Genomic DNA, 53,897 nt, shown 5'->3' with positions numbered 1-53,897 from the left:
CCTCTATCTGTAGGGTGTGTTAGCGATAGCGTAACGCACCATCCACCATATTTAGCGTCCCTGCGTAAGTCCTGTTATCATATAGCCATTATCCCCGATTCTTCAATTCTTCGATAAAACCTTGATGTTCTGGTGTAGTTAACCCTATCTGTAAGGTAGATTGAACCTCAGCCAAATTCCCAGCTAATAAAGCCGGAACAGACAACCATAAACCAGGAAAAACTTCACTTCTAATTATTCCCGCTTCATCTGCTACCAAAGCAATATATTGTCCTTCTCTGAAGCGAAACCAATCAAGTTTTCGATCGTAAACTTGTCAAACTAAATATTCTTGTACTTGGTTGCGTCGGTAAGCTCTTAATTTATCTCGCAAGTCATAAGAAGCACTACTTGCTGCTATTTCGGCAATGAATTCAGTAGCACCTTCAACATAACCATCTTCGCTAATCGTTGACTGTCCGCCAACTTCAATTCGCAACAGTGCATCGGGTTGTGGTTCGTTATCTGGATCGAGGCGTACTGTGGTATTGTCCATCAAATCCACACCTGGTGTGGCAATCCAGTATGGAGATAACCATGCCATAATTCTAGCGTGAGGTCTGCCGTGAATAACTCGGACTGGCGATCCCATATAAACAACTCCTTCGATTAATTCAGCTTTTTTCAGATGAGGCATTGCTTCGTAGCGTTGCTCAAATTCAGCGCGAGTGAGACAATCGCCATTTTCCAGAGGCAAGATTTTTGGCATTGTTACTGTCATGGTGCGACCTCTAAGTTTATATTTTTATTGTGGCATAGTGAAGCGAAGCATCTGGTGTAAATTATAAGCGCTTACGCACAAGCTTCGCCAAAGCTACCGTTCTCCCATGACATCATTAGAACGAAACTTGGTATCAGATCGACAAATGATTAATAACTCTGAATGGCTAAATTTATTTGTTCCCGGTAGACTTTGCTTGTTTGGCGAACATTCCGACTGGGCTGGCTCAATTAGTCGCTTTGCAGCTACACCGGGCTACTGCATTGCTGTTGGTACAAATCAGGGAATTTACGCCCGCGTCCGCAAACGAGATGGAATTATAATAGTTCGCTCTCATCTTCTCAATGTAGAACCGCTTTGTATTTCCCCAGACTCCGCAGAACTGCTTTCGTTAGCACAAACTGACGGTTTTTGGAGCTATGTTGCGGGTACTTTGCACGAAGTTTTGCAAGGCTACCAAATTCCAGGATTAGAAATAAAGTGCGATCGAATGAATTTGCCACTTAAAAAGGGCTTATCCTCTTCAGCAGCAGTTTGCGTTTTAGTTGCTAGAGCGTGCAATGAGTTATATAACTTGGGTCTTGACAAACGCGACGAAATGGAATTAGCTTACCGTGGCGAAACTCTTACCCCTTCGCGCTGCGGTCGCATGGATCAAATTTGTGCCTACGGTCAAGTGCCAACTTTTCTCACCTTCGATGGTGAAGATTTGGCAATAGAAACGATTCCTTTGGGTGGCGCGTTTTACTATTTAATTGTGGATTTACACGGAAACAAAGACACCGTTACTATCTTGCGCGATTTGAATAACCAATTTACTAACACAGAAGGTGCGATCGCCGCAGGAATTCGTCGCGCCCTTGGCCCTTTAAACCAACAAATAGTTTACCAAGCTCGTGAAGCGTTAATTTCTGGAGATGTACGCCGAGTCGGTGAGTTAATGGTGGAAGCGCAGGAGATATTCTCTAGCCTCGTCGCACCCGCTTGTCCCTCCCAATTAGGCGCACCCAAGCTGCATCACCTGCTGGAGTACTCTCCCTTAGAAGAGTTAATCTGGGGTGGCAAAGGCGTCGGTTCCCAAGGGGACGGCACCGCACAACTGCTCACTCGTGGCCCAGAAGAACGGCTGCTTGCTAAAGCGATCGTCGAAAACGATTTGGGTTTGCCGTGCTTGAGTTTAACGCTCAAACCGTCCTAGTGCCACTACGCGGAAGCCAAAAGTCAAAAGTCAAAAGTCAAAAGTCAAAAGTCAAAAGTCAAAAGTCAAAAGTCAAAAGTCAAAAGTCAAAAGTCAAAAAATGATTAATGACCACTGACAACTGACCACTGACCACTGACAACTGACCACTGACCACTGACCACTGACCACTGACAACTGACAACTGACCACTGACAACTGACAACTGACAACTGACCACTGACCACTGACCACTGACAACTGACCACTGACAACTGACCACTGACCACTGACCACTGACCACTGACCACTGACCACTGACAACTGACCACTGACCACTGACCACTGACCACTGACCACTGACCAATAACAAAAAATGAAACCAACACGCGCTGTTATACCGTTAGCTGGTCTTGCTTCTCGCCTCTACCCTGCCACAAAAGTTATCCCCAAGGCATTATTGCCAGTTCCGGGACAAGATGGTTCCCTGCGTCCGGCGGTAGATTGGATTGTGCGGGAAGCTTTAGCTGGAGGTGTAGATGAAGTAGTGCTAATCGTATCTCCCCGCGACGGTGAATTAATTCGCAGATACTTCGACGAACCGCCAGCAGGTATTCTGGAAGGCGTTTCTGGCCAACGGATTTTTGATGCTTGGAACGTGCTTAAACCGCTTTCGGAACACTTGCGCTATGTCTATCAGCTAGAGCCTGGGGGTTTTGGCGATGCGGTGCTTCAATGTCGCGAAGTTGTGGGTGACGAGCCTTTTGTATTACTTTTGGGCGATCATCTTTACAAGTCTAGTTCCACTGTTCCTTGCGTGCGTCAGGTACTCGATATTGGAGCCCAATTCGGCAAAGGTGTGTTGGGTGTCAGTAGGCGCGACGAAAGCGAGATCGGCCAACTAGGTGTGGTGGGAGTCCGTCTTCTACCCGATCGATCTTCTGTTTTTGAGTTGACCGATATGCGCGAGAAACCTTCGCCAAGCTTGGCGCAAGCGACTCTCCGCATCACCGGAAGTCACATGAGCGAATACTTCTGCATCTTCGGTATCTACTTGCTTCCAGGTCATTTTATGGAATACCTTCAAACTGTTAAGGAACAGCATCAGGGGGAACTGGATTTATCAGCTTCTCTGCGCCGCTGGATAAGCACAGATGGAGGTCTTGCTTATGAAGTGGAGGGCGATTTTTTGGATATCGGTACGCCCAGAAATTATGGCGATACGATCGCCCAAATGCACCAAGCCCGACCCGATTCGGTAGGATGAGCTTATGTTTACCCTAACTACAGCAGCTATAGCAACCGATGAAAATCAGTTAGGACGTTCTTAATCCCTGAAACGTTGGCGGATTCTAAACCCTTCTTCCCCTAGCCCCTAGCCCCTAGCCCCTAGCCCCTAGCTATATGGTTAAAACACCTTCCCCAGGTTTGACAATTCCCTTCCTGGAAAATGGCGATCGCTTGAACCGTTACGAATTTGAGCTACGCTACAACGCTATACCAAACCTGAAAAAAGCCGAACTGATCGAAGGGATTGTCTATATGCCCGCTGCACTGCGCTTTAAGAGCCACAGTCAACCCCACAGTTGGGCGATCATCGCATGGCTAGGAACATACGAAGCTATGACACCCGGCGTTGCTGTAGGAGATGCTCCAACTGTAAGGCTCGATATCGACAATGAACCTCAACCGGATGTTGTTCTGCTCATACTTCCAGAAGCAGGCGGTCAAGCGCAACTGAGTGACGATGATTATGTCGAAGGCGCACCAGAGTTAATCGTTGAAATTGCGGCTAGCAGCGTCGCGATCGATCTTCATGCCAAAAAGCAAGCTTATCGCCGTAATGGTGTCAAGGAATATATTGTTTGGCAAGTCCTCGATCGCAAAATTAGCTGGCTGTATCTAGAAAAGGGTGAATATCTGGATTTACTCGCCGATCCCGATGGGATTGTGCGGAGTCGAGTCTTTCCGGGGTTGTGGTTAGCGGTTACAGAGTTATTAGCTGGGAATATGCAGGGCGTATTGGCAGTTTTACAAGCGGGGCTAAAATCTCCCGAACACACCGCATTTGTCCAGAAATTAGCCAGCAAATAATCAGCTACTCCCAAAATTTCTCAGTTAGCAAGACATCGTTATCGCGGCTAAGCTGCCACGAATCGGGAAACTGGACATTAGGATAATCTTCGCGGACTTCAGCTAGAGCATCCTGCCATGCTTCATCGAACACTTCTGCGAAATACCGTTTCAAACTGGGAGATTGTTTGAGTGCAATTCTTAACTGGCGGCGTTGTTCTCGAATCGTGACTTCCCATCCCCGATTGTCATAGGTACTGTTGGCATAAAGCCGTTTGAGCAGATGCGCCAATAATATGCCTAGCCGACTTTCGATCTCTGCTCTATCTCTGCCCGCCAAGATTTTGATCTCCTCAATCAAATGTTGGACATCCAATCCATTAAAATCTCGCGCCTTAAGTCGCGCCAGCGTATCCTCCAGCCACAGATACTGGTCGCTAGAGTAAAGAGAACCTTTAGCTCCATTCTCTCCTTCGATGGCAAATTGAGTTTCTGTCATTGATTTAATTGTGCGATCGCTACTCATAAATTCTAGAGCCAAAACCCAAGTAGGTGAGCGGACGCTATTCCTAAAGGTAAATGTTTTACATAACTCTGTCTTTAGTTGGATGCCTTCCAGCAGATTTATTAACTATAACAGACATCTGTATAACCGACTAAAAGTTCCGAATCGCTTAGCTGACATTTTCTAAGGATTGACTAGAGATATATTTGAATTCTCTCATTTGGCTGATGAAGGAGTGTATATAAAATTGGTTTACTGGAAAAGTGTAAAACTAAGGAGTCTTAAAGGATGCGACCGTTAAATATAGGTTTATCCCAAGAGCAACGTCAAGGTGTCATCGATTTATTGAATCGCGACTTGTCGGATGCCTATCTGCTGTTAATCAAAACCAAGAAGTACCACTGGGATGTAGTGGGGCCGCAGTTCCGTTCCCTGCACCAAATGTGGGAAGAACATTATAATGCTTTGACGGAAAACATTGATGCGATGGCAGAGAGGGTTCGCACCTTGGGTGGCTACCCCATCGGTACTGCTGAAGGCTTCCTGAAGTATGCCACGATCAAAGAAGATGCTGGATCTCTCCCCAATGCTTACGGCATGGTAGAAAACCTAGTGGCAGATCACGAGCTAGTTATCCGCAATATGCGCGATCATATCGATCGATGCTCTGAAGATTTCCACGATCAAGGTACTGCCGATTTCCTGACTGGACTGATGGAGCAGCACGAGCAAATCGCTTGGATGTTGCGTTCGTTCATTGAAGGCGAACAAATTAAACCAGACGGTAAACTGTCGTCAGACCTCAAGGTTCCCGTCGAGATGAAATAATCAACCGATTTTAGATTTATGTCAGTCACAAAGGACGATCCACAAATCATAAAAATCTAAAATCGGCATTCTTTAATCTAGAATTGGTTCGGTCAATTGAGCTTTCACCGCACCCTAATCCTCAGATTAGGTGCGGTATTGTCTTGATTGCCAACAATATTTACTCCTGCTATGGGTGTCATTTTAGGTGCTGCAATTTGCTGATGTTATCGAGTGCCATTTGGTAATCATCAGTTATTCCTTGTTCTTCATAGAGTTGCGCCGCCTTCTGAAAATCCTTAATGATGGCCGGATAATCTTCAAAGGCGCAGCGGCATAAAGCCCTGTTATAGTAGGCATCGGCATAGTATGGATTGATTGCAATTGCTTTGTTATAATCTGCGATCGCTTGCTGGCAATCTGTCATTTCAGCCCAAAGAATACCTCGGTTGTTGTAGGCTTCGGCATAGTAGGGATTGATTTCAATCGCTTGGTCAAAATCTGCTCTAGCACCTGCTTGCTCTCCCAGTCGATAGCGTATAGTACCTCGGTTGTAGTAGGCTTGGGTATCGTTGGGATTGATTTCTATGACTTGGTTGTAATCTGCGATCGCACCTTCACAGTCTCCGAGTTGAGCTAGAACATTGCCACGATTGTTATAGGCGGGGGCATACTTGGGATCGATCCGAATCGCCTCATTGTAATCTGCTCGAGCATCTTGGGCACTCTTGGCGAAATTGCCTTGGTTTTCGCCTAAGTAATATAGGACAGCCCCCCTGCTGTTGTAAGCTATGGCATTATTGGGGTCTAGCTGAATTGCTCGGTTGTAATCTGCTAGTGCTGCCTCATACTGTTGCAACCTCATGTAGGCAGCACCTCGGTTGTGATAAGCACCAGCATTATTCGGATCGAGCTGAATTGCCCGGTTGTAATCTGCTAGTGCTGCCTCATAGTTTCCCAATGCCATGTTGGCAGCACCTCGGTTGTGGTAGGCACCTGTATTGTTCGGGTCGAGTTCAATGGCCCGGTGGGAATCTGCCAATGCTGCTTCATAGTCTTCCAGCTGAACGCGGACAATGCACTGGATGCGGTCAGCACTGACACTACAGTCGTCCAGGCAAATTGCTTGAATGTTTATTGTTCCGGGCCGATCTTGTGGTTGATAATCCATGACTTGAGTGAAAATTGGTATTTGAGCAACTCTGAAGTTTAGAGAACTCATTGCGCTACTCCTTCCGGCTCTCCAATCAGACTTTACATAATTTCCACTTAAAATAGTCCGGCAGCCTGGGAGCTTCGTCTTTTTGAAGCGAGTCGGAAAGGCGACACGAGCAAATTTATTCGCAGTTAATGTGATGGTAGAATCAAATAGGTCTAATGAATTGACCCTACCTGCTGGCTGCGGGAAAGTTACGCCTATGAAGTTATCAATCCCTGGTGGGTTGAGTCTAGGAACCCGAAATTTAACGCCATGCCTGAAACCGGGATATTTAGAGTAAATAGATTGAAAACTCTGAAGAATCTGCGTCTATGAAGAGCGCAGATTGTCAAAGAGAGTTTGACCTTGGCAATTTTGTCAGTCAAGCGTTCGAGCATGGCTAATCACCCTGAGTACTTGAGATTAGTATGCCCTAAAGGTATCGTGCCTGAGTGATTTATGCGATCGCGCCAAAACCCGCGACGATCGGCCCAAGCCCACGCAGCGGGTTTTCGCTAGTGTTCTATTTCACCAATTCCCAGAATTAGCAGGCTTTGTGGTGCAACTTAATAAGCGCCAGCACGACCGAGAATCACATAAATTGTTTTGAAAATAATGGCTAGGTCATACCAAGGAGTCCACATAGCCTGGTAGCGCAGGTCTAGTTCGACCACAGCATCAAAATCCTTGACCCCTGACCGTCCGCTGACTTGCCATTTGAGCTACCACTAGCTGACCGCCGATGAGAATGATTATTATCGGCACAGAGCGATCGTTAACGGTAATTCTCTCTCAATTTTTCACCATGATATAGCAACCGCTTTCGTCGGTTAGGGTAACTCTAACTCTAACTTGTTACCCAAATCCCTTACGGAGTAACCTTTTCCCTCTTCCCTCAACGCTCGCAAGAGCAAGAAAGCCCCTAGTCCCTAGCTATATCATTCGTGAATGTTGAAAATGCTGGCTCTATGGGTGTAATAAACCCGTATTGGTCGCTCAATACCTTTAAAACGGTATTCTCCCATATCATCTAAACCGATGCGTTGGGACGGGCGCAGTAAATTATAGGTTGTTTCGCTCACCACACATTTACCGACTGGACAAATTGCTTCCATCCGGGATGCCAAATTAATAGTTGGGCCTAATACCGTATAATCAACTCTTTGAGAACTGCCTACATCTCCAACCACAGCTTTACCGCTGTTGATAGCAATCCGCAATTGCAGCGGTTCGCGCAATAGTTTATTAACATTGAGATTATCTAGACGATCGAGCATTCCTTTGGCAGCAACAAAAGCTCGCTCTGCATGATCTAACTGAGTTTCTGGTGCCCCAAAAAAAGCCATTATACAATCTCCAATAAACTTATCTAGCGTTCCACCTGCGGCAAAAATTTCCTGCAACATCTCCTCGAAAAAACTATTAAGTAATTCCGCAATTTGGCCGGGACTTAAACGTTCTGAAAGAGCAGTGAAGCCAACAATATCAGCAAATAGAATACTGATTTCACTTTCTTTAGGAGATAGACGACCATCTGCCAAAGTTCCTCCCATCATCATCTGTTGCACTACAGCAGGAGAGTGATAGCGTTCTAGTCTGTGCCGGATTTTTTCTTCGTTTCTGAGTTTGCGTGTGAGGAGCCAACGTTGCACGCTGGAAGCCAGTAGGTTTGCTAACGTCGAAAAAAAGCTGATATCTTCTTCACTTTCTTGAATCGAATCTTTAAAAGAATCGCCAAAAGAAATGTGACCATCCGCATAAAGAACGCCCACAACCTTATTTTCATCCCAGAGAGGAACAGCCATGATGCTATGAATGCCTTTGTCTATGATACTCTGTTCGCTATCAAATCGTTCGTCTTGCTGGGCATCAGCTGTTTGAATCGCCACCTTCTCGTCAAATACTTTTTGACAAACACTACGGCTAATCCAATTTCCATCAGCCATTAAATTTTGATGTTCGTAAATGTCTCTGGCGGCACCATTGAGCAATTCTAGCTGTCCCGAACCATTAATATCTATTAACAAAGCTAAACGCTCAATTCCTTTAAGGTAACGAAAAACGACTGTCTGTGCAGCTTTGAAAATCGCCTCTATAGATTCAGCAGAATTCAGACCCTTGGCTATATCTAAGAGGTCTTTGAGACGAGAAATGGCTATGACTGGACGGCTAAATTCGTCATCTTCATCATCAGCTTGTATCCAGTGTTGTTGTAGATCTTGAACATTACGAAAAATGGTCATTCCTACAACTTGGGTTTCCATATCCCCATTATTGTTTGTTTGAATGGCGTCGTCACCAAAGAGTGCGCTCAGATAAATACTTCCTAGCTGAATTACGTCGCCGTGATTCAATATTTGAGGAGATGTAGCAAATTTTCCATTCACTACCGTACCGTTTTTGCTACCCATATCTTCCACGAACCACACTCCGTCAGATGATTTAAAAAGGCGGGCGTGGTATCGAGAAATGCCAAAGTAAGGCAAGTGCCAATCGCAGTCTAGGGAACGACCTAGAGTAAAGGTATCCCGATTAACTGTAACTGTTTTTTCTATATGTTGTTCAATGTATAGGTGCAGTTTAAGTTCAACCATTAATTCCACCCTAATTGTCTTGATGGTCAAAATATTTTGAATAGAAGCCCTGACGATCTTTAATCAATTGGCCCGTGGTAGGCGATCGCCACTAAAACGTGCGATCGCGTCTACTTAGTACCACCATAACCACAGCGATCCTAAAATTGGTACCCAAAACCGGGTGACAAAGCAGAAACAGGCGCAAACCTGCTTTCATCGTAATTCAGGAATAGGTGCGATCGCTAACCTAAAATAAAGCTTGTTATTTATGATACCAGTATCAACCGAGTGCCTCAACTTGTCAGGCTGTATTGTGTCCCCATCCCTAATCATCCCCAGCCTATTGCTGGCGCGGGGTGGCTATAGCAGAACCCACTGTACGGAAGAGCCAATTTTACATCTAACTCAGCCTGAAAGAAGTAGAGATTTTTAATCGCCGATATCATCCAACACCTGCAAGTAAAAATCCTAACTCACCCGATATAGACTATTTAGTTTGGCGGCAACTCTAACGGAATAGCACCCAACAAACCTTTGCGAAAATCATTCAACAGTTGCCGTGCAGCACGTTCCGTATCACCTTGATGTTTTTCGTTAGCTAAACTTAACAAATAATCCTCACCAGTTACATTTGTAGCGTCTAATCCGTAACGCGATCGCAAAGGAGATTTCGGTAACAAATTCCCGGCTGTAGCTTCCAAATATGTCAGCAAATCGACAAACTCAGCCCCTATTTGCTGATTGTTGTAAGAAGCCTCACCGATATCATCGCAAATAGCTAACTTAATCGCCGCTTCCCGATCGTCCAACTTAGCGGGAATAACCCCAGGTGCATCCAATAACTCAATCTCTTCAGAAATTCTGACCCAACGCAATTGCTTAGTCACACCCGCACGACGGGCACTTTCCACCACCCTTTTCCCCAACAAGCGATTAATCAGGGCTGACTTGCCCACATTGGGAAAGCCGATGACAACAGCACGGACTGGACGGGGAAGCATACCGCGATCGGACCTTCTTTGATTCACCCCTACCCCAGCCGCCTGGGCTGCCAGCGTCACAGATGCCGTCCCCTTACCGTGTTGTGCATCCGTGAAATATGGCGTTTCCCCTTCCCTTCTAAACCAATCAATCCACAATTGCCGCACTTGAGGAGGAATCATATCCACGCGGTTGAGAACCAATACCCTCATCTTGCTACCAGTCCACTGGGAAACTAGGGGATGCTGGGTTACCAGGGGAATGCGGGCATCCCGCACTTCCAGCACCACATCCACCAATTTCAGCTGTTCTTTTAGTGCCTTTTCAGCTTTGGCAATATGTCCGGGATACCATTGAATTGGAGGAGAAGTCATAGGATTTTAGTTTAAGTTTAGAAAAAGCTTGTCAAACCACAAACTGGGAGACAGAAGCCTTTACTCTTTCAATCTGGGATTCTGCAACTTCAACAGTGATTGTTTCGACGTTAAAGCCTTCCAAACTATAACCGTCTTCTTGACTTTCTGACATGGGGTAATGCTCAACAATAGTCGCCATCTCACCTTTTTTCAGACCGTACTTAGGGATGTCTTCGCGCAATACTACCTGTGTGAATAGATCGAATTTGATAGTTTTTTACCTCTTGCTAATCGGGTACTAAGGTGACAAACTTGGTGTCCAAGGAGGTGACTATCTAAACAGTTTTAACTTGTAAGGTTGTGCCGTTTGGCCCTGTTAACCTGCCTCGAATGCTGAAGGGATAACAGAGTTAAAACTCAGACGTACCATGTCGTTTTATATTCCCCTCAGTATCAAAGATAAACTAAGGCACAATCAACACTGGGCATGGAGACAGGTTAATTACGCGATTAGTTACGCTTTCGGCAACTCCATCTTCGGTCAAACCCAGTCCTCGGCAACCCATCACGATTAAATCCGCTTCTATTTCGTCTGCTACATCGCAGATAGTGAAAGCAGGATTGCCTTCACGTTCGAGGATTTCGGCTTGAATTCCTTGCTCGGCAAACAGCGACTGGGCCGTTTTGAGCAGTTGTGCCACTGCCTCTGGCGAAGTCATCGCATCCGGGTTGGCAGACTCCCCCTCTGAGGGCGGGGGCTCTACAACAGATAGCAAGATCAGGCGACTGCCGTACTTTTTGACGACCTCAACAACCACATCTGCCGCTTCGCGGGCTTCTCGACTTTGATCGACTGGAAATAAAACTGTCTTGAACATTGCACGTACCTGGTGATCCCTGACTCCGGTAAAATGTGGACTGCGTAGACAGAACGGACGACCGATGCCACGCAGATTCGGTGAAACAAAGTGATTAGGAGGTTTTTTCGGTGTCCAAAAAAACTGTAGCAAATTTGTCGTCGTCAGACTTAGCTGGCAAACGGGTCTTGGTTCGGGCCGACTTTAACGTACCGCTGGATGACGCTGGCAACATTACGGATGATACCCGCATTCGGGCTGCTTTGCCCACAATTAATGATTTGACTGGTAAGGGAGCTAAAGTAATTCTGTGCAGCCACTTCGGGCGTCCCAAGGGTGTGGATGAGAAATATCGCCTGACGCCTGTTGCCAAACGCCTCTCGGAGTTGCTGGGTCAGGAAGTTGTCAAAACTGATGACTGCATCGGCGATGAGGCTGCTGCTAAAGTAGGGGCGATGCAAAACGGTCAAGTGCTGTTGCTGGAAAATGTCCGCTTCCACCCGGAAGAGGAGAAGAACGACCCGGAATTCGCCAAAAAATTGGCTGCAAATGCAGATTTGTATGTTAATGATGCTTTTGGGACTGCTCACCGCGCTCATGCTTCTACCGAAGGTGTGACTAAGTATCTCAGTCCTTCTGTGGCTGGGTATTTGATTGAGAAGGAATTGCAATATCTGCAAAATGCGATCGAAAATCCCAAGCGTCCTCTAGCTGCAATTATCGGTGGCTCTAAGGTTTCCAGTAAGATTGGTGTGATCGAAACCCTGTTGGATAAGTGCGATAAGTTGATCATCGGTGGCGGTATGATCTTCACGTTCTACAAGGCTCGCGGCCTCAACGTCGGTAAGTCGCTCGTGGAAGAAGATAAACTGGAACTGGCGAAGACTCTGGAAGCTAAGGCTAAGGAACGGGGCGTGCAGTTGCTATTACCTACGGATGTAGTGGTGGCCGATAAGTTCGCTGCTGATGCTGATTCCCAAATTGTCAGCGTTGAGAATATCCCCGATGGTTGGATGGGTTTGGATATTGGCCCGGATTCGGTGAAAACTTTCCAGTCAGCGCTGGCTGATTGCAAATCGGTTCTGTGGAATGGGCCAATGGGTGTGTTTGAGTTTGATAAGTTTGCGGCTGGTACGGAAGCGATCGCACGCACTCTTGCCGATCTTACCAAGAACGGCACTGATACCATCATCGGCGGCGGCGACTCTGTTGCTGCTGTGGAAAAAGTGGGTGTGGCTGAACAAATGAGCCACATTTCAACCGGCGGCGGTGCTAGTCTGGAATTGCTCGAAGGTAAGGTGTTACCGGGTATTGCAGCCCTAGATGAAGCTTAAGAAAATTACCTCTTAAGCTACTGTAAAAATCCACTAATTTCTGACAACTTTAGCAAGGGTACGGTAGGCCGTACCCTTAGTATGTTTATTAGACATCTCTGGCAACCGCACCACCAAACTTGTGGAAGTGAAGGCGTAATGGCAAGGATTGAACAAATTTCGGTTAAAAACTATCGCGTGCTGCAAAATGTCACACTGAAAGATATCAAACCTTTTTCCCTTTTTCTTGGCCCTAATGGTAGTGGCAAGACAACCTTTTTTGATGTGATAGGTTTTTTATCAGATTGCTTAACTACTAATGTTCGCAAAGCTCTAGAAAAGCGGGGACGATTTCAAGAAGTCATCTCTCGTGACTGCAAAAGTAAAGAAATTGAAATAGTCATTAAATACCGTGAAGATAAACCAACTCCACTCATAACTTACACTGTTGCCATCGGTCTACAAAATGGCTCACCAATTGTTTCCAGAGAAACTCTGCAATGGAAACGAGGCTCTCATGGCAAACCGTTTGACTTTCTTAAGTTTGAGAATGGCGAAGGCGATGTGATTAGCGGTGAAAATCCTGAACTCAATGACCGCCGAATCTACTACAAAATGGATGACGCAAGTTCTCTTGCTATTAAAACAATTGGTCAATTATCAGATAATCCGCGTGTGGCTAGCCTGCGACGTTTTATTGAGGGATGGTTTCTCTCCTATTTTATCCCAGATCAAGCCCGTCAGCTAGCAGTTGTCGGTGCAATGGAACATCTTTCTCGTGAAGGTGATAATATCGCTAATGTAGTCCAATACCTTGCCGATGAACATCCAGAAGTTTTATCCATAATTCTTAAGCGACTGGCTCAGCGTGTTCCCAAATTAGAGCGAGTTGATTCCGAGCAAACGATTGATGGTAGACTGGCTCTATTGTTCAAAGATGCACCGTTTAGTAAACCATTTTTAGCAAGATTTGCATCGGATGGAACACTTAAGTTACTGGCTTATTTGATATTATTAAACGATCCAAATCCACCTCAATTACTTTGCATTGAAGAACCTGAAAATGGGCTGCACCATCGACTGCTTGAACAACTTAGCGAAGAGTTACTGGCTTATTCTCAACGCGCACAAGTTTTTATATCAACTCATTCCCCATTTTTTGTAAATACCATCAAAGATGCTAAAACCCTTTGGATTTTTCAAAGAGAGGATGATGGCTATGCAACTGTTACAAGGGCAGATCAAATACCAGATGCAAAGAATTTTATAGAATCAAAGGCAGGCTTAGGCGATCTTTGGTCTGAAGGATATCTTAGAGGATTACCTTACTAATGAGAGCAATCATGTACATAGAGTTTCTGGTAGAAGAATATTCAACCGAAGTAACTTTGAGTATTATTGTTCCTAAAATCATAGGCAGCGAGCATATTTTGAAAATTCATAATTTTCAAAATAAAGATAGACTTCTACAAAGGCTCCCCCAAAGGATGCAAGCTTATGCTAATTTTGTTACAGATGATTGCCGAATTGTAGTCTTAGTTGACGAAGATAGAGAAGATTGTATAGAATTAAAGAAAAGACTGTGCGAGGCTAGCAGTGTAGTCACTAAAAAGAAAGGAAATATAGTTCTCCATCGAATTGTTGTGGAAGAGTTGGAGTCATGGTTTCTAGGTGATGTCCCAGCAATCCGCGCTGAATATGAAAAGATTCCCGATTCTTTATCGCAGCAAGCGAAGTTTCGGAATCCAGATGCGATAAAAGGTGGAACATGGGAACAATTAGATCGAATTTTAAAAAAATATGGCTATGAAACTGGTTTACAAAAAAGTGAATTTGCCCAGAGGGTTACTCCTCACATGGATGTGGAAAACAACCAATCTAGAAGTTTTCAAGTTTTTCGGGATGGACTAAGAAGAATTATCAACTTTGTGTGAGATTAGAAACTATGTTACTACCGTCAAAATTAAAGAAATCGCTGAAACGATCGCGTCGTCGTTGGTTTGAGTTTTGGGGAAGCGATCGCTATTCCAAACCTGGTAAAGAGGGACTCGATCTAAAATTAGCCAAATATCTCCCAACTCAAGGTTTTTTTATCGAAGTTGGGGCTAACGATGGTTTTTCGGAAAGCAACACTTATTATTTGGAACGCTTTAAGAATTGGACGGGAATTTTAATTGAACCCATTCCCGAACTTTATCGAGAGTGCGTAAAAGAACGTCCCAAATCAAAAGTTTTTAATTGTGCTTTGGTGTCTTCTGACTATTCATCGGCTACCGTGGAAATGAACTACGGAAACCTCATGTCTTTAGTCAAAGGGTCTTTTAAATCTTCCCAGTCAGAAGCGGGTCATTTAGAAATTGCGAAAAAATATTATGATATCACACCTTATGTAGTTGAAGTGCCAGCTAGAACGCTGACAGATCTACTAGATGAAGTAAAAGTTACAGAGATAGATTTCTTTTCTCTAGATGTGGAAGGTTTTGAACTAAATGTATTAAAAGGTTTGGATTTCAACAAATATCAACCCAATTATATATTAATAGAGTGCTTGGATGACCAAGCCCTAGAAGAAATAGAAGCGTACATATCAAATTTATATGACTGCGTTGAGAAATTATCTAAATACGATTACCTCTATAGAAATAAACGTTTAAGCGGTAATGATTGATATTATATAGAATAACAAGTTTTTTATATCAAATGTTCTGGCGCAAATTCTTAGCATTACCAATCATCCTAGCTGCGATCGGCATTCCAGTTAAAGCTTCCGCCGTTCCAGCCGAAATTTTTACCCCTTACTTAAATGCGATCGGCAATAGCGTCCCACCGGGTTGGAAAATGCGTTTGCCATCTCGAATTCTTCTCGGTGGTCCGGCTGACGAAGATTTCATCAGCGAACTGACTGTGCGCGTTTTTCCCTCCACAACTCCAGCGGGTTTAACTGTTGGCTTGTTTAGTTGCGACTCTGGCGGCTTTCCCTGTTTGGTAGGCAGCTTTTCGGTAGCTAGCCAAAGTTCCGCCAACGCGCAGCGAGAATTTATACAACACCAAGCCGCAGCGCAAGTAATCACGTTGGCAAGAGGAATTAAAGGATATCTGCTGGAGGGACAAAAGCAAAGTCCGCCCAATACCTTTTCATCGGTAATGTGGCAACAGGATGGGATGATTTACACAGTTAGTTTTTTAGCCGAAGAACGCCAAAATATTCTTTTTATGGCTTATTCAATGGCGAACGAATCACCGATTCGCTGATTTTTCCCTCATTAAGCTGCACCCTACTACTTGGTTCTCAAAGCTTACAAATCATTAGTAAATTTAATAAGCAGAGAATTGTTAAACTCAGAAGAGATATCGTGCGATATCAGATACGGGCGATCGCTAACTACGCAAATTTTTTTCAACATTAGTAGACAACTAGAATTTGTCAGTAAAGAGCTTAATGCTTCCCATTCTGGCTTTGGATAGTTTAATTTCAGAGTATTAATACAGAAATCGATAAAAACTAAATCACATAGCAAATCATCCTGAAACAAAGAAACATAACCAGAACTATTAAAAATCGAAAAAGGGCGTTTTTTATCTATAATATACGCAGATACTTCTTGATTAAAACTCCATAAATCTGGATTTGTACTGTTTATTTTATCTTCCAGATTATGCCATTGTAGATAAAGTTGGTTATTAAATATCGGAGAATTATAAAATTCTCGTTCCCACTCTTTCAACTTTGTTTTCCATAACCCTAAACTTGTGTCATCAGCATAAATTAAAGTATGTAATTCATCATAGAATGGTCTATAAAGTTGCGATCGCAATTCCCAAGGCAACTACCCTAATTCGGTCAAATTCCCGAAGAAGGCGCGGTCGGTTCGGGAGTGGGTTCGGGAGTAGGCGCGATCGGTTCGGGAGTGGGTTCGGGAGTAGGCGCGGTCGGTTCGGTCGTGGGTTCGGGAGTAGGTTCGGGAGTGGGTTCGGGAGTAGGTTCGGGAGTCAGTGAAGGAGAAGGCGTAGGAGGTGGTGATGCAGGTGGTTCAGGTTCGGGAGGAGGCGCGGGATTTTCAGCTGTGAGGTTAAGTTGATAATCAACTGGCTTTGATGCTTTGGAGACAATAACAAATTCGTAGAAACCTTTGGAAGGAAGCGTTCCCGACCAATTTCGCTTGGTAGAATCTTCAAGTATCGCGTTTTGATTGCTGGTGGGAGGATAAACTGAGAAGAGGATTCGCGAGTCTGCAAGCAGATTTACTTTCATCTGTTGACCTGCTGCAAGTCCGGCGATGTAGGCTTTACCTTCTCCTGGTTTAAGTGTACCGCTGACACGATCGCTAATTGCTCCTTTAGGAAATACAATTCTTTGTAAAGCACTGCCGTTTATGACAGCATTAACTTTATCAGATGCGATCGCACTCCAAACTTGACCGATGGGCCGATCGATAAATTTCTTACCGTCTTGTTCGGGAAAGCGATAAAAGAATTCCCCATCAACTAAATCGTAAAGTGCGCGACTGCTGAGGTTTCGGTCATTTACTTCTGCCTTCCAACGATTGCGATCGCTTCCAGTGTAACTTCCCAAACCACTGCGAGACTCCGCACTCAAAAATGTCAGCTTACCCAACCATTCATCACCTATTTTGTCCCACTGTGTCCGCAACTGTTCGTCTTTTGGATCGTTGCTGAGGCTTTTTCCCCGCTGACTGGGATTTTTGTCCCAGAATGACTGATTTACCAGGTTAACGTAGAAATTGTAGTCAATGCCAAGAGACTGGCGACGCTGACGAAGTTCTTCCTTGCGATCGCTTTCTTCTTTAGAAAACTGTGGCGGTGGCGGTGGTTCTGGATCTTTCGTCGGAGAAACAGTGGGTTTCTCGATTGGATTAGGCGAAGGTTTTTTCCCTATTGTCGGTAATATCTTATTACCGAATACCCAGCCGATCGCACCTGCAATCCCAACCAACACACATATAAGCACAACTTTGCCCAAAAGACCATCCGATCCAGAAACTGGACTTGTCACTGGGTTAGCTGGTGGAGTTGCAGCAGGTTGGCGCGGTGTGACTGCTACAGTAGCTTCTGTACTTGCCACTTGTGGAGTTTGTGGGGTGGGCGTCCCGCCCGCCAAAGGCTGAGTGGGAGGGAAGTTGGGCGTTGCTGGAGAGAGAACTTGCAGCACTTCGCGGGCGGATTGGTAGCGATCGCCCGGTCGATTAGCCAACATTTTATCTAAAATTGCACCGAAACTGGAACTGAGATTAACTTCCTGTCGCCAGTTCCAAGTCATATTGTGGGCATCGATTAATTGTTGCGGTTCCTTACCAGTCAACAACACCAAAACCGTTGCTGCCAAAGCGTACAAATCGCTGTGGGGATAAACCACCCCAACTTGCATTTGTTCATTTGGCGCATATCCAATTTTGCCTAACCGAGTCGCAAAAGAAGGAGTACCACCAGATGCCGCCTGAGTAAATTCAGATTCTGCATTAGCTGCCACTTGCTTAACGCCGCCAAAGTCAATCAGTATCGGTAGCAAGTCAGAATTCCGCAGCATCAGATTATCTGGGGAAATATCGCGGTGAATTACGCCTATTGAATGGATATACTCCAACACAGGCAGAATTTCCACCATTAGCTGAGTGACTTCTGCCTCATTAAATCGCATTCCTTGACGTTTTCGGGCATCTAACAAAGCGCGATAGGTTTCCCCTTCAACGTAGTCTTGCACCAAAAACAGGTGTCCTTCCTCATTTACCTTGACGCGGAACAGTTCTCGAAAACGTGGGATTTGCGGATGTTGCAGCTTGTAGAGGACGCCAGCTTCCCGTTCAAACAGTTCTGAAGCTTTTTGCAATGCGTAAGTACCGCGAACCTGGGGGGCAAATTCCTTGAGGACGCAAATTTCCTCAAAGCGGTTGCTATCTTTCGCCAGATAGGTGCGTCCGAAACCACCATGTCCGAGTTCGCGTACAATACGATAGCGATCGCCTAACAGCACTCCTCCATAAATACCCTTAGCGGCAGATTGATTCAGCTTTTCGCCGCACTGTTGACAAAACAGATTGCTGCCAGTGTTTTCGTGTCCCTTACTGCAATAAACAGACGTCATATCAATATCAGTTTTTGGATTGATAATCCTGGTGCCACCTGCTCCAGGTTAACCTACCCAGACGCTGGCTGTTGAAGTGGGAATGCGATCGTTTCCGATTGCACCGCCACCCTCCCCCTGATATCGTGATTAGGACTTACGCAATGCCCCCTAACCCCCCAAACTTGGTAACAGGACTTTTCTGTTACCAAGTTTGGGGATAATATCATGTCCGGTTGCATCGGTAGTGTAAGAGTGATACGGGAAATTGTCTGTTCTCATCAGGTGTTAGATTTTTACCACAGATGAAGACAGATGAACACAGATGAACACAGATAAGAAAGCGATTTTTTTAGGCAACCGATGCAACCGGACATGATATAACAGGACTTTTCTCCCCCCAAACTTGGGGGGTTAGGGGGCAAAAACTAAGTCCTAGTGAAAAGAAAATCCTCTCCAAAAGGCAGTTGTTGCAATGGCGTTAACCGCTTCCACCATGTTGGCATTGGGAACAAAAGCACCCGATTTCCAGCTACCAGATGCAGTTTCTGGTGAAATGATATCACTTGCCACCTTTGGCGATCAGAAAGCGCTGCTGGTAATGTTTATCTGCCAGCACTGTCCATTTGTCAAGCATATTCAGGCAGAATTAGCGCAACTGGGAAAAGATTACCAAGCACAAAGCGTCGGAATAGTTGCTATCAGCGCCAACGATATCGTAAATTACCCGAACGATGCACCCGAAAAGCTCAAGGAAATGGCTGTTGAGTTGGGTTTCACCTTTCCCTTCTGCTACGATGAGAGCCAGGAGGCTGCCAAAGCATACACAGCTGCTTGCACACCAGACTTTTTTCTCTTCGATGCTAACAGGCAATTAGTTTACCGGGGTCAGTTGGATGAGAGTCGCCCAAGTAACGGAATTGCGGTTACAGGGAAAGATTTGCGAAGAGCCCTAGATACAACTTTAGCCGATCAACCCATTACCCAAGACCAAAAACCCAGCATCGGCTGCAATATCAAATGGAAACCCGGTAACCAACCAATCTAGATATTGTACCTCAACCCAGCTTACTGCCTAACAACCAGTTTTCCTAAAGAGAGCGGGTTTTCAGCTTTTTTGATAAGTTGTATTAGAGGATGTTTGAGAAGTATCAGACGATCCCCCCTAGCCCCCCTTGAAAAAGGGGGTACAAGAGCCTCAAAGTCCCCTTTTTTAAGGGGGATTTAGGGGGATCTCCAAAGGGTTAGTGTATCGCCAGCAACTTTTAAAACATCCTCTTAGAGCGCCAGTCCAGTAAAAGAGGCACTGCGATGAAATCCCAACAGTTTTTTATAATTATATTGATAGCCTTGGGTGCAATAACTGGTTCGACTTTAGCAGCTATTTCTTATCTCAACCACAAAGAATCTGTACCTAATGATCGAAGTTCCTTACCCGAATCGACTGCTAATTATTTACCACCAAATTCTACTTCCGATTTGGAATTAAATACCCCCACAGACCAAAATTCATCTTCTCAACCTAATCCGAATGCCTTTTCCCAATTCCGATTACGTCTTTTGGATGCAACTAAACGACGCGATGCTAATTTTATTCGCAACATTGTCACTACCAGAACTAAACTTAGCTTTGACGGCTCAATTAATCTGAATGCTTATAATATCGACGACACCCAATCTCTTTTCTGGCAATACATGGAAAAAGCAATTAGCACAGGCTGTACAATCGAACCAGATACACAAGTCCCCGAACAAGAACTTGGTTCGGATATATGGGTTTGTCCAATTACTTTCGGCAAACCAATTTATGATTTTGGTTGGCAACAACAAATGGGAATTTTAGGAGAAAGTGTTAATGTTCGTTCTGAACCCGGCACTGGTGCTTCTATAGTGACCGTGCTTTCTAAAGAACTCGTAAAGTTCGATGCCGAAACTTTCAATAAACTGCCACAGCGTTTGCAAGAAGAGGTCAATTCTCCTAATGGTTGGACGCCTGTTCTGCTGAAAAATGGGAAAAAAGGATGGGTTCAAAACCGCTTTGTTTACCATGAACCAAGAGATTATCGAGTCAGTTTTATTCGCTCTAATGGAGAGTGGCAAATAAATTATTTTTTGCGTGGAAATGGCAATTAATAGTAGTATTTTATAGTTTAGACAAAATACCCACTCTAGAGCGCTGGTCAAGTATTCTTTGTGGGTGGTAAGAAACCCGGTTTCTGGCATTATATCGTGTCCGGTTGCATCGGTAGTGTAAGAGTGATACGGGAAATTGTCTGTTGTCATCGGAGGTTAAATATTTACCGCAGATGAAGGCAGATAAACGCAGATAAACGCAGATAAGAAAGCGATTTTTTTAGGCAATCGATGCGTAAGAACATGATAAGCTGAGGCGCATTTAAATTTTTAAGTCAAGTTTGATGAAATTATTGTGGGCAAGGGGCAAGGGGCAAGGCGTCCCGCCCGCCCAAAAAATACAATTTAGATGCGGAACAGCTTATTACTTGACCGGCGCTTTAGAAAGATCCGTAGGGGCTGGACACTTCATCATAACTTTATATTAAAGGCGGTTTTTTTAAAGATTATTTGAAGCTAGTAGTAACTACGTATATTCACGGCTGTATCGTTTCCTATATTAAGATAATCTTTTTGTGCCTATTACTTAAATCTAGGTATAAGAAGACGATAGCGAGTCTCTGATTGGCATTTCACTGTCAGGGTTAAGGGCATCTATAAACTGGTTCAATAGCTTAAAAACCTTGTTGTGTGGGGTTGTTGCTTATCTAGCTCGCAAAGTTGGAGCAAAATCAGAAGACCCTAGCGCATATATATAGTCAGGATGTCCTAATAGTATCAGTGTGTAAATGCCCTGACGGCAGAAACGGCAGCTGATACCAAATCCGGGTTGACTACCCCCTTTATCTTCTTCCTGTTCTCTGCGCCCTCTGCGCCTCTGCGGTTCGTTATAACCCGGATTTGGTATGAAGAGACTCCCATGAGTGTCGCACATCTGACTAAAACAAAATCGGTTGAACAACCTTTTGGAGGCAGCAAATGTCCACTTTCGATCTCGGTTTACTGAATACCTCTTACAACACAACAGATACTCTTAGCGTTGCCTATCCATCTGACAGGTATAACTTTACAATCGGCGATAGTAACAGTTTAAAGTTATCGCTCACTGGCATCAGCACGAATGTAGATTGGCAACTCAAAAACGGTGAGGGAACGACGCTGCGCGGTGGCTCAGTTAACCCCGCCAATTTAGAAGCGATTAACCTGTCGGATTTGGCAGTAGGCGGGTATTCTTTTGAGCTTTCGCAAGCGGGTGGCGATACCAACTATACCCTGAACGTTGACCCCCTCACCCGCTTGGATGTAGAATCGGGATTTTTTACCGTAGGACAAACCGGACAAGTGGGGGTTGATTATTTAATTGACGGTGGCGGATACCAAGGTGAATTGGGGATTTTCAGTTTGACGGGAATAGAGGGATTTGCACCCGGTTCGTCAGCATTTATCAAAGAAACTTCTCGGCGGGTATTAAGTAACTCGACAGAAGGTTATGTCGCAATAACAGATTCTACGGAAGGAGCCAAGTTCAGCCCCACTTTTCCTTGGGGCGATAACCAAAACAGTGGTGAATATAAAAATATTAAGACATTTGCGATGAAACCTGGGGATAAATTTGGTTTCATGCTTGTTCCTAATGGAAAAGTACAAGAAGTATTTAATAATCCCAATATTGGTGGAGCAAAACGTCCGTTATTTTCTTTGGTAACTGCTAACCCGAATGAGGCGTTCCATGTCGGTCAAATTGCCGATGTAATTGGTGATGGCAAAACTTTCGTGATGGAGGATAAGAGGGTTGATGCTGGGTCAGATAAAGATTATAACGATTTAGTTTTTCGGGTAACTGGTGCGACGGGAAAAGCAGTTAATTTGGATGAGGTAATTGACCCAGGTAAGGATTGGCGATCGGAAAAAATTGGCGACGAATTACGGGATTACATTAACACAGCCCCTAAGTCTTTGCAATTCACGACAAAATCCCTTTATAAAGCAGGTGAAATAGTCAACCTTACCGATGCTACAGTTTACGACGAAAACGGAGATCTAATGAAAATAGATTTCTGGGTGAAAAAGCAGAATGAAGTTGAATGGTTTGATATAAAAGATGCCGAAACTTTTACCTTTAATGAGAATTTGGCTAGCTTTAATTACTCCATAGATAATTTGCTGGCTGGTGCTTATCAAATTAAGGCGATCGCATTTGATAAATTCGAGCATCAAAGTGAAGAAATAGTTCGGGATTTTCGGATTAATGCCGCTCCCAAAGACTTGCAATTTAGCCTTTTAAAAGATACTTACAATGTTGGCGAAACAATAAGTATTACGGGTGGTCAAGTTTACGATGGCGATGGAATTGATGACTTAGCTAAAGTAAATCTGTTTTTGAAAAAAGATAATAATGATTGGCAAGATATCACAGATGATGTCACCAGTTTCACCGCTGGCGGTGGAGATAATAACTTGGCTAATTTCAGCAAAGATTTAACAGTTACCGATGCGGGAAATTACCAAATCAAAGGCGTAGCTTATGACAAAGCTTATGACCTTAGTAATGTGGTGATTCATAACATTACCGTTCAAAGTAAAACTGTCGAGCCAGCACCAAACTCACCGCCAGAACAATTGCAATTTAACTTATTACCATCTTACACGATGGGTCAAACAGTCAGCATTAACGATGCTAAAGTTTACGATCAAAATGGCGAGAGTGACCTGAAAAATGTGAAGTTAAATTTGTACAAAGATAACGATAACGTTCCACAGGAAATTACTGTCAATATTGTGGATGATAGTAAAGGTGGAGACGGTTGGAGAACTTTTAATTATTCTTGGAGTAATTTACTAGAAGGGAATTATCGGTTAGAGGCGATCGCTTATGATAAATTCGGCGCAAAAGATGAAACGAGCCGAATCTTTTCCGTCGTCGGTCAACCCACCACACCACCACCAATAACCAATTTACCACCGAAACAATTGCAATTGAATTTATTGCCATCTTATACAGTCGATCAAACAGTCACTTTTACGAATGCCAAAGTATACGATGAAAATGGTGAGATTGACCTGGACAAAATAAGTTTAGACTTGTACAAAGATAACGTTAAATTGGGCAATTATACTGTCGGACTCGTGGATGATGGTATGCTTGCAGACAACTGGGGAACTTTTAATATTTCTTTCGCTCGGTTAGAGATTGGAAATTATCGAATTGAAGCCAAAGCATACGATGACTTCGGCGCAACAGATGAAGACACTGCTGAGTTTAAGGTCATTCCTCTGCTGAATCAAGCACCTGAAGATCTGCGATTTAGTATTTTGCCTCTCTATACTAATCAAGAGACAATTAGTTTCAGCGGTGCTAGAGTTTTCGATGCTGACGGAATAAACGACTTAGAAAAAATAGATTTTCAGTTGAAACGTTCTGACGGTATATTCTTCGATATTCCCGACGTTACGCAATTTACAACTGATAGTAAAGGTCGGGCGAGATTTGATTATAATTACGATTTGACTGGATTAGCACCAGGTCAATATCAATTGTGGGGAATTGCTAAAGATAAAGAGGGAAATTTGAGTAACGAAGCTTACGAAAATTTTGCCTTAATTAGCGATCCGGGAGAAGATGGATTATCGGATGACGTGCGGTTAGCCATAGCAGAAGCAGCGGATTTGGGAAATTATACGCCAGAGGAATTAGCTGCAACGCGAGAATGGGTAGTTTGGCTAACTCCAGGTAATTCTTCTGCTGAATTAGCGGCGAGTGCGGGAGCGGAAGACTTGGGAGCTACCGGACATATTCCCAACACTTATATTTGGAAATTCCCCGAAGGAAGCGAATGGAGAGATGCGTTCACAAAATTAGGGGAAACCAACGGAGTAGAATTAGCTTATCCGCAAGTTCCAGTCGAATTAAAATTGCTGTATCAACCCCTAGATCCTCTCTTTTCCAAACAGTGGAATTTGCCACAGACAAAAGTTCCTGATGCTTGGAATTCAGTGCGGGGAAGGAACACAACCATTGCTGTTGTTGATGACGGGATAGAATACCGACACAAAGAATTACAAGCTCGTTACAATCCCTTGCTCAGTTGGGATTTTAGCGATGGGGATGCCGATCCGTCACCAAGCTCGAATAAGACTTTTACCCAAACGAATCAAGGTGTTACAAATGGCGGAGAAGTTTCAGAGCCGTTGGTTGACACTATAGATATTACATTTAAACAGCCTGTTAATTTAACAGGGATGGTAACGGATGTAAATGTTAGCTTTAACCTGAAGGAATTCTTGTCTCCCGATCTACCTAGTCTCACTGACTTAAAAATATTTTTGTACAGTCCTAAAGAATCTGCTTTCGATCCCGGAAGTTGGTTTAACAGTAAGTCTCCCTCTTGGTGGCCTGGAAAAGAGGATTTGCTATTTGAACAAAAAGTTGAACTGAAAATCCAAGAAGATGGAACGGTGGCATTCAACAGAGACAAATTGACTGGTTCTTATGCAGGAGGGGATTGGAAGTTAGTAATCGAGAATCCAGATTCTGATATTTACGAATTCGAGCAGATGGAGCGACTTAGCAAAGAAATTTTCAACAGTTGGTCGCTTCAATTACAAACTCTGAATCCTCACGGAACGGCAGTAGCGGGGGTGGCAGTTGCCAGTGAAAATGCTAGCGGAATTGTCGGTGTGGCTCCCGAAGCTCAATTAGCCGGACTGCGGTTGCTGGGTAATATCGATCCATTTACTGGCACTTATAAATCCGACGGTCAATTAATTGCCAACGCATTGTTTAATTGGAATCGCAATCAGGGTATCGACATTTTCAATAATAGTTGGGCTCCCAGATATATGCGCCGACAACCTCTCGTTTTAGGTGCGATGGGATTGGGGAAAATAATTGGTCGAGGCGGATTGGGAAATAGCTATATTTTTGCGGCTGGAAATGAAGGAATGTGGGGTGGAAATGTCAACTACAATTCTTTTGCTAATTCTCGTCATGCGATCGCAGTTGCTGCGCTCGACAACACTGGCGTTCACGCACCCTACAGTACCCCTGGAGCTTCAATTTTAGTTTCAGCCCCTTTGGGACACATTAAACCGCATGACGGATCGGTTGGTACTGGCGTTTATACAACCTCAATCACCACCAAAGGGTACGGACACACGAACGATTTTACCGGGACTTCAGCCGCTGCACCTTTAGTATCGGGTGCGATCGCTTTAATGTTAGAAGCCAATCCTAATTTAACCTCTCGCGATGTACAGCATATTTTGGTCAAAACCGCTCAACCTACTGATGTAGTTCGCGATGCTTCAGGTAAGATTCAAGCAGGCAACGGTTGGACGCAAAATCAAGCTGGATACTGGTTTAATCACAAGTATGGTTTTGGAGTAATAGATGTAGATAAAGCAGTAGAAATGGCTGCGAGTTGGACACCTGTAGACACCGAAGTAAAAACCACCAATGGCTTTGAATGGACTGTTCAAAACGTCAATGAAGAAATTCCTAATGGAAATGGGCTGCTCGAAGCTTCCAGCGTTTACATTAGCGAAGATATTACTATTGAAAAAGTTGAAGTAGTCTTGAATGTAGAACATGAAAACTGGGCTGATTTGAGAGTAGTCCTCACTTCTCCTGATGGCACTCAATCTGTTTTGGCTCAACCGATTTCAGGAGATACCATTCAATTTCAACCTCAAGAAGGTATTTTTACAATTAAAAATTGGGATTTTACATCAGTGCGTCATTGGGGTGAATCTTCCAAAGGGGAATGGAAGTTGCAAGTTTTTGATGAAAAGGACAATCAGTTTCAGGGGGAATGGAATAGTTGGAAGTTGAATATTTATGGGACTCAACCTACTGTCACAATTACGCCTAAAGATTCCACTGCCATAGAAGATGGCAATGCCGGACAATTTGTTGTCACTCGCACAGGCAAAACAGACAAACCATTAACTGTGAATTATTCTATTACCGGGAATGCTATTAATAGCATAGATTACAAAACTCTTACTGGTAGCGTAAAGATTCCGGTTGGTGCAACAATGGCAACAATTCCAATTATTCCGCTTGCTGATGCCGAGGTGGAAGGAAATGAGACAGTAGAGATCGGTTTAATTGATAATGCTGACTATAATTTAGGTACTGGTAAGAGCGGAACGGTAACTATTGAAAACAGAACTGATATTTCTCAATATGACCCCTTTGTTTATACCAATCCTGCTAATGGTCATTTATATATTGTGAGTCAGCCTGATACTTGGTTAGGCGCTCAAGAACAGGCGAAGACATTAGGCGGAAACCTCGTTACAATCAACGATGCTGCTGAAAATAATTGGTTAGTTAATACCTTTGGTAAAAGACCTTTTTGGATTGGATTGACAGATAGTTCTATATATGGAACAACTGAAGGTAATTTCAAATGGGTAAGTGAAGAAATTGTAACTTATACTAATTGGGATGGAGCAAATCCTGATAATATTAATTTTACTCCTGAAGGAGAAGACTTTGTTCATATCAATCAAGGAGTTGGTGGAACATGGAACGATCTAAAACATGACTATTTCCTTACCTACGGTATTATCGAAATTGACCCTGCAACTCTCACTAAACCTATAGTTACAATTCGAGCTACCGATGCCAAAGCTGGAGAAGATGGTAATGCAGGGCAACTCATTGTTACTCGCATCGGCAATACAACAGATCCGCTAACAGTAAATTATTCAGTTTTCGGTAATGCAATTAATGGCACGGACTACAAGAATTTGACGGGTAATATTACTATTTCTGCTGGCGCATCAGTTGCATCAATTCCGATTATTCCAATTTTTGACAACGAGGTAGAGGGGGATGAAACTGTTGCGGTAAAACTTTTGGCGAATGCTGCTTACAATGTTGCTCCATCTGAAACAGCAACAGTGACGATCGCTAATAGCAATACTTCACCTATCAACCCTATCATCTATAGTAATCCTGCAACTGGGCATCAATATTTCCTAACTACAGCTGATACTTGGTTAGGCGCACAAGAACAGGCAAAAGCAGCAGGTGGCAACCTAGTCGCAAGTAATGATACAGCGGAGAATGCTTGGTTAGTTAACACCTTTGGCGGAGTTTCTAAGTGGATGGGTTTAACAGATAGCCCCATTTACAATGCAACTGAAGGTAATTATAAGTGGGTGAGTGGAGAACCAATTAACTATATTAATTGGTATCCTCTGGAACCAAGTAACAGTCTCCATACACTTGAAGGTGAAGATTTTAGTGAATTTCTTGGAAGTGGATTATGGAATGATATGCCGAGTCAACAAAATCGGATTCGTCAAGGTATTGTAGAAATTCCGGTTCAAATACCTACAAATCAGTGGAATGCAAGGTTTATCAATCGCACTTCTGCAAATATAGCCGATCGCAACACCTACGATTTCAGCAATCCAGCAGCCGTTCTCGACCTTGGCGACCAACATCAAGGACGCGCCGATAGTGGCTTGCGTCTATATCGAAATTGGGGTAGTGGAAGTCCTACAAGCGGCGTTCAAACCGATAATTTTGCAATGGAAGCTTGGACTCGCAATAATTTTGAAGCTGGCAAACTTTACAAGATTACCACTGATTCTGATGATGGTACTTGGTTCAGACTTAAAAATGTCCAAACTGGTCAATGGACTGGCGATAGCGTGGTATTAGCTGGTGATGGGGCTGATTGGCGCGATCGAGGTACTGCTGCACCTGCCAAAACTATCTTTTTCAAAGTTCCTGAATCTGGAGAATATGATTTTTACGTCCAATACTACGAAAAAACTAGCGATTCTACCGTTGATATCAACATAGAAGAAGCTAAAGTTTTCCAAGATTCAGTTAATGAATCTCAACGGTGGCGATCGACTGTTTTCTGGTGGGATAGAAAGTTAGGAAACTTTCCTCCAGGAGATTTCTACACCAACCAAAGCAATATTATTGGTGTAGTCGATCAAGGCCCAAATATCCGCCGCAGTGATGGCAAAAAAGGTATCGAATTTAGTTTCCCTGATTTTCAGTCTCTAAATAACGATGAACGTTTGCCTGACAATAACTATGCCATCCGTAGCTATACCCAAACCAATCTGGAAGCTGGCGTTAAATATCGGGCGAAAGTACGTGCTGATGACGGATTCCAGTTACTTGCTAAACTTGCAAATACTAACGAATGGGTTTACATCACACCTAAAGATCCTAAAGATCCTAAAGATCAATGGCAGGAAGCTTTTGGGCCTAAAAATGTTGATTTTGAAGTCAGCCGAGATGGTATGTATGATATGCACTTCCACTACTATGAAGAACGTGGAGATGCTGGCTTAGATTTATCTTGGGAAGTCGTACCCTTTACTGGAAGATTGCTAGCAACTACTACTACGAATATTCGCTCTGGCCCTGGCACCAGTTATTCTCTAGTTGGCACGATTCCGTATGATGGAACATCCAAAACCGTAACTTTTGACAAATGGACGACAGGAGAATGGGTAGATTATACGGCAGAGTTAGGAACAATAAGTAATCAATGGTATCGGATAGCTGGTACAAATCAGTGGATTTCTGGTGCAATTGTTGGTCAAAAACAATATGCAGATATTTAGGAAATTAGTTTTGTTGCGTTGACTGAGATCTTGCATTTGTGTTGTTAGCCCGCCTGGGGTTCAAACCCCAGGCTAATAGCGAAAGTCCATTAAAATGGACTGAATACTAGCAGGATTTAGACTCTCTGAGGCCAGAAACCCGGTTTCTTTAAGAAACCGGGTTTCTCTGTGCCACACTCACTAGACCAGAAACCCGGTTTTTTAGAAAAACCGGGTTTCTTGAACCCCTGGCGTAAGTTCCTAACTCTTGTTAAATCTGGGCTTGGAGACTCAGTAGACCGGGTTTATGAGAGCGATCGCACCTTGCCCCAAATACATAAGCTGTAGGGGCGGGTTTGGCAGATAATTTGTCGGTAACAAGACAGGGATAATCGCTAAAACCGCCCCTACGAAGCGCGATCGCTAAACTAAAATAAAACTAGCCAATCCTCAAGGGTCAGTTTTCCTTATGCTGGAACAACTCGCAACTCCCACCCAACCGGATATTATCTATCCCGAAAGCGACGGTCAACCCATGTCAGACAACACCAAACAGTTTAAATGGATCGTTGTGATTAAGGAAAACTTAGAAATCTTATTTGCCAACGACCCGAATGTATTTGTCGCTGGCGACCTCCTGTGGTATCCAGTCCAGAGAGACAACAAAACTCGTCAAGCTCCTGATGCTATGGTTGCATTTGGTAGACCGAAAGGCGATCGGGGTTCCTATCAACAATGGAAAGAAGATAACATCCCTCCGCAAGTTGTGTTTGAGATTCTTTCTCCGGGAAATACCCTCAAGGAGATGGCAAAAAAACTCCAGTTCTATAACCGCTATGGCGTTGAAGAATATTACATTTACAATCCAGACACAGTAGACTTGACAGGATGGTTGCGTTCTGATGCAGGATTAGAAGTGATTGATGTTATGGAAGGGTGGGTGAGTCCCAGACTGGGGATAAGGTTTGAAATCGCAGATGAACTCCAGATTTTTTCACCATCAGGTGAACGGTTTATGACTTCTGTAGAATTGGCTCAATTGAAAGAGCAAGAACGTCAACGTGCTGAAACTGAACGCCTTCGTGCTGAAACTGAACGCCTTCGTGCTGAACAAGCAGAAGCGCGACTACAAATACTAGAAGCGCGACTGAGGGAATTGGGGATCGATCCTGATGCTTAAAAATTGTACGTAACTTTAATTATTTGCGATCGCTCCGACGACGTATGGATGGAAAAAATTAGCAAGTAAAAGAGGCGCGATCGCATTTTACCCCAAATACATAAGCTGTAGGGGCGGGTTTGGCAGATAATTTGTCGGTAACAAGACAGGGATAATCGCTAAAACCGCCCCTACGAAGTGCGATCGCTAAACTAAAATAAAACTAGCCAATCCTCAAGGGTCAGTTTTCCTTATGCTGGAACAACTCGCAACTCCCACCCAACCAGATATCATCTATCCCGAAAGCGACGGTCAACCCATGTCAGACAACACCAAACAGTTTAAATGGATCGTTGTGATTAAGGAAAACTTAGAAATCTTATTTGCCAACGACCCAAATGTGTTTGTCGCTGGCGACTTACTGTGGTATCCAGTCCACAGAGACAACAAAACTCGTCAAGCACCGGATGCGATGGTAGTCTTTGGTAGACCGAAAGGCGATCGCGGTTCCTACCAACAGTGGAAAGAAGACAACATCCCTCCCCAAGTTGTGTTTGAGATTCTTTCTCCGGGAAATACCCTCAAGGAGATGGCAAAAAAACTCCAGTTCTATAACCGCTATGGCGTTGAAGAATATTACATTTACAATCCAGACACAGTAGACTTGACAGGATGGTTGCGTTCTGATGCAGGATTAGAAGTGATTGATGTTATGGAGGGGTGGGTGAGTCCCAGACTGGGGATAAGGTTTGAAATCGCAGATGAACTCCAGATTTTTTCACCATCAGGTGAACGGTTCACCACTTCTGTCGAATTGGCTCAACAGAAAGAACAGGAACGCCTTCGCGCTCAACAAGCGGAAGCGCGACTACAAATACTAGAAGCGCGACTACGGGAATTGGGGATAGATCCTAATAATTGAACAGAAAATGTTGAGCGCTTTCGTTATGACAGTAGCGCTAGATAAGACAAAAAACCAACGGCTAGTCCACTCTGGCATGAGTTGGCAACAGTTCAAGTTACTTCAGGAGAGCTTTGCCGACTCACCAGGAATCCGACTCGCTTATTACAAAGGACAGGTTGAAATCTTGACACTTTCCCCTGACCACGAATCAATCAGCAGGATGATTGCATTTTTACTCTGTCAATACTTTCTAAACAAAAACATTGAATTCAACCCATTAGGTAGCTTTACCCAAGAGAAAGAACAGGAAGTTTCGGCCCAAGTTGACGAATCCTTTGCCATTGGTAGCTCGACAGCGACTAAACCTGACCTCGTTGTGGAAGTGATCTTTACCAGTGGTAGCGATCGCTTTCTTGAGCGCTATAAAGTTTTAGGTGTCCCTGAAGTCTGGTTTTGGGAAGATGGTTTATTCAGGCTCTACCGTTTGCGGGAATCAGGATACGATCGGATAGAGCGATCGGAAATTTTGCCAGATTTGGATATCAACCTGCTGACTCGTTGCGTAATGATGGCTTCTAAACTGGAAGGTCTGAAAGTGTTTCAACAGGAAATCGATCGAGCTTAGTCAAATAGCTAGCGATCGAATTAGGTATGTAGAACGTGGTATCATTCCATTAGACTTCTCCAAAAAAGAATGTAGAGACGTTGCATGCAACGTCTCTACAATGGTTCCAGGTAACGCACCTTTAATTTATGGAGAAGTCTAATAGACCTCTCCAAAAAACATTGTAGAGACGTTTCATGAAACGTCTCTACAAGGGTTCTAGGCGACGCACCTTTAATTTCTGGAGAAGTCTAATGGTTATTTATGCCGTGTCCCTACAAAACTGGTTGAAAGTGCAGTCCATTTATTTTCTGTTGTATCATGACTGAGAGCAAGCAAAGCAAAAAAGGTAAAAATATCTGTATACTACTTTACCTTTTCGGGTTCCCTTCTTTAGCAGCGGCGCAAATCGTTCCCGATGCCACTTTGCCTGTTAATTCCACGGTCAACATTCAAGGAAACACCTTTGTTATCGACAAAGGAACCCAAATAGGCAGCAATTTATTCCACAGTTTTCAAGAATTTTCTTTACCAACTAATACGACAGCCCACTTCGACAATGCCACAACAATTCAAAATATTTTCAATCGAGTTACGGGTGGTTCTCTATCCGACATTGATGGATTAATAAAGGCTAACGGTACTGCCAATTTATTTCTAATCAATCCTAACGGAATTATTTTCGGTCGGAATGCGTCACTCAATATTGGTGGATCGTTTTTAGCGAGTACAGCAAATAGCATCATTTTTAAAGATGGCAGTCAGTTCAGCGCTATCAATCCCCAAGCACCACCTTTACTAAACATTAATGTACCCATTGGTTTGCAATTTAATGGAAACCCAGGCCAAATTGTTAACAAATCTCAAGCGAATGTAAATGGATTGCCTAACAGCATCAGTGCTTTTATTACTGGTTTGCAAGTCCCAGATGGTAAAAGTTTGGCACTTATTGGCGGTGATATTCTTCTTGAGGGGGGAAATTTGACTGCTTTGGGAGGAAGAATTGAACTGGGAAGTGTGGCTGGTTTAAGTACGGTCAGCCTAAGTGCGATCGATAATGGTTGGATAGTGGGATACGAAGGTGTCCAAAACTTTCAGGACATTTATATGTCCGAACAAGCCGTAGTGGATGCAAGCGGCTATATTTTATTTCCTCCAACGTCCGAATCTCCTCCTGAATTTCGTCCTGTTAACGAGGGGAAAAGTGGCGATATCCAGATACGAAGCCGTAGCTTAATCCTCAATAATTCGGGAATTACAACGGGTAATGCAGGAATTGAAACGGGGGGTACTTTAACCATAACTGCCGATACCATCAAAGTAAGTGGGGCTTTAATCGATTCTCCTGACTTTGTTCTGGTTGGTGGATTATTTACCCAAACAATAGATGCTGGTGCGGCTGGAAATTTAACAATTACAACTAGAGAGTTAACAATCGAAAATGGCTCTCAAGTATCAACTGGTACGTTTTCTTACCCTAAACAGGATGGAACTTGGTTTTTTCCCACCGGAAAGGGTGGAACTTTGACAGTAACCGCTTCCGATTCAGTCACGTTAAGTGGTAGAACAAGCGATGGACAGTTTGCTAGTGGTTTGTTTAGTCAATCAGATAGTTTGGGAGATGCTGGCGATTTAAATATTACTACTAAGCAGTTAATTATTCGCGATGGCGCAGAGGTTTCTGCTGGTGCTTTCTCTGGTGGAAAAGCAGGTAATTTAACTGTTAGAGCTTCTGAATCGGTAGAAGTGAGTGGAGGAATAGATTACATTTTTCCAAATTTTCCGCCTAAATTTTCTCCCAGTTCTATAGTTTCTCAAGTGGAGGGAGAAGCCACAGGAGCCGAATCAATTTTAACTGTAGAAACAGGAAATTTGGCTGTGCGAGATGGGGGACGAATATCAGCTTCTACTGGTAGCAAAGAGCCTGGTGGAAATGTAATTGCTAATGTCGATCGCATTACCCTGAAAAACGGCGGACAAATCACAGCTTTGACAGTTGGTGAAGGAAAAGGAGGAACTTTAACTATAAATGCCAGAGAATTTATAGAAATAATTGGTACTAGAAATAGCGATCCTAGTGGCTTGTTTACTCAGTCTCAAAGTTCGGGAGATGCTGGTGATTTAATAGTTTCGACAGGACGGTTAACTATTCGAGAAGGAGGAGCGATATCAGCAGATACTCAACTGGACGGAAAAGGGGGTTCTATTACGATAAATACAGGAGATGCTGTTGAATTAATCGGACTTTCATCTACTACAATCGCTGCTGAAGATGCCAACTCTTCACCTGCGGTTAGAGAGGATAGGCGATTACCCAGTCGGATTACTGCGATAACGCAAGGAACGGGAAATGCGGGAAGCGTGACGATTAATGCAGGAGAATTAACGGTAAGCGATGGTGCAACGGTAGCACTAAATGCCAAATCAGGTGGAGGTTCGGCGGGTAATTTGAATGTGCAAGCCGATCGAATTGTTCTTTTTAATGATAGCGCGATCGCAGCTGCAACAGAATTAGGTCAAGGTGGAAATATCCGCTTAATTTCTGAAGATATCCAATTGCGAAATAGCCGCATATCTACCAGTGCTGGAGAGGGAGATTTGCAGGGAGATGGCGGTAATATTACGATTAGAACAGATACAATTGTCGGGTTAGAAAATAGCGATATTTCTGCTGATGGTTTTGATAGCGGCGGCGTTATCGATATTCAAACTCAAGGAATATTTGGGTTAGTCGCTTCAACAAGAGAAGAACTAGCAAATATTTTGGGCGATCGCAATATTAGAGATTTCGATCCTAACGAATTATCTACTAACGATATCACTGCCATTTCGCGTCGCGATCCTTCCCTCAGCGGCGTTGTTAATATTCAAACACCAGATGTTGACCCCGCTCGAGGACTCGTCGAACTGGCACAAAATTTTGCTCCCCCGCAAGCTACAGCTAACCTTTGTTCTTTAGTTGGAGAAAACTTGGAATTTACTAATGTCGGACGGGGTGGTTTACCGCCGAATCCTAGAGAAGCGCTTAATCTCGGTGTGGCGAGCGATCGCACAACTTCAGATAATTCTGCACCTCAACAGATTGTAGAAGCTCAAGGGTGGATTGTTGGCGAGAATGGCGAGATTATTCTCACAGATAAAGTACCTTTTATTATGGGTAACAGGGTTTTTCATTCAGCAGTTTGTGGTGCAGGTGTGCGATGAAGTTGGGAATATTTCTACAGAAAACTATTCAAAGGATTTTGCTGGTTTTGGTGACAGCATTGTTGTGTATCGTCGCGGAGCCTATTTTTGCAAAAGTACCTTATATTAATCAATTAAACCATCGAGAAAAGATTAGCCGCAATTCGATCGAAGAAGCCAGAGATTTGCAAGCAGACGGTTTTTATCGCCGCGCTTGCACTTCGTTGTTGCAAGCTTTGGAACGTTCCGATATCGAATGTAAAAATTTAATTCGCGATGGAATGTCCGAGCGGGTGAAAGAAATTTTCCCTATTTTACCAGCTACTCCACACAGGGCGATCGGATTGAGGAATTTGGGCGATATACTGCGAATGGTAGGCGCTCTCAAAACTTCGGAGAAGGTGCTGGAGCAAAGTTTGGAAATCTCTAATTCTTTATCGCTTAATCAAGAAATCGGTGCGTCTCATTTTAGTTTGGGCAATACTAAACGCGCTTTGGGAAAAAGAGCGCAAAATTTTCAGGAAACCGAAAAGATTGGCAATTACTATAAAGAAGCTTTAGAACATTACGATTTGGCAATTGCTACATCTAGTTCGGATTCGATCGATCTGCGAGCAAAGCTGAATAAGTTCAGCCTTGCGATCGAAAATTATCCGGTGTCTAATCTAGATGATTTGTGGCTAGAAATTAAGGAGCAAGTTGAAAAATTACCTGCTAATTTGGAGACGGTTTACGCTCGTATATATTTGGCTGAGAGTTTAACTTGCCTGAAATTGCAAAAAATGGGGAAAGAAGAGCGATCGCGGCTTTTGTTTCCGCTACCTCCGATCGTCAATCTTTGCGTAAATGAGGCAGAGACAAAGACATTAGCAAATAAGTCACCGGAGTGGGAATATATCGGACAGTTATTGGCGATGGCGGCGCAACAAGGCGAAAGATTAAAAGATGTGCGATCGCAATCTTATGCGCTGGGAAATTTAGGCGAACTTTACGAAATTACCCAGCAGTTACCTTATGCTATAGAACTTACAGAAAAAGGACTTGTTATTGGTCGAACTCAGGGATTGAATGATATTACTTATCGCTTAAAATGGCAATTGGGAAGACTAAATATCAAGACGCAAAAGGATGTAAAGTTTGCGATCGCGGATTATAATGCAGCGATCGAGTATCTAAAACTTGTTCGTCAGGATTTATCAGCTATCAATACAGATATTGAATTTTCGTTTCGCAAAAGTGTCGAACCACTCTATCGGCAATTAGTTGAGTTATTGTTGCCATCATCAGGAACTCAACCTATTCAAGAAAATCTCAATAAAGCTCGTCAGTTGGTGGCGAATCTACAAGTAGCTGAATTGGAAAGTTTCCTGGGGTGTACATTACAAAATCCAACATCAGTAGAATTGGACAAAGTTGCACAAGACAATAATGCAGCAATTATTTATCCAATTATTTTACCGAAGCGATTAGCAGTTATTGTCAAATTGCCAGGAAAAGAATTGCTATATTATGAACAAAATGTAAACGAAACCAAAGTCGAAGCAACGATAGACGAACTAAGACGAGAAATCCAAAAGCCTTATCCTGCAATGCAAGAATATCTACCTTTAGCCAAAGATTTATACAATTGGTTAATTAAACCTGCTGAAAAAGAGTTAAGAATAGCCTTGGATTCAAATAAACCAAAAACGTTGGTTTTCGTGCAAGATGGTAGATTGCGGCAGATACCGATGGCAGTTCTTTATGACAGAGAGAGCAACCAATATTTGATTGAAAAATATGCTGTAGCATTGAATTTGGGGTTAGAATTGAAAAGTTCTCAAAATATTACCAGCCAGGAACGTCTAGAAGTTTTAAGTGCCGGAATTACTAAAAAATTGCCTGGATTGGATAAATTGGAATATGTTGGATTTGAATTGAATGCGATCAAAAATTTAGTTTCTACCAGGGAAATGCGGGATGAAAAGTTTAAAAGAGATGACTTTAAAAACTTGCTCAACTCGCGCCCTTTTTCGGTAGTTCACTTAGCAACTCACGGCAAATTCAGTTCCCAACCAGAAGAAACTTTTATTCGTGCGTATGATACGGCTATCAACGTCAGAGAGTTGAGCGATATATTCATCGCACAAAGTCGAAACAGAACTGAACCGATCGAATTACTGGTTTTGAGTGCTTGTCAAACAGCGACGGAAGATGAAAGGTCTGCTTTAGGATTAGCGGGAGTAGCAGTGCGTTCTGGGGCGCGTAGCACGATCGCATCTCTATGGTTTTTAAACGATCGGTCTAGCGCATACTTAATGGAACGATTCTATAACTATTTAAAAGATCCGAAAGTGCCTAACAAAGCAGAAGCTTTGCGTCTTGCACAAATGGAACTTTTGACCAATCCTGACTACGGATCTGAAGCACCAGCACATTGGGCGGCATACATTTTAGTGGGTAATTGGTTGTAGTTGTTTAGTTTTCAGGAGAATAGCGATCGACAACGCCTTCTTGGGCAATATTATCCAAGCCAACAGACCCCAATAAATCAGCCCAATCAGTAGCAGTTTGCCGATCTGAGGGATTTTTAAAATACGAATTTCCCAAAAGAGTTATAGCTTCGTACCAGATACCATTTTTAGCATAAAAGACAATCAGCGATCGCGGGTTAGTTGTATCCAAGCGATCGCTAACAGTAGGACTTGACACTCTTTGCACGCCACCGTTAACAAAAATATCTTCCGATCGCTCATTTGGATTGCAAATAATAGAAAAATTCCAGCGATAGTCTTTACCTATTTCTAAAGGCTTTATTTGCGGATCGGATGGTATACTTATGCTAACAAAACTTTTTTTACCAGGTAGTTGCAAAAGTTTTTTGTAGATATTTTTGGTTTCTCTACCCTCCTTTTCTTGCACCACAAACTCAGCATTTAGACGAGAAGGATAGGAAACATAAAACCAAAAAGTCGGACGATCTTTAATTGTTACCCCTCTGACTAAATCCAAGGGATTTACGATCGATGTATTTGTTTGCTTAACAGCAGGCACTAAGGCAGTTATTACCGCCTCATTTTCATCCAGAGACGGACACTGGTTTGCTGCGCTATCCCCGCGTTTTCCGCCACCTGTCCGACGACCGGGCGCACCTCGATTGGTCAATTGTGGCTCAACAAATATAAGGCGTTCTTTGTTAGTTGAATTGCCATTTTCGCTAATTTGTGCTTGTACCAATCCGGCGAAATTTCCGAAGCCGAAAATCAATAAACTAATAATAAAGCTAAGTACTATCCTGCGGAAAAATAACTTTGTGTAAATCATTTTTCGCCTCGCAATTTATTGGCTTTTAATTCTGTAAAAACAATCGCAATTCCACCTGTCAACACTAAAGCAAAGGCAGAGGGTATAAATGGCATCCAGCGGCTTTGAATTAACAATATTCCCCAGCAAACTGCATATAATAAACCAAGTGCGATCGCTTTAGTTATTCCTATAATTATTAGTTTTCGGAAACTCCAAACGATCGTACCTCCCACTATCGACCAACTCCAAACAAAAAGGGTGTCTCCCCACGGAGGGAAAAAACCAATTAAAGAGCGTTTCTCCAAAGCTGCATCGATAATTTGACTCACCATTTGCGCGTGAATAAAGACTCCTGGGGTTTTTTGATTTGGTAGTTGACTAGCAGGGTAAGGTGTGGAAAAAGCATCGTCATCATAACCAATAAGGACAATCCGATCTTTTACAAAACCCGGTTTCACATCACCATTCAAAACATCCATAATAGTAACTGACTGGGCAATATCTTCAAAACGGTGATATGGGCGATAATTGAGCATCACTTGGTGTCCGTACAGATCTGTATATTTATCCGATTGCTGATAGCCGCCAGTATTCTTTTCCAATGGCTGAAAAACGACATTACGAAACTTTAAAAAGTCTCCGGCGTCAGGTACAATACCCTTGGACTTCAAGTAATTGAGTGCTAGTTTGGTACTCAAAGCTTCTAATGATTTACAAGGAGATGAAGGTTCTGGATTCAGATGGAATAAATGGCGACGTATAATGCCGTCTTTATCTTCCACAAAATCGCTAAAACCTATACGTTCTTCTGGTACTCCAGGCGGTGGTTGATAGCCTACTTTGTTAGTTTCTACATCACTTGGACTTTTACAGACAGTAATTATTTTTTGTCCCTGTTGGAGTTGTGTTTTCAAATCAGCCAGTCCTTTTCCCACTGGTTTATCTCGATAAATATCCAAACCGATTAATTGCGGTTTATACTGTTGTAGTTTAGCCAATAACTGAGCTACTGTGCGATCGCTCAATGTTTTTTCACCCAGTTGTTCCATATCCTCTTGAGTTATTCTGACAACTAAAAGTCGCTCATCTGGATCTTGGATCGATCGCATTCTCATTATCGCATCATACGCCTGCAACTCCCAGGATTGCAACCATCCGATCGATCGCACTCCCATCACCAAGCTAGTTACTATAAAACTCGCAATAAAAACCGTTTGCAGCTTGGGTTTTGACGGACGAGAAGGTGGGGGAATTGGTAGAGGATCTGGTTTCTTTTTATCTCGCAACTCTTCCCACGTCGGCGGCGTTTCCCCTAAATTTTGATACAGCTTTGGCAACCAAGTTGCACCTGGTAAAGTTGTAAATTCTTCCAACCTACTTTGAGCGCGTCGAAATGCCGTATGCAAAGGTTGTCCGTTCGCATATTCGGTTAAAAACTCTTTTAAGAAAGATTGCGCTACTCGATCGGGTACTTTTTCCTGCATGAAAACTGCTACTGGAATTTGTAATTTAGCAATCTGTTCCGCTAATCCTAATCCCTCACAAGAATTAAATATAGCAATCTTCAATCCGCGATTAATTGCAGATTTTAACGCATTCTTAAATTGTTCTATTTCCAAACTTTCATCTTTACTAATATAAATTCTACCCACATTATCTTTAGTTTCGCTATGACCTGCAAAAAACAAAATATCCCACCCTGACTCTTGGCGCACCTTTTTAATAAAGTCTGATGCTGTTGGTTTATTTAAAACTTCTGTTTCCGCACCTTTTAGATTAGCAATTACCTGCCGATCGGGTTGCAAATCGATATTACTATCGTCTCCCAAAATTGCTAAAATATTAACTTGATTATCACTACCTTTGCTTCTACTAATTTCTTCTCGATTGTAGTCTTCAGGACTAAAACTAATTCCCAGATCGGGGTAAGACTTCAACAAATCCCAGCTATGCCAAGGAAGTTTCCACAAGCTAGGATGAGCTTTAATCATCACCCGAACGTCTTGAGAATTCTTAGCTAACTCTCCTACTAATTTTTCTCGGATTTGTTGCCACTTGCGATCGGATGACTTTTGCAGCCAATCTTGCATATTGGTTTCTAATGATTTCACCCATTCCCGACAAGCATCTACGCCTTCAATTGTAGAACGTTGAGTAAAAGTTGGCTCAATTTCCCAATCATCATTACCCCGCACTTTCAGTCCCCGAAAGAATGTCTGCCACATCAAATAGCAACTCTCAATATCTGGGTGAGTTGGCAGTCTGGCACCTTCAATTTCGGACAGGGGAAGTCCATCGTCTTGGCAGATTTGTAACGAAACTAAAAATCCCTGTTTCGAGTCGTCAGACCTAATTTTGATAACGGCTACTTTCCCCATAATTGAGTTCCTGCTTTTCCCACTTTATTTAAGCTATAAAATCCTCAGTTATATTCAAATTATCAACAGAAAGACGAACCCGAAACAGTTTTCGCGGCGGTGGACTAAAGCGTAATTCAAGGAATTCATCTTTACCCCTACCTTCATCATCACTTCTAGCTTCCGTTTCTAAGCCGGAAATAGTTTCTCCTGACTCTGAAAGCACGCTCAGTTTAAGATTTGGAGGTAGTTTAGTTGAATTGTCTAGCGGTTGCACTTGCAAAGATACTCCAATTCTTTCTTCTAGTTTAGGTCTAATCGCAACTATTAAACCTAATCTGTGACCTCCTAACTGCATTCCCATGTCAATTAGTCTCGCTTTTTTTACACCCGCCAAGGGGTTACCGGGGTCAATTTTTCCCAAGCTTAGACTTGCTTGCCAACGAGTTTCTTCATCCTGAGTTGTTTTTAATAATTGAATTAAAGCTTCGATCGCATCTCGATTGCCAGTACCAATTTCTCCGATCACCCCAGCAGCTTGACGGCGAATGCGATCGGACTGATGAGGTTGTAAGAGACTGATGACGGGACCGATCGCATCTGGAGAGCTAGTTTGGGACTTGACCCGACTCCGAACGGCTTCTGGTTGAGCAAATAAGGTTTCAAATGTCTGCCAAATATCGTCAACTGCATTTCGACCTTTTTCTACTATATCCTGTAACCATCCCTTCAAGATGATCGGCTGTTGATTTGGCATAAAGTCTGGGATTAATAAACCCATGCGCCGATTGTATAGTTGCTGTCTCGACTTTTCATCTGCTAACAATGCAGCCCACTCTTCAAAAGGAATATCGACTCGCAGACGCGGCGAATAGAGAGATGAATCACTCAAAATCTTCAATAAATTCATTATCTTGGCGATAGACAAAGTTGGCAATGGTGGAACTTTTTCTGGCGAAAAAAGTCCAATTGTTGCTTGCATGACGGTGAGGTTTTTGGTCAATGATTCTGTTGGCAAAGAATAAGTGCGATCGCTCTCATTATATCTGCCTTTATTTTTCAACTGGCGATGAGTAGTAAAACCCCCAACTCTGAGGAAACAATCATCCTCATCTCCATCCAGAATTACCTCGACAGCAATATAATAATCTGCCACCCAATTAGGAATATCGACCCACTCTTGCGGTACGGAAAACTCCGATCTATCAGCATCATCGCAGGGAATTAACACCAGTCGCGTTTCGCCTAATTGAATTGCCGTCCCGTTGACAACTTCCCAAATAGCGGGTAAGCTATTTTGACTAGGCCATACGGATGGTTGAACTTCAGATTCTTCTGATAACCAAGTGAGGAAAGTCTTTAAGCAAACGTAATTGAGATAGGCATTGTGACGCGCGATCGCATTCGATTGTTTCTCAGATTCCTGCCATGCTTCTTGTTGATATGCTAGGGAAATCTGCAAACAGAGTAACTCAAAATTAGCTGTTTTTTCTTGATTTAAACTAAACATCACTTCTCCTTTTTTAGTTGGATTTGTACAAATTTTGCAACCATTCTTGCACGAGAATATTAACTTTAGCTAATTCGGATTCTTTCTCTAGCGAGACATCCAGATTTTCGACAATCCACTTTAAAAGACTATCTCGTAATTGGATTTTAGCTAAGTAGATTCTTTCATTAACCTGATTCCCGTTTAAATTCAGTTGCACCGCCGTTTGTTCTTCAGTTCGTCGCAGGTAATATCGATAATTCACAACCTCTTTGCAATCGGTGGAAAGATTAGCGAGAGCGGAATTCAAAGCAGAGTAAATGCTGAGCTTGTAAAACCTGTAAAGCCAGGATTTTACATATTTATCCAACCATTCCTCGATTACCTTTAATAGCGCGGACTCCAAACAAATCTGAGCTTCATTTATTCTTTGGTTAACTTCTCTCTCCATTATGCAGTACCGCGCAGAAATTTGGTTTTCAGTTAAATTATGCCCATAACGCAATTGTAATACTTCTCGATATTCTGGTGTAAGCTTGTTGATAGCTTCAACTAAAGCCGCTTGAATCAAATCCGAGTGCAAAGGAGATGCGTAATCTTTCACTAACCAGCGGGATACTGATGGTTTTACCCATTCGTTTGCTTGAGAAATAGCAGCTAACTTTTCTAGAAGAGGAACTTCATAGTAACTGTCAAGATGACGACCAATATTACCTTGATTGATGCCCAATATATTGGCTATTTGCGTTTGGGTTAGTCCTACACCATAATAAAGATTGGGTATTTTCTTATGGTGAATTTGCAGCTTTCTTTGCTGAATTCGCAGATCGACTTTAGCTTTAATATTTTCGATTTCTGACCGAAAAGCAACATCCGTTCGATTAATCAAATCTTCGCACTCAACCGCATCCCAGAAACTATACGAATCTATTTCGTTAGATTCTTCAGCTTTTATTTCAATATCAGATTCCTTGACGAATTCAATAGAAACAGCATTAATTGAATTAACAGAATACTTTTGCAATGCTTCTATACAATTTTCCATCCATTGTTTAATTTTTTCTCCAGTTACCATTCCCGAACTAGCAGATACTTCATGGGGTGCGGAAGGGAAGGATTTTTCAGCATTGTAGTATTTAGCAGCTTCGTTGAAATCTGCTAGATCGGGTAAAGGCCATTTTTGTCCAGCTTGTCGGTCAGGATTTTGAACTTTATTAATTAAATAAACTTGTTTGAAATATTTTCGAGCAAATAGATATTGAGAAACCTGCAATTGTCCATGTTTTGTTATTTCTAGAGCTGACTTGAGATCTTTGTCAGGTTTTTTATACAAGAGACGCCAACGAGAGAATTTTCCCACAGTTACTTCAGATTTAATAGTTTTTTCTAAAATATCTTGGATATAAGTATCTAGATTCGCTCCTTGGGATTTATCGTATTTTTCTAAAGCTTTAGCAAAATTATCCAAATTGTAAACCATTTTTCTAGCAATATAGAGGTATTCGTCCCAAGTGCGATCGCTAGATTGCGATCGCACTTTTTTAGCCGCTTGATAGCAGGTTGATTCAAAATAGGCAGCCAAGTGTTCTAAAGCTAATTTTCTACTCTTTACTTCCCCTATTGCAGACTGCACTACCTTCACCCAATACTCTGCGATACCTCTACCTTTATCTTGCTGGCGGCATAACTTAGCAAACTGTGGATCTTCCGCTTCATATAACTCCAAATTACGTTTCAAATGCAGACGACATTTCCACTGAATTACCATCCGTTCATTGCAGTCATCGAGCATGAGATACATGGAAAATCGATCGATATTATTCGATCGTTCTGGCAACCTGGGGATGCTGTCTTTGATGAAAAAGTTAGACATTTTGGCTTGATATCCGAGCTAAATACTGTTTTCTGAAGTGTCCCACTAATCTTATTGGTGTTGCAAGAGGGGAATTATGCGGGTTAGGAGGGCGCACATCGGCTAAAAGTGCCTATTGGCAAGCTTTTCAAGCAATTTGCAGACAAATTTGCTCCCCAAAATTACCGCACCCGCATATTGCCTCAAATCCGATTCCAATAAATCCGTAGAAACAAGTCAAACCTTTGACAGATATATACGGAGAAAATCATGTTTGAGTCTAAGGATGACAGATTTGGGTTTGCAGTTGGCGGGACATTCGGTAGCGCTGATGGTGGCGATTTTGGAGAAAAGACAAGGGAAAGTAGCTGTGTTGCTGCGAGTGTATCCGATGAAAAATCGGGTGCATTTACCGCCTAATTTGGAATTAGTGGTGTTGGAATCCTGCGACACCCTACCCGATCGCAATTTGTTAGTTAAAAAAAATTACAAGTTAAGTGAGATTGCTATATTTTATACATCACCCGTTACCAAGAGCAGTATACTCTTGTTAACGGGTTTGTCGATCGCACTCCCATGACCAAGTTAGCAGTTCTCAGAGTGGGGGAAGGTAGCTTCGAGCAAGGTTTTCCCGCGATTCTCCAAATCGGGGTAGAAGGTGCGCGTCCTTCTACCGAAATCTCCGGTAAGTTACCGCCTGCCATTAAAATACCAGAACAGTACGACGAATGGCGATCGAGTTATCGCAATTTGGGGTTGCGTTTGCGTCTGGAAAAGCCAAAATGCCATTATACCGCAACTCGAACCGCAATTGAGCGAGACAGACCAATTGGTAGAAGGTAACAAACTCGCCGCCGCTTTAGTCGCGAAAGATTTAGCATTACCGGAAGTAATAGAACGAATATTGAGAAAGAATTCCGGTAATAGGAAATTGCTTCTGGTAATCGATCAATTTGAAGAACTTTATACCCTTTGCGACGATCACCGAGAACGGCAAGAATGGCCAACTGCCAATAATTCTAGCAGTTTAAAACCAGAAGAGAAAATAAAATTGCAAGAGATATCAGAAAAAGCTGGTAAATCTCTCACCAGGTTGATCCAAAAGTATCGCCTCCCGCAACTAGAGGCAGAACTCAAACAAGGTAAATTTGGAAAAATTACCTACTCCAATACCACTAAGTCAAGTCGAAACAGCGTTTTTTGACCAGCTTTATAAAGAGTTCGGCAACAGTTGGCGAATCAGTCAAGCCGAATCATTGTTTGATTACCCGCCCGGTCAAACAACAGAAACTTTTACCAATCGCAGTTTTCCCAAATCATACGCTAGGATCGCTTTTACCAGCACAGTTACGACAAGCAGAAAATGTATGTCGCCAAGCCGGAGTACAAGCGGATCTATTAGAAGGTTGTATTTTTGATGTGGGAAGTACGGGAGAAGCTGGATTTGCTAAAGCTGCGGCTAATGCTTTTGTTGATATTCCTAAACAGCGGCTTCAAAATGAGATTCAGCGCCGAATTCCTATTCCTGGGATCGGTTTTTAGATTCGGTGGTGTCGCCCACACCCGCCTCAGACTCAAGTCTGAGGCTAATAGCTCAAGTCCATTTTAATGGACTGAAAGAGAAGAATTCAGTCCACTTGAGTGGACTTCAGCTATTAGCCAGCGATTTGAATCGCTGGCGGGCTAACAGCGAAGCCAGTGGCTTTGTATACAATCAAACTATCATCAATTTGCCAACAGCATCACAGTTTCGCACTATTCGCGCTCCACAAATCGACCAGCAAATTTCCAAACGTCGAAGACAGTATCAGCAGGTAATGGAACAAATTGATCTTAGGAGTGAGAAGAGACAACAAAACCTAGAACAAGAACAGTTGTGAATATTATAAGTGGAGAGCTAGTCAGCGCATGACATCTACGGTCAAAGCCGCTACAATAAGCCAAGTTGCGTTGGAGCCGATCGACCTTGCCTACTTATGCCCTACAGTCAATTCACTACCATCACCAAAGTTAAAGAAGCCTTCAATTTAACCACAGTGGAAGGAATCAGATTTTTACCTGAAATTGCCCCCATCCAACCCAGTATCACTCTTTCTGCAATTCTTGAAGAAACTCTACCGCTTGCTGTGGCTACAGGGAGTGAAAAAGCTAGATCCGAGCTAATTATTAGCCCAGTTCTTGTCGAAGTTAGGCGCATTCTCAATCGTCAAATTAGTTTGTTTTCCGGGGAAGATTTCAATGTGGATGAATCCCTTGGACTTAATGGACGCTGCGACTTTCTCATCAGTCGTTCCACCGAACAGTTGGCAATTGAAGCCCCGGCGGTGGCGATCGTAGAGGCAAAACAGGCAGATTTGAAAACAGGAATCGGTCAATGTGTTGCAGAAATGGTTGCAGCACAAAAATTTAATGAAGCCAAGCAAAAACCATTATCTAACCTCTATGGTTCTGTTAGCAACGGTCTCCAATGGCAATTCCTCAAACTTACTGGAACCGAAGTGACGATCGACCTGAATATTTACCCGCTACCGCCAGTGGAGCAAATTTTGGGAATTTTGGTTTGGATGGTACGGGAAAGTTAGGGAAAAGCGAGGCCCAAAAAACCGGGTTTCAAGCTCGATCGCAAAGTTGAAGAAACCCGGTTTTCCAAAAAAACCGGGTTTCTGGCTGACGACAACCCGAATTGCATCAATTTGGTAAGCTAATAGCTCAATAGCACGCTTGTTAAGCCGAGGCAGAGCCTCGCTTAACTCGTGACCAGGCTGAAGGAAAACTCTTGTGGAGCGGGCGAGACGCCCGCTTCTGGTATTTCTCTCAGAAGTCTAATCTACCAATTTTCCCAATTCCCTCTCACACCAACTGCATAATTTTTTGCTCCTCTCCAGATAAGCGAACAGAACGAAAAACAACGACACACAACTAAAAGGAGCAAAAATTATGAATACTACAGTTAGTTTAGCCGCCGCCGCTGTTGGTTTAGCAGCACTTCTGAGAATCAGCGGATCTGCTTATTCTGAATTGCTAATTATTGGTGCTACTTTATATTTGTCACAAGCAATCATTTACAACTCCCTTAAATTTCCGCCATTGCTCGGTGGAGTAACTGGGGAAGGTTGCGTAGCGCTAGCATCGTCATGTTCTATTCTTTCTCTCAGATCGATATAAGGAATAGAAACGCTTTCAGTGGAAGTTCCCACGCCCTTCTAGAGTAAGGCGCTATTTGAAATCCAAATCCGCTACACCATCCCATCCCTCTGGTACGCCATATTGTTGATATTGCTGACAGCGTTTCACATACAAAATTGCTGCCTTATCTTGCGGATTGATTTGTAAAACATCCTGAAATATTTGTTGTGCCTCCTCAAATTGTTGCTGATAGTAGAGAAAGACGGCTACTTCAAAACGAGCCTGAGTTTTGCTTTTTAATCGCTTTTGTTCTGGATCGTCGCCATCATAAACTTCAAAGACTGCGACCGCTATTTTTTTGCCTTTCACTGTCACTCTATCCAAAAATCGGAAGTGTTGTTCTTGAGTATAGTCGAGACAACAAAGAGTTTTATGGCTAATTAAAATTCCCGCTCCATATAGCTTGGTTAATCCTTCCAAACGAGAGGCTAAATTAACTGCATCAGCAATCACTGTTGTTTCCATTCGTTCTGATTCGCCAATCGTTCCCAGCATTAAATTGCCTGTGTGCAAACCAATGCCGATCGCAATTGGCACATAACCTTGCTTTTGCCGAAGTTGGTTGTACTTCGCAACTTCTTTTTGCATAGCGATTGCAGCTTGTACCGCATCATTTGCCGACTCAGGAAACAAGGCCATAATCGCATCGCCAATATATTTATCAATAAAGCCATTATGCTGACGAATAACTGGACTGACTTGACTGAGATAGGAGTTAATAAAATTAAAAGTTTCTTGAGGTGTCATCGCTTCAGATAAAGTGGTAAATGAGCGAATATCAGAAAACATTACTGTCATTTCTTGTTGTACTTGATCGCCTAATTTAACATCAATAATGCTTTCTTTTTCTAAAAATTTTAGAAAGTTACGCGGCACAAATCGCCCGTAAGCTGAAGTCAGTTTGGCGAGAGAAATATGGGTTTTGATGCGAGCTAGCATTTCTTGTTTTTGAATCGGCTTAGAGAGATAATCATTAGCTCCTGATTCAAATCCCTCGACGATATCTGACACTTGATTTTTGGCTGTGAGCATGACAATCGGAAGTTCGTAAGCGGGAAAGCGATCGCGTATTTTTTCAGCCACTTCATAACCCGTCATGCGCGGCATCATCACGTCGAGTAAGATCAAATCAGGGATGAAACCCTGTTCCATAACGGCCAAAGCTTCTTGTCCGTTACTCGCTTCGGTAATCGCGTAATTGTACAGGGAAAGATTGTTGATGAGTACCTGACGATTAATCGGTTCATCATCAACTATCAAAACTTTGAATTGGGTTTCCTTATTTATTTTTTGGTCTAATTTGTTGCTTGTTATAGAGTTATCTAAATCTAGATTACGGATTCTTTGAGTAACAACAACTTGTGGCAAAACTTCTACTTTTGCGATCGAAATTGGTAAAGTAAATGTAAATTGCGAACCTTCTCCCACTTTAGATTTAACAATAACTTCGCCCCCATGCAATTGAACCAGTTTTTTCGTCACGGCCAGTCCCAGTCCGGTGCCGCCATAGTCTCTGGCGGTAGAGCCTTCAGCTTGTTCAAAGGATTCAAATATGCGATCGAACTTATCTTCGGGAATACCGATACCTGTGTCAGAGATGGTGATAGCTATTTGGGATTTGGGATTGTCAGATTCTTCAGTTGGTAAGACTTCGGCTGACACTTCCACTGTGCCAGAAGGGGTGAATTTAATGGCATTGCCGACCAGGTTATACAAAATTTGTTGCAGGCGATCTTCATCAGCTTCAGCCGGGGACAAATCAGCCGGAATAGAGTTGATCAGTTGCAAAGTTTTGTGGGCAGTTAAGGGATGGAGCAGGGTAATAACCACATTGGTAACCGATCGCAAATCTACAGGTTTGAGTTGCAGTTCCAAATTCTTGTGTCTGAGTTTGGAGAAGTCGAGAATATCGTTAACCAAGTTAGCTAGACGACGACCGCTGGAAACAATCAAGGTGAGGTTAGTTTGCGTCGCTTGAGATAACTCACCAGTTGCGCCATCAATGAGAGATTCGGCGATACCGATAATACCGTTGAGGGGTGTGCGGAGTTCGTGGGATGTGTTGGCAAGGAATTCGTTTTTGAGTTGGTCGAGGTCTTTTAAGTCTTCGTTTTGCTTCTCTAGGGTGGTAAAAGAGTCTTTGAGTTGCATTGCCATGCTATTGAATGAATTAGTGAGTTTTTCGATTTCGATGATGTTGCTAGGTTCAATATGCTGAGCTAACTTTCTTGCCGCAATTTCTTCAGAGGCTTGAGAGACTTGCAAAATGGGGCGCGTAATCCAGCGTGCGGTGAGAATACCAACGATAATTGCCGATAACAATGCTAGGCTGCATAACAGGAGCGTGTGTCGGTTATTGGCATAAATTTGTATCATGAAGTCTGATTCGGGGATAACCACCACGGCTAGCCAATCAATGCCTCGTCCATCCTGAATTGGCAAGACTTCAACGTAGTACCATGAGTTTTGGATTTTAAACTTGAGGTGTTGACTGCGATCGATCGCACCGAAGTTGCCGAAATGCGCTTTTAAATAGCGAGCTGTAGAACTTACTGTCTCATTCTGACTGTCAACTGCCGGGATGCGATCGATCTGGCGGTCTTTCCCCTCAGCTTTAATAGTGAATGGCTGGGTAATAGTTGAGCTAGCAACTAAATCGCCCGATCGCTCAATGATAAAACTCTGCCCGTGAGGACTGATCTCTAGACTTTTGAGAAACTCTGTAATTTGCGTCAAAGAGATATCTACACTCAAAACCCCCACCAGCATATCCTTTGAGTCGTAAACAGGTCGGACGGAAGAAACCACCAGAGAGGTATTCTCGCGGGAAAAAGAAGATGATATCGGACTCCAAGTGGCTTTGCCAGCAAGCTTTGCAGCTTCATACCAGGGGCGGGTGCGGGGATCGTACTCGGCAGACTTCAATAGCTTTTGTCTCGCACCAAACTCGTCTAGCAAGTAAACGTTGCGAATAGGTTCAGTGGCCCTCCTCCGAATTCTGAGCTGATAGGTGCCGTCTTCCATGCGTTCAACACCAACAAACGCGCCTTGATCGTTCCCAAAATAGATATAACTCTCCAGTTCTTCCTTCTGTACCACCCGCCAGAAATAGCGCCCCAATCCTTGAAAGTTATCAAGCTGTAAATTGCCGCTCTCGACACTTGCGTAGGTAAGTAGCAGGACGTTATAGGATTTATTGAGATAATCGGAAACGTGCTGCTTGATACGGACACTAATTTCGCTATTCAACTGCGTGGCCAGATCGTCGATCGCTCGCTGTCCGTTGCGAAAGGAAAACCACCCTACCAGTCCCACAGCCGCAACGATTTGCAGCACAAACGGAACCACCAGGGTGGTGCGGAGGCGGAATTTTCGGGGAGCCTTTTTCATAAGGGCAAGCTTTTAAACATGAGTCTGAAGCGTATGATGCAGTAATAACTCCCTGAACGATCGCGATCCATCCTTCTATTCTACTGCCAATAGTTACAGCTTTTATAGGCAAATATTACATTTGCTCTCATCTTGACTTTGAAAAGCACCTGTATCGTCGCCAGCACATCATTGTTGGATATTTGAGAATTATCTCGATTTCAACATTCTGGCAGAAAAGCGATTAATTGTTGGTTTAGAAAACAACAGTTTAATATCGGTAAATGAAAGCCTATCTGGATAGAATTTAAAATATTTTATCAAACAAGATATCAGCTCGTGTCCGTTCGCATCGAATGCCTAAAAAATTCCCCCTATTATCTGCGTTTATCTGCGTTTATCCCTCTTTATCTGCGGTAAAAATTTAACCACCGATGACAACAGACAATTTGACGAGATCGCTTTTATACTAACGATGCAACCGGATATGATATAGCCACAGTCAGATATGTTATACCAAATCCGCTTGCCTAATCCCTTTTTTACTCTAGTTGTCGCGCCACTGCGCTGCTAAAATCTTCGTAGGGTTTGACTCCGATAATTGTTTCGACCCGTTCACCTTGCTTAAAGAGCATGACTGCCGGAATGCTTTTGATCTCAAATCGTTTGGCTAGAGCCTTGTTAGAATCAAGGTCTAGTTTGAAGACCTTGGCCCGATCGCTATATTCGTCAGCTAATCGATCCATCAGGGGCGCGACCAGTTTACAAGGCCCGCACCAACTCGCTGTGCAATCCACCACAAGCACTGATTCGTTTGCTAGGAGGGTATCAAATTCAGTTTCGTCTTGAATGAAGGTCGCTGTACCCATGTTTGTTTCTCCAATAGGGATAATCTTACTGCGCTTGCTCTAGCACATTAACAAATTCAAAGTCTAACAGCGAATTAGCTCACATTGAACAGCCGAAGCTCGTTTCCTTGCCAGTACCAGCCATCCAGCAGCGTTAAAATTAAATGATTAAATTTTCAGATAGTAAGGTCATGGTCGCAACTCAGGATCATCCAGTCCCAAAAATGGCAACGCTGACCGTTACCTGGGAGAAGTTGCCTGACGACTTTCAATTAGAAGAAAAACCTGTGGAGAATACTGGTCAACCACTGATCGCTGGGGCGTTGAGAGAAATTCTGGAACTGATGGGGTACATTAAACCAGAAATGCTGATTGCCTCTAACTTTGGACTCTGTGCAACGGTTAACGGTGATTTGGTGATTAAAGCACCAGATTGGGTTTACGTCCCCTCTGTGTTGCCGTTAGAACCGGCAGGCGATCGCAAAAGTTATACTCCTCAGCTAGAAGGAGAGATCCCCAGCGTTGTCATGGAATTCCTGTCGGAAACTGACGGCGGAGAATATTCGGTCAAACGTACCTACCCCCCTGGGAAGTGGTTTTTTTACGAACACATTCTGCAAGTCCCAGCCTACGTTATATTTGACCCTGACAGCGGATTGCTGGAGGTTTATCGGCTAAAAGCAGGACGGTATGAACTAGAATTGCCCGATCCTGAAGGACGCCACTGGATGGCAGACATGGGGTTATTTTTGGGAGTCTGGCGGGGAGAGAAGGAAGAACGCACGGGCTATTGGTTACGTTGGTGGGATGAGGGAGGAAATCTGCTTTTGTGGGGCGTAGAGCGATTGGAGCAAGAACGCCAACGCGCTGAACAAGAACGCCAACGCGCTGAACAAGAACGCCAACGCGCTGATAGATTGGCCCAATACTTACGTTCTCAGGGGATTAACCCCGATGAGATCTCTCAATAAGTGAGTTGGGAGGGCGATCGCATTTTTATACTACTTCAAGTGCGATCGCTTCCTCGACTTAACTTCAAAATTAAGTCCTTTTTCAATTGCAGGTCGCTACAAAAAAAATTCAATCCCAGAGTACAATAATCTCCGATCGATCGCTGTAATCCTTGCTTTATCTAATTTTTTGATATGGGCGATACTGGACTTGAACCCTAAGTGTGGACTGAAACCCTGATTGCTACGTGCAAGCGACCTACTCACAAAAACACCAGTAACAAAGGATGAGTAGGAAATGAGTAGCTCTAAAGACGGCATGGGACAAGGCTTGTATACCAGCTATGGAGATTTAATTCAATTTTATCAGCTCAGAAAATTCTGGTTGAGCGTAGCCATTCTCAAGTGATGTCAATACTATATATAGCTAGGGACTAGGGGCTTTCTTGCTAGGGACTAGGGTCAGAAGGGTTTAGAATCCGCCAACGTTTCAGGAATTCAGAATGTCTTAACCGCCAAGGCGGTTGCTATATATAGCAACCGATGAAAGTCGGTTAGGACAACTCCAACTCTTACCTCTAGTCCTTCCATCCCTTACTCCGTAACCATTTTCCCTCTTCCCTCAACGCTCGCCCCTAGCTATAACTAAAAAAATAAAATCGGTACTTAAAGACCAAAGCGACAATCCGAAGTACATGAAATTACCTCTTGATCTGTAGTCGAACTGATGAGTGTAAGATTAACTAACCTCCCCCCTATCGTACCGCCAGTAAACGGGTTTCTGATAATATTACTTAGAAGAATCTGCAACCTGGATAGTTGCATTGACTTGCCATTAATTCTAGTAAACGCTGAAGCTTGGCAACTTCCATTATTCAACTTTACAGATCTGACTGTGATTAATTTTTGAATACCTCTAGTTTGAAAAGCATTTAGAATGATGTCTACCCTTTGCCCAGAAACAGACTGGCTGAAGATTCCGTAACCTGGTTCTTCTAGTTGCATAAGTTCCCCAGTTGTTCCATTTTCCTTATGCCAATATACATATACTGGCTTAGTTCCCATTGGCAAACAGTTTTGGTTTAGTCGTATCCCATAATGCACTTGATTGCCATTATCATTCTTCGATATATGAAAAAGGCTTGGGATGTCATTTGCCAGTAAAGGTGACGCGGCGGACAACAATATTAAATGGCTAAAGGTAACTATAGCGAATTTATTTTTGTGTTTGAACATGGGTAAATATGCTCCCCCGTGATTGGTATAGCTAGGGACTAGGGGCTAGGGGCTAGGGACTAGGGAAGAGGGAAGAGGGAAGAGGGAAGAGGGAAGAGGGAAGAGGGAAGAGGGAAGAGGGAAGAGGGAAGAGGGAA

41 protein-coding genes and 2 pseudogenes are annotated in these 53,897 nt (G+C 43.2%); 25 read left to right on the top strand and 18 right to left on the bottom strand.

Features of this window, described 5'->3' with window-relative positions; translation table 11 throughout:
• Positions 1 to 88: 88 nt before the first annotated feature.
• A pseudogene (locus tag LAY57_RS19535) lies at positions 89 to 760 on the bottom strand (Uma2 family endonuclease).
• 145 nt (positions 761 to 905) lie between these two features.
• Between LAY57_RS19535 and LAY57_RS19530 the strand changes: the two are divergent.
• Positions 906 to 1,958, top strand: a complete 1,053-nt coding sequence (locus LAY57_RS19530) for a mevalonate kinase family protein (protein ID WP_249068491.1) — start codon at positions 906 to 908, stop codon at positions 1,956 to 1,958.
• Between the two features lie 104 nt (positions 1,959 to 2,062).
• Here LAY57_RS19530 and LAY57_RS19525 read toward each other — a convergent pair whose 3' ends face one another.
• Positions 2,063 to 2,326 carry a hypothetical protein gene (locus tag LAY57_RS19525; protein ID WP_249068490.1) on the bottom strand — a complete coding sequence of 88 codons (264 nt, stop codon included), beginning with the start codon at positions 2,324 to 2,326 and terminating at the stop codon, positions 2,063 to 2,065.
• Here LAY57_RS19525 and LAY57_RS19520 point away from each other — a divergent pair.
• A complete protein-coding gene (locus LAY57_RS19520) occupies positions 2,314 to 3,204 on the top strand; it encodes a sugar phosphate nucleotidyltransferase (RefSeq protein ID WP_249068489.1) in 891 nt (296 codons plus the stop codon). The two genes, LAY57_RS19525 and LAY57_RS19520, sit on opposite strands and share 13 nt — an antisense overlap.
• A gap of 137 nt (positions 3,205 to 3,341) precedes the next feature.
• Positions 3,342 to 4,031, top strand: coding sequence for a Uma2 family endonuclease (locus LAY57_RS19515; protein WP_249068488.1), 690 nt, complete (start codon positions 3,342 to 3,344; stop codon positions 4,029 to 4,031).
• 4 nt (positions 4,032 to 4,035) lie between these two features.
• Here the strand turns inward: LAY57_RS19515 and LAY57_RS19510 are convergent, their stop codons facing one another.
• Positions 4,036 to 4,509 carry a DUF29 domain-containing protein gene (locus LAY57_RS19510; RefSeq protein ID WP_249068487.1) on the bottom strand — a complete coding sequence of 158 codons (474 nt, stop codon included), beginning with the start codon at positions 4,507 to 4,509 and terminating at the stop codon, positions 4,036 to 4,038.
• A gap of 294 nt (positions 4,510 to 4,803) precedes the next feature.
• On the opposite strand from LAY57_RS19510, the gene LAY57_RS19505 reads away from it, so the two are divergent.
• A complete protein-coding gene (locus LAY57_RS19505; protein ID WP_249068486.1) occupies positions 4,804 to 5,343 on the top strand; it encodes a Dps family protein in 540 nt (179 codons plus the stop codon).
• 178 nt (positions 5,344 to 5,521) lie between these two features.
• Here LAY57_RS19505 and LAY57_RS19500 read toward each other — a convergent pair whose 3' ends face one another.
• The 6 genes and pseudogenes from LAY57_RS19500 to LAY57_RS19475 all read right to left on the bottom strand — a co-directional run bounded on the left by LAY57_RS19500 (position 5,522) and on the right by LAY57_RS19475 (position 11,311).
• Complete coding sequence (locus LAY57_RS19500; protein ID WP_249068485.1) at positions 5,522 to 6,544, bottom strand: tetratricopeptide repeat protein; 1,023 nt, start codon at positions 6,542 to 6,544, stop codon at positions 5,522 to 5,524.
• A 542-nt stretch (positions 6,545 to 7,086) separates the two neighbouring features.
• Positions 7,087 to 7,224: pseudogene (locus tag LAY57_RS19495) on the bottom strand (sugar transferase); the annotation flags it as partial.
• 234 nt (positions 7,225 to 7,458) lie between these two features.
• Entirely contained in the window at positions 7,459 to 9,114 is a 1,656-nt protein-coding gene (locus LAY57_RS19490; RefSeq protein ID WP_249068483.1) for an adenylate/guanylate cyclase domain-containing protein, read from the bottom strand.
• A 473-nt stretch (positions 9,115 to 9,587) separates the two neighbouring features.
• Positions 9,588 to 10,451, bottom strand: coding sequence for a ribosome biogenesis GTPase YlqF (gene ylqF, locus LAY57_RS19485; protein ID WP_249068482.1), 864 nt, complete (start codon positions 10,449 to 10,451; stop codon positions 9,588 to 9,590).
• A 31-nt stretch (positions 10,452 to 10,482) separates the two neighbouring features.
• Entirely contained in the window at positions 10,483 to 10,704 is a 222-nt protein-coding gene (locus tag LAY57_RS19480) for a DUF4926 domain-containing protein (RefSeq protein WP_338022449.1), read from the bottom strand.
• Between the two features lie 193 nt (positions 10,705 to 10,897).
• On the bottom strand, positions 10,898 to 11,311 hold the full coding sequence (locus LAY57_RS19475) for a universal stress protein (protein WP_249068480.1): 414 nt from the start codon (positions 11,309 to 11,311) through the stop codon (positions 10,898 to 10,900).
• 110 nt (positions 11,312 to 11,421) lie between these two features.
• Here LAY57_RS19475 and LAY57_RS19470 point away from each other — a divergent pair, with 110 nt between their 5' ends.
• The 5 genes from LAY57_RS19470 (at position 11,422) to LAY57_RS19450 (ending at position 15,855) form a co-directional block, all read left to right on the top strand.
• The gene (locus LAY57_RS19470) at positions 11,422 to 12,624 is read left to right on the top strand and encodes a phosphoglycerate kinase (RefSeq protein WP_249068479.1); all 1,203 of its coding nucleotides are present in this window, start codon (positions 11,422 to 11,424) and stop codon (positions 12,622 to 12,624) included.
• 81 nt (positions 12,625 to 12,705) lie between these two features.
• Entirely contained in the window at positions 12,706 to 13,935 is a 1,230-nt protein-coding gene (locus LAY57_RS19465; protein WP_275994198.1) for an AAA family ATPase, read from the top strand.
• Positions 13,936 to 13,946: 11 nt separating this feature from the next.
• Positions 13,947 to 14,537, top strand: coding sequence for a DUF4276 family protein (locus LAY57_RS19460; RefSeq protein WP_249068477.1), 591 nt, complete (start codon positions 13,947 to 13,949; stop codon positions 14,535 to 14,537).
• Between the two features lie 11 nt (positions 14,538 to 14,548).
• The gene (locus LAY57_RS19455) at positions 14,549 to 15,271 is read left to right on the top strand and encodes an FkbM family methyltransferase (RefSeq protein ID WP_249068476.1); all 723 of its coding nucleotides are present in this window, start codon (positions 14,549 to 14,551) and stop codon (positions 15,269 to 15,271) included.
• A gap of 32 nt (positions 15,272 to 15,303) precedes the next feature.
• Positions 15,304 to 15,855, top strand: coding sequence for a hypothetical protein (locus LAY57_RS19450; RefSeq protein ID WP_249068475.1), 552 nt, complete (start codon positions 15,304 to 15,306; stop codon positions 15,853 to 15,855).
• A gap of 44 nt (positions 15,856 to 15,899) precedes the next feature.
• Here LAY57_RS19450 and LAY57_RS19445 read toward each other — a convergent pair whose 3' ends face one another.
• Together LAY57_RS19445 and LAY57_RS19440 are read right to left on the bottom strand one after the other, a co-directional pair.
• A complete protein-coding gene (locus LAY57_RS19445) occupies positions 15,900 to 16,430 on the bottom strand; it encodes a hypothetical protein (RefSeq protein WP_249068474.1) in 531 nt (176 codons plus the stop codon).
• Between the two features lie 14 nt (positions 16,431 to 16,444).
• On the bottom strand, positions 16,445 to 18,703 hold the full coding sequence (locus LAY57_RS19440) for a serine/threonine-protein kinase (protein ID WP_249068473.1): 2,259 nt from the start codon (positions 18,701 to 18,703) through the stop codon (positions 16,445 to 16,447).
• Between the two features lie 454 nt (positions 18,704 to 19,157).
• On the opposite strand from LAY57_RS19440, the gene LAY57_RS19435 reads away from it, so the two are divergent.
• The 8 genes from LAY57_RS19435 to LAY57_RS19400 all read left to right on the top strand — a co-directional run bounded on the left by LAY57_RS19435 (position 19,158) and on the right by LAY57_RS19400 (position 37,641).
• A complete protein-coding gene (locus LAY57_RS19435) occupies positions 19,158 to 19,730 on the top strand; it encodes a thioredoxin family protein (RefSeq protein ID WP_249068472.1) in 573 nt (190 codons plus the stop codon).
• A gap of 263 nt (positions 19,731 to 19,993) precedes the next feature.
• Positions 19,994 to 20,815: an SH3 domain-containing protein gene (locus LAY57_RS19430; RefSeq protein WP_249068471.1), complete on the top strand. Its 822-nt coding sequence runs from the start codon at positions 19,994 to 19,996 to the stop codon at positions 20,813 to 20,815.
• A gap of 918 nt (positions 20,816 to 21,733) precedes the next feature.
• A complete protein-coding gene (locus LAY57_RS19425) occupies positions 21,734 to 29,359 on the top strand; it encodes a S8 family serine peptidase (protein ID WP_249068470.1) in 7,626 nt (2,541 codons plus the stop codon).
• 448 nt (positions 29,360 to 29,807) lie between these two features.
• On the top strand, positions 29,808 to 30,518 hold the full coding sequence (locus tag LAY57_RS19420) for a Uma2 family endonuclease (protein WP_249068469.1): 711 nt from the start codon (positions 29,808 to 29,810) through the stop codon (positions 30,516 to 30,518).
• Positions 30,519 to 30,750: 232 nt separating this feature from the next.
• Positions 30,751 to 31,419 (top strand): Uma2 family endonuclease, encoded by a 669-nt coding sequence (locus LAY57_RS19415; RefSeq protein WP_249068468.1) that lies wholly within the window; start codon positions 30,751 to 30,753, stop codon positions 31,417 to 31,419.
• A 25-nt stretch (positions 31,420 to 31,444) separates the two neighbouring features.
• The gene (locus LAY57_RS19410) at positions 31,445 to 32,026 is read left to right on the top strand and encodes a Uma2 family endonuclease (protein WP_249068467.1); all 582 of its coding nucleotides are present in this window, start codon (positions 31,445 to 31,447) and stop codon (positions 32,024 to 32,026) included.
• A gap of 300 nt (positions 32,027 to 32,326) precedes the next feature.
• Positions 32,327 to 35,209 (top strand): two-partner secretion domain-containing protein, encoded by a 2,883-nt coding sequence (locus LAY57_RS19405; protein WP_249068466.1) that lies wholly within the window; start codon positions 32,327 to 32,329, stop codon positions 35,207 to 35,209.
• Complete coding sequence (locus tag LAY57_RS19400; protein ID WP_249068465.1) at positions 35,206 to 37,641, top strand: CHAT domain-containing protein; 2,436 nt, start codon at positions 35,206 to 35,208, stop codon at positions 37,639 to 37,641. The genes LAY57_RS19405 and LAY57_RS19400 overlap by 4 nt, the downstream gene beginning before the upstream one ends.
• A 4-nt stretch (positions 37,642 to 37,645) precedes the next feature.
• Here LAY57_RS19400 and LAY57_RS19395 read toward each other — a convergent pair whose 3' ends face one another.
• Genes LAY57_RS19395 through LAY57_RS19380 form a run of 4 tightly spaced genes read right to left on the bottom strand, consistent with a single transcriptional unit; the run spans position 37,646 to position 44,192 of the window.
• Positions 37,646 to 38,491, bottom strand: coding sequence for a DUF928 domain-containing protein (locus LAY57_RS19395; RefSeq protein WP_249068464.1), 846 nt, complete (start codon positions 38,489 to 38,491; stop codon positions 37,646 to 37,648).
• Positions 38,488 to 40,851 carry a CHASE2 domain-containing protein gene (locus tag LAY57_RS19390; RefSeq protein ID WP_249068463.1) on the bottom strand — a complete coding sequence of 788 codons (2,364 nt, stop codon included), beginning with the start codon at positions 40,849 to 40,851 and terminating at the stop codon, positions 38,488 to 38,490. Before LAY57_RS19390 ends, LAY57_RS19395 begins: the two co-directional genes overlap by 4 nt.
• A 28-nt stretch (positions 40,852 to 40,879) precedes the next feature.
• A complete protein-coding gene (locus LAY57_RS19385) occupies positions 40,880 to 42,340 on the bottom strand; it encodes a DUF1822 family protein (RefSeq protein WP_249068462.1) in 1,461 nt (486 codons plus the stop codon).
• 13 nt (positions 42,341 to 42,353) lie between these two features.
• Complete coding sequence (locus LAY57_RS19380; RefSeq protein ID WP_249068461.1) at positions 42,354 to 44,192, bottom strand: sigma factor-like helix-turn-helix DNA-binding protein; 1,839 nt, start codon at positions 44,190 to 44,192, stop codon at positions 42,354 to 42,356.
• 115 nt (positions 44,193 to 44,307) lie between these two features.
• On the opposite strand from LAY57_RS19380, the gene LAY57_RS19375 reads away from it, so the two are divergent.
• The 7 genes from LAY57_RS19375 (at position 44,308) to LAY57_RS19345 (ending at position 47,336) form a co-directional block, all read left to right on the top strand.
• The gene (locus tag LAY57_RS19375; protein ID WP_338022448.1) at positions 44,308 to 44,751 is read left to right on the top strand and encodes a DUF1822 family protein; all 444 of its coding nucleotides are present in this window, start codon (positions 44,308 to 44,310) and stop codon (positions 44,749 to 44,751) included.
• Positions 44,748 to 45,014 (top strand): hypothetical protein, encoded by a 267-nt coding sequence (locus LAY57_RS19370; protein WP_249068459.1) that lies wholly within the window; start codon positions 44,748 to 44,750, stop codon positions 45,012 to 45,014. Before LAY57_RS19375 ends, LAY57_RS19370 begins: the two co-directional genes overlap by 4 nt.
• Positions 44,983 to 45,375 (top strand): nSTAND1 domain-containing NTPase, encoded by a 393-nt coding sequence (locus LAY57_RS19365; protein WP_249068458.1) that lies wholly within the window; start codon positions 44,983 to 44,985, stop codon positions 45,373 to 45,375. Before LAY57_RS19370 ends, LAY57_RS19365 begins: the two co-directional genes overlap by 32 nt.
• Entirely contained in the window at positions 45,372 to 45,713 is a 342-nt protein-coding gene (locus LAY57_RS19360; RefSeq protein ID WP_249068457.1) for a hypothetical protein, read from the top strand. The genes LAY57_RS19365 and LAY57_RS19360 overlap by 4 nt, the downstream gene beginning before the upstream one ends.
• Positions 45,714 to 45,721: 8 nt before the next feature.
• Positions 45,722 to 46,051: a hypothetical protein gene (locus tag LAY57_RS19355; RefSeq protein WP_249068456.1), complete on the top strand. Its 330-nt coding sequence runs from the start codon at positions 45,722 to 45,724 to the stop codon at positions 46,049 to 46,051.
• Between the two features lie 96 nt (positions 46,052 to 46,147).
• Positions 46,148 to 46,753 (top strand): hypothetical protein, encoded by a 606-nt coding sequence (locus LAY57_RS19350; RefSeq protein ID WP_249068455.1) that lies wholly within the window; start codon positions 46,148 to 46,150, stop codon positions 46,751 to 46,753.
• 355 nt (positions 46,754 to 47,108) lie between these two features.
• Positions 47,109 to 47,336 (top strand): hypothetical protein, encoded by a 228-nt coding sequence (locus LAY57_RS19345; RefSeq protein WP_249068454.1) that lies wholly within the window; start codon positions 47,109 to 47,111, stop codon positions 47,334 to 47,336.
• A 51-nt stretch (positions 47,337 to 47,387) separates the two neighbouring features.
• Here LAY57_RS19345 and LAY57_RS19340 read toward each other — a convergent pair whose 3' ends face one another.
• Positions 47,388 to 50,747 carry an ATP-binding protein gene (locus LAY57_RS19340; RefSeq protein WP_249068453.1) on the bottom strand — a complete coding sequence of 1,120 codons (3,360 nt, stop codon included), beginning with the start codon at positions 50,745 to 50,747 and terminating at the stop codon, positions 47,388 to 47,390.
• A gap of 521 nt (positions 50,748 to 51,268) precedes the next feature.
• Positions 51,269 to 51,595, bottom strand: coding sequence for a thioredoxin (gene trxA, locus LAY57_RS19335; protein ID WP_249068452.1), 327 nt, complete (start codon positions 51,593 to 51,595; stop codon positions 51,269 to 51,271).
• Between the two features lie 170 nt (positions 51,596 to 51,765).
• On the opposite strand from trxA, the gene LAY57_RS19330 reads away from it, so the two are divergent.
• Positions 51,766 to 52,545, top strand: coding sequence for a Uma2 family endonuclease (locus LAY57_RS19330; RefSeq protein ID WP_249068451.1), 780 nt, complete (start codon positions 51,766 to 51,768; stop codon positions 52,543 to 52,545).
• 645 nt (positions 52,546 to 53,190) lie between these two features.
• Here LAY57_RS19330 and LAY57_RS19325 read toward each other — a convergent pair.
• Positions 53,191 to 53,760, bottom strand: a complete 570-nt coding sequence (locus LAY57_RS19325) for a DUF4833 domain-containing protein (protein WP_249068450.1) — start codon at positions 53,758 to 53,760, stop codon at positions 53,191 to 53,193.
• Positions 53,761 to 53,897 lie beyond the last annotated feature (137 nt).

This window comes from Argonema antarcticum A004/B2 (genome assembly GCF_023333585.1).
Lineage (GTDB): Bacteria > Cyanobacteriota > Cyanobacteriia > Cyanobacteriales > Aerosakkonemataceae > Argonema > Argonema antarcticum.
Note: the sequence above shows the minus strand (reverse complement) of the source record. Positions and strands in the feature narration are given on the sequence as shown.

Excerpts from the sequence above, each read along its gene's own strand:
- LAY57_RS19530 (WP_249068491.1), top strand. The coding sequence starts at position 906 with ATGATTAATAACTCTGAATGGCTAAATTTATTTGTTCCCGGTAGACTT.
- LAY57_RS19520 (WP_249068489.1), top strand. The coding sequence starts at position 2,314 with ATGAAACCAACACGCGCTGTTATACCGTTAGCTGGTCTTGCTTCTCGC.
- LAY57_RS19515 (WP_249068488.1), top strand. The coding sequence starts at position 3,342 with ATGGTTAAAACACCTTCCCCAGGTTTGACAATTCCCTTCCTGGAAAAT.
- LAY57_RS19510 (WP_249068487.1), bottom strand. The coding sequence starts at position 4,509 with ATGACAGAAACTCAATTTGCCATCGAAGGAGAGAATGGAGCTAAAGGT.
- LAY57_RS19505 (WP_249068486.1), top strand. The coding sequence starts at position 4,804 with ATGCGACCGTTAAATATAGGTTTATCCCAAGAGCAACGTCAAGGTGTC.
- LAY57_RS19500 (WP_249068485.1), bottom strand. The coding sequence starts at position 6,544 with ATGAGTTCTCTAAACTTCAGAGTTGCTCAAATACCAATTTTCACTCAA.
- LAY57_RS19490 (WP_249068483.1), bottom strand. The coding sequence starts at position 9,114 with ATGGTTGAACTTAAACTGCACCTATACATTGAACAACATATAGAAAAA.
- ylqF (WP_249068482.1), bottom strand. The coding sequence starts at position 10,451 with ATGACTTCTCCTCCAATTCAATGGTATCCCGGACATATTGCCAAAGCT.
- LAY57_RS19475 (WP_249068480.1), bottom strand. The coding sequence starts at position 11,311 with ATGTTCAAGACAGTTTTATTTCCAGTCGATCAAAGTCGAGAAGCCCGC.
- LAY57_RS19465 (WP_275994198.1), top strand. The coding sequence starts at position 12,706 with ATGTTTATTAGACATCTCTGGCAACCGCACCACCAAACTTGTGGAAGT.
- LAY57_RS19460 (WP_249068477.1), top strand. The coding sequence starts at position 13,947 with ATGTACATAGAGTTTCTGGTAGAAGAATATTCAACCGAAGTAACTTTG.
- LAY57_RS19455 (WP_249068476.1), top strand. The coding sequence starts at position 14,549 with ATGTTACTACCGTCAAAATTAAAGAAATCGCTGAAACGATCGCGTCGT.
- LAY57_RS19450 (WP_249068475.1), top strand. The coding sequence starts at position 15,304 with ATGTTCTGGCGCAAATTCTTAGCATTACCAATCATCCTAGCTGCGATC.
- LAY57_RS19440 (WP_249068473.1), bottom strand. The coding sequence starts at position 18,703 with ATGACGTCTGTTTATTGCAGTAAGGGACACGAAAACACTGGCAGCAAT.
- LAY57_RS19435 (WP_249068472.1), top strand. The coding sequence starts at position 19,158 with ATGGCGTTAACCGCTTCCACCATGTTGGCATTGGGAACAAAAGCACCC.
- LAY57_RS19430 (WP_249068471.1), top strand. The coding sequence starts at position 19,994 with ATGAAATCCCAACAGTTTTTTATAATTATATTGATAGCCTTGGGTGCA.
- LAY57_RS19425 (WP_249068470.1), top strand. The coding sequence starts at position 21,734 with ATGTCCACTTTCGATCTCGGTTTACTGAATACCTCTTACAACACAACA.
- LAY57_RS19420 (WP_249068469.1), top strand. The coding sequence starts at position 29,808 with ATGCTGGAACAACTCGCAACTCCCACCCAACCGGATATTATCTATCCC.
- LAY57_RS19415 (WP_249068468.1), top strand. The coding sequence starts at position 30,751 with ATGCTGGAACAACTCGCAACTCCCACCCAACCAGATATCATCTATCCC.
- LAY57_RS19410 (WP_249068467.1), top strand. The coding sequence starts at position 31,445 with ATGACAGTAGCGCTAGATAAGACAAAAAACCAACGGCTAGTCCACTCT.
- LAY57_RS19405 (WP_249068466.1), top strand. The coding sequence starts at position 32,327 with ATGACTGAGAGCAAGCAAAGCAAAAAAGGTAAAAATATCTGTATACTA.
- LAY57_RS19400 (WP_249068465.1), top strand. The coding sequence starts at position 35,206 with ATGAAGTTGGGAATATTTCTACAGAAAACTATTCAAAGGATTTTGCTG.
- LAY57_RS19395 (WP_249068464.1), bottom strand. The coding sequence starts at position 38,491 with ATGATTTACACAAAGTTATTTTTCCGCAGGATAGTACTTAGCTTTATT.
- LAY57_RS19390 (WP_249068463.1), bottom strand. The coding sequence starts at position 40,851 with ATGGGGAAAGTAGCCGTTATCAAAATTAGGTCTGACGACTCGAAACAG.
- LAY57_RS19385 (WP_249068462.1), bottom strand. The coding sequence starts at position 42,340 with ATGTTTAGTTTAAATCAAGAAAAAACAGCTAATTTTGAGTTACTCTGT.
- LAY57_RS19380 (WP_249068461.1), bottom strand. The coding sequence starts at position 44,192 with ATGTCTAACTTTTTCATCAAAGACAGCATCCCCAGGTTGCCAGAACGA.
- LAY57_RS19370 (WP_249068459.1), top strand. The coding sequence starts at position 44,748 with ATGACCAAGTTAGCAGTTCTCAGAGTGGGGGAAGGTAGCTTCGAGCAA.
- LAY57_RS19350 (WP_249068455.1), top strand. The coding sequence starts at position 46,148 with ATGCCCTACAGTCAATTCACTACCATCACCAAAGTTAAAGAAGCCTTC.
- LAY57_RS19345 (WP_249068454.1), top strand. The coding sequence starts at position 47,109 with ATGAATACTACAGTTAGTTTAGCCGCCGCCGCTGTTGGTTTAGCAGCA.
- LAY57_RS19340 (WP_249068453.1), bottom strand. The coding sequence starts at position 50,747 with ATGAAAAAGGCTCCCCGAAAATTCCGCCTCCGCACCACCCTGGTGGTT.
- trxA (WP_249068452.1), bottom strand. The coding sequence starts at position 51,595 with ATGGGTACAGCGACCTTCATTCAAGACGAAACTGAATTTGATACCCTC.
- LAY57_RS19330 (WP_249068451.1), top strand. The coding sequence starts at position 51,766 with ATGGTCGCAACTCAGGATCATCCAGTCCCAAAAATGGCAACGCTGACC.
- LAY57_RS19325 (WP_249068450.1), bottom strand. The coding sequence starts at position 53,760 with ATGTTCAAACACAAAAATAAATTCGCTATAGTTACCTTTAGCCATTTA.